At 40.4% G+C, this 57,671-nt stretch carries 57 protein-coding genes, 1 tRNA gene and 3 pseudogenes (2 of these 61 cut by a window edge); 21 read left to right on the forward strand and 40 right to left on the reverse strand.

The window, feature by feature from the left end; genetic code table 11:
• A protein-coding gene (locus ACWIWK_RS04285; protein WP_454151150.1) for an RNA polymerase factor sigma-54 crosses the window boundary here: on the forward strand, positions 1-840 show its 3' portion. The gene continues 492 nt to the left of window position 1, outside the view; the window shows 840 of its 1,332 coding nt (coding positions 493-1,332); the start codon falls outside the window, past its left edge; the stop codon is at positions 838-840.
• Position 841: 1 nt separating this feature from the next.
• Here the strand turns inward: ACWIWK_RS04285 and nhaA are convergent, their stop codons facing one another.
• Both nhaA and trxA read right to left on the reverse strand, forming a co-directional pair.
• Entirely contained in the window at positions 842-2,347 is a 1,506-nt protein-coding gene (gene nhaA, locus ACWIWK_RS04290; RefSeq protein ID WP_454151151.1) for a Na+/H+ antiporter NhaA, read from the reverse strand.
• A gap of 227 nt (positions 2,348-2,574) precedes the next feature.
• Positions 2,575-2,898 (reverse strand): thioredoxin, encoded by a 324-nt coding sequence (gene trxA / locus ACWIWK_RS04295; protein WP_454151153.1) that lies wholly within the window; start codon positions 2,896-2,898, stop codon positions 2,575-2,577.
• Positions 2,899-3,139: 241 nt separating this feature from the next.
• Here trxA and flgE point away from each other — a divergent pair, with 241 nt between their 5' ends.
• Positions 3,140-5,293, forward strand: coding sequence for a flagellar hook protein FlgE (gene flgE, locus ACWIWK_RS04300; protein WP_454151154.1), 2,154 nt, complete (start codon positions 3,140-3,142; stop codon positions 5,291-5,293).
• Between the two features lie 69 nt (positions 5,294-5,362).
• Here flgE and ACWIWK_RS04305 read toward each other — a convergent pair whose 3' ends face one another.
• The 4 genes from ACWIWK_RS04305 to ACWIWK_RS04320 all read right to left on the reverse strand — a co-directional run bounded on the left by ACWIWK_RS04305 (position 5,363) and on the right by ACWIWK_RS04320 (position 9,380).
• Complete coding sequence (locus tag ACWIWK_RS04305) at positions 5,363-5,869, reverse strand: phosphatidylglycerophosphatase A family protein (protein ID WP_454151156.1); 507 nt, start codon at positions 5,867-5,869, stop codon at positions 5,363-5,365.
• 37 nt (positions 5,870-5,906) lie between these two features.
• On the reverse strand, positions 5,907-6,818 hold the full coding sequence (locus ACWIWK_RS04310) for a response regulator (RefSeq protein ID WP_454151158.1): 912 nt from the start codon (positions 6,816-6,818) through the stop codon (positions 5,907-5,909).
• Positions 6,819-6,835: 17 nt separating this feature from the next.
• Positions 6,836-8,017 carry a bifunctional 2-C-methyl-D-erythritol 4-phosphate cytidylyltransferase/2-C-methyl-D-erythritol 2,4-cyclodiphosphate synthase gene (locus ACWIWK_RS04315; RefSeq protein WP_454151160.1) on the reverse strand — a complete coding sequence of 394 codons (1,182 nt, stop codon included), beginning with the start codon at positions 8,015-8,017 and terminating at the stop codon, positions 6,836-6,838.
• Between the two features lie 151 nt (positions 8,018-8,168).
• Positions 8,169-9,380 (reverse strand): sugar transporter, encoded by a 1,212-nt coding sequence (locus ACWIWK_RS04320; protein WP_454151162.1) that lies wholly within the window; start codon positions 9,378-9,380, stop codon positions 8,169-8,171.
• Between the two features lie 83 nt (positions 9,381-9,463).
• Between ACWIWK_RS04320 and ACWIWK_RS04325 the strand changes: the two genes are divergently transcribed.
• The gene (locus ACWIWK_RS04325; protein ID WP_454151164.1) at positions 9,464-9,973 is read left to right on the forward strand and encodes a methylated-DNA--[protein]-cysteine S-methyltransferase; all 510 of its coding nucleotides are present in this window, start codon (positions 9,464-9,466) and stop codon (positions 9,971-9,973) included.
• 108 nt (positions 9,974-10,081) lie between these two features.
• Positions 10,082-11,026, forward strand: a complete 945-nt coding sequence (locus ACWIWK_RS04330) for an aldo/keto reductase (RefSeq protein WP_454151166.1) — start codon at positions 10,082-10,084, stop codon at positions 11,024-11,026.
• 34 nt (positions 11,027-11,060) lie between these two features.
• On the opposite strand, the gene hsrA is transcribed toward ACWIWK_RS04330, so the two are convergent.
• The 8 genes from hsrA to ribA form a co-directional block, all read right to left on the reverse strand.
• Positions 11,061-11,744 (reverse strand): homeostatic response regulator transcription factor HsrA, encoded by a 684-nt coding sequence (hsrA, locus tag ACWIWK_RS04335; protein WP_454151168.1) that lies wholly within the window; start codon positions 11,742-11,744, stop codon positions 11,061-11,063.
• A 152-nt stretch (positions 11,745-11,896) separates the two neighbouring features.
• The gene (locus tag ACWIWK_RS04340) at positions 11,897-12,673 is read right to left on the reverse strand and encodes a polysaccharide deacetylase family protein (RefSeq protein ID WP_454151170.1); all 777 of its coding nucleotides are present in this window, start codon (positions 12,671-12,673) and stop codon (positions 11,897-11,899) included.
• Positions 12,670-15,216, reverse strand: a complete 2,547-nt coding sequence (flgL, locus tag ACWIWK_RS04345) for a flagellar hook-associated protein FlgL (RefSeq protein WP_454151172.1) — start codon at positions 15,214-15,216, stop codon at positions 12,670-12,672. The genes ACWIWK_RS04340 and flgL overlap by 4 nt, the downstream gene beginning before the upstream one ends.
• A 63-nt stretch (positions 15,217-15,279) precedes the next feature.
• On the reverse strand, positions 15,280-15,885 hold the full coding sequence (locus ACWIWK_RS04350) for a molybdopterin-guanine dinucleotide biosynthesis protein B (RefSeq protein ID WP_454151174.1): 606 nt from the start codon (positions 15,883-15,885) through the stop codon (positions 15,280-15,282).
• Complete coding sequence (locus ACWIWK_RS04355) at positions 15,885-16,373, reverse strand: molybdopterin synthase catalytic subunit (protein ID WP_454151176.1); 489 nt, start codon at positions 16,371-16,373, stop codon at positions 15,885-15,887. The genes ACWIWK_RS04350 and ACWIWK_RS04355 overlap by 1 nt, the downstream gene beginning before the upstream one ends.
• Complete coding sequence (locus ACWIWK_RS04360) at positions 16,373-16,597, reverse strand: MoaD/ThiS family protein (protein WP_454151178.1); 225 nt, start codon at positions 16,595-16,597, stop codon at positions 16,373-16,375. Before ACWIWK_RS04360 ends, ACWIWK_RS04355 begins: the two co-directional genes overlap by 1 nt.
• A 10-nt stretch (positions 16,598-16,607) precedes the next feature.
• Complete coding sequence (locus tag ACWIWK_RS04365) at positions 16,608-17,873, reverse strand: molybdopterin molybdotransferase MoeA (protein ID WP_454151180.1); 1,266 nt, start codon at positions 17,871-17,873, stop codon at positions 16,608-16,610.
• 81 nt (positions 17,874-17,954) lie between these two features.
• The gene (gene ribA / locus ACWIWK_RS04370; protein WP_454151182.1) at positions 17,955-18,536 is read right to left on the reverse strand and encodes a GTP cyclohydrolase II; all 582 of its coding nucleotides are present in this window, start codon (positions 18,534-18,536) and stop codon (positions 17,955-17,957) included.
• 108 nt (positions 18,537-18,644) lie between these two features.
• Between ribA and ACWIWK_RS04375 the strand changes: the two genes are divergently transcribed.
• From ACWIWK_RS04375 to ACWIWK_RS04390, 4 genes are all read left to right on the forward strand, one after another.
• Positions 18,645-19,193: a YhcH/YjgK/YiaL family protein gene (locus ACWIWK_RS04375; protein WP_454151184.1), complete on the forward strand. Its 549-nt coding sequence runs from the start codon at positions 18,645-18,647 to the stop codon at positions 19,191-19,193.
• Positions 19,194-19,259: 66 nt separating this feature from the next.
• Positions 19,260-19,409: a hypothetical protein gene (locus ACWIWK_RS04380; RefSeq protein WP_454151186.1), complete on the forward strand. Its 150-nt coding sequence runs from the start codon at positions 19,260-19,262 to the stop codon at positions 19,407-19,409.
• A gap of 6 nt (positions 19,410-19,415) precedes the next feature.
• Entirely contained in the window at positions 19,416-20,294 is an 879-nt protein-coding gene (locus tag ACWIWK_RS04385; RefSeq protein ID WP_454151188.1) for a carbon-nitrogen hydrolase, read from the forward strand.
• 64 nt (positions 20,295-20,358) lie between these two features.
• Positions 20,359-21,327: an aspartate carbamoyltransferase catalytic subunit gene (locus tag ACWIWK_RS04390; RefSeq protein ID WP_454151190.1), complete on the forward strand. Its 969-nt coding sequence runs from the start codon at positions 20,359-20,361 to the stop codon at positions 21,325-21,327.
• A 34-nt stretch (positions 21,328-21,361) separates the two neighbouring features.
• Here the strand turns inward: ACWIWK_RS04390 and prpD are convergent, their stop codons facing one another.
• Positions 21,362-22,816: a 2-methylcitrate dehydratase gene (gene prpD, locus ACWIWK_RS04395; RefSeq protein WP_454151192.1), complete on the reverse strand. Its 1,455-nt coding sequence runs from the start codon at positions 22,814-22,816 to the stop codon at positions 21,362-21,364.
• Positions 22,817-22,919: 103 nt separating this feature from the next.
• A complete protein-coding gene (locus tag ACWIWK_RS04400; RefSeq protein WP_454151194.1) occupies positions 22,920-24,047 on the reverse strand; it encodes a citrate/2-methylcitrate synthase in 1,128 nt (375 codons plus the stop codon).
• Between the two features lie 56 nt (positions 24,048-24,103).
• Here ACWIWK_RS04400 and ACWIWK_RS04405 point away from each other — a divergent pair, with 56 nt between their 5' ends.
• Entirely contained in the window at positions 24,104-24,232 is a 129-nt protein-coding gene (locus ACWIWK_RS04405) for a hypothetical protein (RefSeq protein ID WP_454151196.1), read from the forward strand.
• A 91-nt stretch (positions 24,233-24,323) separates the two neighbouring features.
• Here the strand turns inward: ACWIWK_RS04405 and prpB are convergent, their stop codons facing one another.
• Together prpB and ACWIWK_RS04415 are read right to left on the reverse strand one after the other, a co-directional pair.
• Positions 24,324-25,196, reverse strand: coding sequence for a methylisocitrate lyase (gene prpB, locus ACWIWK_RS04410; RefSeq protein ID WP_454151198.1), 873 nt, complete (start codon positions 25,194-25,196; stop codon positions 24,324-24,326).
• A gap of 42 nt (positions 25,197-25,238) precedes the next feature.
• Positions 25,239-27,158: a propionyl-CoA synthetase gene (locus ACWIWK_RS04415; RefSeq protein WP_454151200.1), complete on the reverse strand. Its 1,920-nt coding sequence runs from the start codon at positions 27,156-27,158 to the stop codon at positions 25,239-25,241.
• 350 nt (positions 27,159-27,508) lie between these two features.
• On the opposite strand from ACWIWK_RS04415, the gene flgB reads away from it, so the two are divergent.
• From flgB to ACWIWK_RS04435, 4 genes are all read left to right on the forward strand, one after another.
• The gene (gene flgB / locus ACWIWK_RS04420) at positions 27,509-27,943 is read left to right on the forward strand and encodes a flagellar basal body rod protein FlgB (protein ID WP_454152025.1); all 435 of its coding nucleotides are present in this window, start codon (positions 27,509-27,511) and stop codon (positions 27,941-27,943) included.
• Between the two features lie 46 nt (positions 27,944-27,989).
• The gene (gene flgC / locus ACWIWK_RS04425) at positions 27,990-28,484 is read left to right on the forward strand and encodes a flagellar basal body rod protein FlgC (RefSeq protein WP_454151202.1); all 495 of its coding nucleotides are present in this window, start codon (positions 27,990-27,992) and stop codon (positions 28,482-28,484) included.
• Positions 28,485-28,576: 92 nt separating this feature from the next.
• Positions 28,577-28,900 carry a flagellar hook-basal body complex protein FliE gene (gene fliE, locus ACWIWK_RS04430; RefSeq protein WP_454151204.1) on the forward strand — a complete coding sequence of 108 codons (324 nt, stop codon included), beginning with the start codon at positions 28,577-28,579 and terminating at the stop codon, positions 28,898-28,900.
• A gap of 58 nt (positions 28,901-28,958) precedes the next feature.
• Entirely contained in the window at positions 28,959-30,773 is a 1,815-nt protein-coding gene (locus tag ACWIWK_RS04435) for a peptidoglycan D,D-transpeptidase FtsI family protein (protein WP_454151206.1), read from the forward strand.
• 200 nt (positions 30,774-30,973) lie between these two features.
• Here ACWIWK_RS04435 and ACWIWK_RS04440 read toward each other — a convergent pair whose 3' ends face one another.
• From ACWIWK_RS04440 to ACWIWK_RS04470, 7 genes and pseudogenes are all read right to left on the reverse strand, one after another.
• Entirely contained in the window at positions 30,974-31,777 is an 804-nt protein-coding gene (locus ACWIWK_RS04440; RefSeq protein ID WP_454151208.1) for a metallophosphoesterase family protein, read from the reverse strand.
• A 118-nt stretch (positions 31,778-31,895) separates the two neighbouring features.
• Positions 31,896-32,744, reverse strand: a complete 849-nt coding sequence (locus ACWIWK_RS04445; protein WP_454151210.1) for an exodeoxyribonuclease III — start codon at positions 32,742-32,744, stop codon at positions 31,896-31,898.
• Complete coding sequence (locus tag ACWIWK_RS04450) at positions 32,745-33,713, reverse strand: NAD(P)-binding domain-containing protein (protein ID WP_454151212.1); 969 nt, start codon at positions 33,711-33,713, stop codon at positions 32,745-32,747.
• Positions 33,710-33,958 carry a cbb3-type cytochrome oxidase assembly protein CcoS gene (ccoS, locus tag ACWIWK_RS04455; protein WP_454151214.1) on the reverse strand — a complete coding sequence of 83 codons (249 nt, stop codon included), beginning with the start codon at positions 33,956-33,958 and terminating at the stop codon, positions 33,710-33,712. The genes ACWIWK_RS04450 and ccoS overlap by 4 nt, the downstream gene beginning before the upstream one ends.
• A 56-nt stretch (positions 33,959-34,014) precedes the next feature.
• A complete protein-coding gene (locus tag ACWIWK_RS04460) occupies positions 34,015-36,138 on the reverse strand; it encodes a penicillin-binding protein 1A (protein WP_454151216.1) in 2,124 nt (707 codons plus the stop codon).
• Positions 36,139-36,153: 15 nt separating this feature from the next.
• Complete coding sequence (locus ACWIWK_RS04465) at positions 36,154-36,876, reverse strand: CZB domain-containing protein (protein WP_454152026.1); 723 nt, start codon at positions 36,874-36,876, stop codon at positions 36,154-36,156.
• A pseudogene (locus ACWIWK_RS04470) lies at positions 36,853-37,710 on the reverse strand (methyl-accepting chemotaxis protein); the annotation flags it as partial. The pseudogene ACWIWK_RS04470 and the gene ACWIWK_RS04465, both read right to left, overlap by 24 nt.
• Before the next feature lie 217 nt (positions 37,711-37,927).
• Between ACWIWK_RS04470 and fur the strand changes: the two are divergent.
• A complete protein-coding gene (fur, locus tag ACWIWK_RS04475; protein WP_454151218.1) occupies positions 37,928-38,395 on the forward strand; it encodes a ferric iron uptake transcriptional regulator in 468 nt (155 codons plus the stop codon).
• Positions 38,396-38,453: 58 nt separating this feature from the next.
• Here fur and ACWIWK_RS04480 read toward each other — a convergent pair whose 3' ends face one another.
• The 11 genes and pseudogenes from ACWIWK_RS04480 to ACWIWK_RS04530 form a co-directional block, all read right to left on the reverse strand.
• A complete protein-coding gene (locus ACWIWK_RS04480) occupies positions 38,454-39,044 on the reverse strand; it encodes an RBBP9/YdeN family alpha/beta hydrolase (protein ID WP_454151220.1) in 591 nt (196 codons plus the stop codon).
• A 10-nt stretch (positions 39,045-39,054) separates the two neighbouring features.
• Complete coding sequence (locus ACWIWK_RS04485) at positions 39,055-39,831, reverse strand: HugZ family heme oxygenase (protein ID WP_454151222.1); 777 nt, start codon at positions 39,829-39,831, stop codon at positions 39,055-39,057.
• Between the two features lie 105 nt (positions 39,832-39,936).
• Entirely contained in the window at positions 39,937-40,260 is a 324-nt protein-coding gene (locus tag ACWIWK_RS04490) for a DMT family transporter (RefSeq protein WP_454151224.1), read from the reverse strand.
• Between the two features lie 122 nt (positions 40,261-40,382).
• Positions 40,383-40,754, reverse strand: a pseudogene (locus ACWIWK_RS04495) (DMT family transporter); the annotation flags it as partial.
• Positions 40,755-40,870: 116 nt separating this feature from the next.
• Positions 40,871-41,866, reverse strand: coding sequence for a UDP-N-acetylglucosamine 4,6-dehydratase (inverting) (gene pseB, locus ACWIWK_RS04500; protein WP_454152027.1), 996 nt, complete (start codon positions 41,864-41,866; stop codon positions 40,871-40,873).
• The gene (gene mrdA / locus ACWIWK_RS04505) at positions 41,859-43,706 is read right to left on the reverse strand and encodes a penicillin-binding protein 2 (RefSeq protein WP_454151226.1); all 1,848 of its coding nucleotides are present in this window, start codon (positions 43,704-43,706) and stop codon (positions 41,859-41,861) included. The genes pseB and mrdA overlap by 8 nt, the downstream gene beginning before the upstream one ends.
• On the reverse strand, positions 43,690-44,169 hold the full coding sequence (locus ACWIWK_RS04510; RefSeq protein ID WP_454152045.1) for a hypothetical protein: 480 nt from the start codon (positions 44,167-44,169) through the stop codon (positions 43,690-43,692). The genes mrdA and ACWIWK_RS04510 overlap by 17 nt, the downstream gene beginning before the upstream one ends.
• Positions 44,118-45,308 (reverse strand): ribosome biogenesis GTP-binding protein YihA/YsxC, encoded by a 1,191-nt coding sequence (gene yihA / locus ACWIWK_RS04515; protein WP_454151227.1) that lies wholly within the window; start codon positions 45,306-45,308, stop codon positions 44,118-44,120. The genes ACWIWK_RS04510 and yihA overlap by 52 nt, the downstream gene beginning before the upstream one ends.
• Positions 45,305-45,784 carry a lipopolysaccharide transport periplasmic protein LptA gene (gene lptA / locus ACWIWK_RS04520; RefSeq protein ID WP_454151229.1) on the reverse strand — a complete coding sequence of 160 codons (480 nt, stop codon included), beginning with the start codon at positions 45,782-45,784 and terminating at the stop codon, positions 45,305-45,307. The genes yihA and lptA overlap by 4 nt, the downstream gene beginning before the upstream one ends.
• Positions 45,785-45,787: 3 nt before the next feature.
• Complete coding sequence (locus ACWIWK_RS04525) at positions 45,788-46,972, reverse strand: transglycosylase SLT domain-containing protein (protein ID WP_454151230.1); 1,185 nt, start codon at positions 46,970-46,972, stop codon at positions 45,788-45,790.
• Positions 46,973-47,055: 83 nt separating this feature from the next.
• Positions 47,056-47,820: pseudogene (locus ACWIWK_RS04530) on the reverse strand (TatD family hydrolase); the annotation flags it as partial.
• Positions 47,821-47,973: 153 nt separating this feature from the next.
• On the opposite strand from ACWIWK_RS04530, the gene ribE reads away from it, so the two are divergent.
• From ribE to ACWIWK_RS04555, 5 genes are all read left to right on the forward strand, one after another.
• On the forward strand, positions 47,974-48,612 hold the full coding sequence (ribE, locus tag ACWIWK_RS04535) for a riboflavin synthase (protein WP_454151232.1): 639 nt from the start codon (positions 47,974-47,976) through the stop codon (positions 48,610-48,612).
• A 33-nt stretch (positions 48,613-48,645) separates the two neighbouring features.
• On the forward strand, positions 48,646-48,915 hold the full coding sequence (locus ACWIWK_RS04540; protein WP_454151234.1) for a hypothetical protein: 270 nt from the start codon (positions 48,646-48,648) through the stop codon (positions 48,913-48,915).
• Positions 48,916-49,162: 247 nt separating this feature from the next.
• Entirely contained in the window at positions 49,163-49,330 is a 168-nt protein-coding gene (locus ACWIWK_RS04545) for a dihydroneopterin aldolase (protein ID WP_454151236.1), read from the forward strand.
• 13 nt (positions 49,331-49,343) lie between these two features.
• On the forward strand, positions 49,344-51,047 hold the full coding sequence (locus ACWIWK_RS04550) for a disulfide bond formation protein B (protein WP_454151237.1): 1,704 nt from the start codon (positions 49,344-49,346) through the stop codon (positions 51,045-51,047).
• 177 nt (positions 51,048-51,224) lie between these two features.
• Positions 51,225-51,902: a hypothetical protein gene (locus ACWIWK_RS04555; RefSeq protein ID WP_454151239.1), complete on the forward strand. Its 678-nt coding sequence runs from the start codon at positions 51,225-51,227 to the stop codon at positions 51,900-51,902.
• Between the two features lie 18 nt (positions 51,903-51,920).
• Here ACWIWK_RS04555 and ACWIWK_RS04560 read toward each other — a convergent pair.
• Positions 51,921-51,996 (reverse strand) — tRNA-Phe (locus ACWIWK_RS04560).
• Between the two features lie 174 nt (positions 51,997-52,170).
• Here ACWIWK_RS04560 and ACWIWK_RS04565 point away from each other — a divergent pair.
• Together ACWIWK_RS04565 and ACWIWK_RS04570 are read left to right on the forward strand one after the other, a co-directional pair.
• A complete protein-coding gene (locus tag ACWIWK_RS04565; protein WP_454151241.1) occupies positions 52,171-53,619 on the forward strand; it encodes a hypothetical protein in 1,449 nt (482 codons plus the stop codon).
• A gap of 11 nt (positions 53,620-53,630) precedes the next feature.
• Positions 53,631-55,736 (forward strand): hypothetical protein, encoded by a 2,106-nt coding sequence (locus tag ACWIWK_RS04570; RefSeq protein WP_454151243.1) that lies wholly within the window; start codon positions 53,631-53,633, stop codon positions 55,734-55,736.
• Between the two features lie 2 nt (positions 55,737-55,738).
• On the opposite strand, the gene ACWIWK_RS04575 is transcribed toward ACWIWK_RS04570, so the two are convergent.
• The 3 genes in view from ACWIWK_RS04575 to ACWIWK_RS04585 are tightly spaced (at most 24 nt apart) and all read right to left on the reverse strand, a layout consistent with a single transcriptional unit that may run on beyond the window.
• Positions 55,739-56,377 (reverse strand): ABC transporter ATP-binding protein, encoded by a 639-nt coding sequence (locus ACWIWK_RS04575; RefSeq protein WP_454152028.1) that lies wholly within the window; start codon positions 56,375-56,377, stop codon positions 55,739-55,741.
• A gap of 15 nt (positions 56,378-56,392) precedes the next feature.
• Entirely contained in the window at positions 56,393-56,857 is a 465-nt protein-coding gene (locus tag ACWIWK_RS04580) for a hypothetical protein (protein WP_454151245.1), read from the reverse strand.
• 24 nt (positions 56,858-56,881) lie between these two features.
• A protein-coding gene (locus ACWIWK_RS04585; protein WP_454151247.1) for a hypothetical protein crosses the window boundary here: on the reverse strand, positions 56,882-57,671 show its 3' portion. It continues 458 nt past the right edge of the window; only the last 790 of its 1,248 coding nucleotides appear in the window; its start codon lies off the right edge, out of view; its stop codon occupies positions 56,882-56,884.

A 57,671-nucleotide genomic window follows, 5' to 3' on the forward strand; every position in this document is an offset into this window, starting at 1 on the left:
GTAGAATCATTGTATTTTCAACTTCAAGAGAGTGATTTAGATGGACAAGCATTTGAACTTGCCATAAAGATTATTAAAGATTTAGAAAACCATAAAAACTTCAAAAATCACCCAGAGTATGAAAAAGTAATGCACACTATTAAGAGCTTTAAGAATCCTCCAGCATCAGATTTTAGTGAAAAGGTCCCAGAAGTTATCCCAGATATTTTCATCTTTGAACGACTTAAAGAAGATTCGTTGCAACATATTTATGAACTTGATGTAAGTGTGAATGATATGTATTACCCTAAAATTGTGATTGAGCACCAAGATTTTGGCGCGCAAAAAGAAGCACAAGAGTTTTTTAAAACAAAGATTAAAGAAGCAAAAGATTTGGTTGATGCGCTTGATATGCGCAAGGCTACGATTCTAAAAATCGCCCTAGCCCTAAGAGAGAATCAATACGATTTTTTTAAAGGTGGTGAAATCCGCCCGATGAAGCTAAAAGATATAGCTCAAGATTTGGGTTACGCTCCTAGCACGATTTCGCGAGCCATTGCCAACAAATATTTAGAATGCGATAGAGGGATTTTCCCCATTAAGAGCTTTTTTACCGCAGCTATTGATAGTGATACTTCAAACGCCTCGATAAAGGATTATATTTTAGGGTTAATCAAAGATGAGGATAGGAAAAAGCCCCTTAGTGATTTAAAGATTCTAAAAATCGTAGAAGAGAAGTTTAGCGTGAAAATGGTGCGCCGCACGATAACCAAATATCGCCAACAACTTGAGATAGCAAGCTCAAGTGAGCGAAAAAGACTTTATGAAATCGAAGTGGAGCGCATTCCAGCTACAAAATAGTTTAAAAAAGTGATGGTTGAGCGGGCGATTCTTGGTCTTTTTGTTCTGGTTTATCGTTCCTTGTGGCAATCGCCATTAACACTATGCCAAGTATCACGGCAATGCTTGAGGCGATTAAAATTGAAATTTTTGACATATCAATAGCACTCATATCATCTGTATAAGCCAAGTTTGCCACAAATATCGACATTGTGAATCCAACGCCAGAAATCGCTCCAACAGCAATAATGTGAAAATTGCTCAAGCCATCTGGGCGCACGGAGAGCTTGAGCTTCTCTCCTAAAAATGCAAAGAGGAAGATTCCAATGGGCTTGCCAATGACTAAGCCAAAAATCGTCCCAAGCATCACACCATCAAGCGTTAATTCAATATGAGAATCAATGCTTACGCCTGCATTCATAAACGCAAAAATAGGCACGATAAAATACGCGCAAATCGGCTGAAGTGCGTGCTCGATACGCAAAAGTGGGTTTTGAGCGTAGCGTGAATAAGTGCCAATGCTATCAAGCATATAGACAAGCTCACTTGCTTTTGCCATATTGACATTTCTAGCACTAGGCGATGAAGTCATAAAGCTTTTGATATTAAGCCAAGTGGATTTCCAAAAACCTATTTTTTCCCTTTCTTGGATATTAGTTATATCCGCGCCATCATTAGTAACGCGCTTTATGCGTTCAAATTCACCAAGCATATTAGCAAAATACTTGCGATTGACGCGCGTCCTACCCGGAATGGCAAAGGCGAGAATCACTGCAGCGATGGTTACGTGGATTCCACTAAATAAGATGCACACCCATAGCACAATGCCAAGTAAAAAATAAATAGAAATATATTTGGTGTCGCGGTAATTGCAATATCCCAAAAGCCCAATCACTATCAATGAAAGATAAATCCAAAACATATCGATGTGTTGAGAGTAAAAAATTGCAATGACACTTATCGCGCCCAAATCATCTGCCACTGCAAGCGTAACAAGGAAAATTTTAACAATTTTTGGCACACGCTCACCAAGCATAAGAATCACACCAAGAGCAAAGGCTGTATCCGTGCTCATTGCGATACCAAAGCCCTTTTCAAAAGGCGTGCCAGAAGTAAATTGCAAATAAAGCACAATGGGTGCGATGATACCACCAATAGCCGCCAAAACAGAAAAACTCACTTTCTTAAAGCCTGCCAGCTCGCCATAGAGCACTTCTCTTTTCATTTCCAAGCCGACAAGCAAAAAGAAAAACGACATCAACACATCATTGACAAAATGCACGAGTTCAATCTTTGGCTCAAAGTTGCCAAGTGCGATTCCTAATTCAAATTTTTGTAGCCAAAAATACACTTCTTTATATGATGAGTTTGCTATAAGCATTGCAAAGAGCACGCATACGGCAAGTAACACACCACCAAATGATTCGTGCTTGATAAAAAGGGTAAGTCCATTTTGGAGCTTATCTTTAAGATAGGAATAGCGGCGAGTGGTATTTACACCATTGCGCTGAGATTGCGTTTCTACCATTTGAACCCTTAGAGTTAAAATATCTTTGCAAGGCTTGCTACTAAGATTTGAGTGTTTGTATTGTAAGCAAACATTGAAAAAATATTTTATTAAAGAACTTGGTAAAAGTTTGTATCTAACTTGCCTTTAACTCCTAAGGCACAAATGTCAAGGTAATAGTCTTGTTCAATGTGAAAGTTTCGACTTTCTAGATTCTATAAATATTATAGAATCTAGTTTGATAAAGCCTAACCATTAAGCACATTGTTGAGTTTTTCTTTTAACGCACTCTCACTTACTGCGCCAATAATTTGGTCAATCACTTCACCATCTTTAATGAAAAACATTGTAGGAATGCTACGCACGCCAAACTTTGCTGCTAGATTCCCTTCTTCATCGGTATTAACCTTGCAAATTTTTGCCTTGCCCTCATACTCTTCAGCGAGTTTATCAATCACGGGTGCTAGCATTTTACAAGGACCACACCAAGGTGCCCAAAAATCTACCAATGATATGCCACTTGAAATCTCTTGGTCGAAATTACTTTCTTTTAATTCGATATATTTTCCCATTATTTTCTCCTCATAAGTTTAATTTAACCCTTTTGCGGATTTGTCCTTGCATTATAACAACAAAAATTAACATTTTAGGATTTTTTTGCAAGAAAAACTATCATTTTAGGGCACAAATATCCACAAATAAATGACAATATTTTATAAAAATGATATGGGATTTTTTATGATAAAGTGAGGTTCTTTTGGAATAAAACTTGCTTTGCTCTTAACATTGTAAATTCTCTAAAAAAGGATAGGTATGTTACGCTCGTTATGGTCTGGTGTTAGCGGTATGCAGGCACATCAAATTGCTCTTGATGTGGAAAGCAATAATATCGCCAATGTAAATACGGTTGGTTTCAAATACTCACGCGCTTCATTTGTGGATATGCTCTCTCAAGTTAAGCTTATTGCTACTTCCCCTTATAAAAATGGTTTGGGTGGTATGAATGACTTCTCCGTAGGTCTTGGTGTGAGTATTGAGGCGACTACAAAGGTATTCTCACAAGGAAACACACAAAATACTGATGTGAAAACAGATATTGCTATTGAGGGCGATGGATTTTTTATCATCAGCCCTGATAGAGGCACTACACACAACTATACAAGAAATGGCGAGTTTCTCTTTGACGCAAATGGGAATCTCGTAACCACAGGTGGATATGTAGTGCAAGGTTGGGTGCGTGGAGCATTACAGAGTGAAGAGACTGCTAATATGAGTGAATATGATTTCTTTAGGGTTGATAATACAGGACCTGTGCGTAATATACAAGTAGACCCCGGTATGGTTATGCCAGCGCGCACTACTTCGACCGTAACGCTTCGTGCTAATTTGAACGCTGGTAGGCGGACAGAAGCACCAATGGATATTGCTGCGCTAGATTCTACTACTTATACCTCTGCTAATGGGGAAGAGCCAATGTATGACTCAAGAGGACGAATGACGCAAGTGGGCGAGGACCTTGGTGTGCTCTTTAATGGCGATGGCGATGCGTTTGCGCTCAATGAGAATCAAGGCATTTGGGTAAGTTATAAAAACTCTATCATTCGTCATAATGTCGTGCCGACTGCCGAAGTGAGCACCATTAGCATTAACGGCGAAAATATTAGCTTTAGCAATGATTCTGGATTATCTGGAATGAGTAGCTTGCTTGCGGCACAAAATGCTATCAATGGGTATCGCGATAAAACAGGTGTCGAGGCGTATGTGGATAATGGCGTGCTACGCTTAGAAAATAGAAATATGCTTGATGGTGGTGAAAAACTTAAAAACATTAGAATCACAAAAGGTGGCACAGGTGTTTTTTCAGAGTTTAAAGAGGGCGAAGAGGATATTACAGCATTTAGATACCGCTATACTTTTGCGAGCGATGCAGATTCTACCACAGGGCAATTTAGGACGACAGAGGATTTGCGTGCGCTTATGCAATACGATGCAAATATGATTAAAAACCCAGAAAAAGAGTATAAAGAAAGCACAGCAAGCGTGTCTGTAACGGTGAATAATTATGGAATGTTTGAAATGCTTAATAAAGATGATGGCACTGATGAGAGACGCAATCTTAATATTTATGTGAGCGCACACGCATCTGGGCAGGTAACAACCAATGTATTGTTTAAAGAAACAATGCGTGCGCTTAATAGCTCTCAATTCCTTGAGGGAGGCACACCTATTTCATCTGGCAAAATTTATAAATCAACTCACGCCACAAGTGTGGATATAGTCGATAGTTTAGGAACTAAACACAACTTGCGTTTTGAGTTTTGGAAGACTGGTCCTGCGGAGTGGAACTTTAGGGCAGTTGTGCCTGAGCCTGCGCAGTTTTTAGGGGGGACAGCGCAACGACCTAATATTTTTGAGGGTGGTAGAGCGAGCTTTAATAGCGATGGAAGTTTGGCTGGTATGAATCCACCTGTCGTGCAATTAGACCCTAAAAATGGAAGTAATCCTATACGAATTGAGCTAAAGTTTGGAGCAAATCAAACTTTTGGTGGCTTGACAAGTGTGGATAAAGTCTCTGAAACTTATGCGATTAACCAAAATGGCTACCAAGCGGGAGACTTAATGGATATTCGCTTTGATTCTAATGGGACATTGCTTGGTTCATTTAGTAATGGTAAATCTATCGCTCTGGCACAAGTAGCAATGGCAAACTTCGCTAACTCCGCAGGTTTGCAAGCTGAGGGCGGAAATGTGTTCTCTCAAACAGGTAACTCTGGCGAGCCAATGATTGGTGCTGCGAATACAGGGCGTAGAGGCGGTGTCTCTGGCTCAAAGCTAGAGATGAGTAATGTAGATTTGTCCCGCTCGCTTACGCAACTTATCATTGTGCAACGCGGATTCCAAGCAAACTCAAAAGCTGTAACAACTTCAGACCAAATCCTTAATACACTTCTTAACCTTAAGCAGTAATTTTATCCATACAAGAGCTTTTTGGTGCTTTTGTATGGTAGGGGGAGAATCTAAGTGGATTTTCTCCACTTAAAAATTAAGCTCAAAATACACGAATCCAAATTCTAATAACATAAAAGAGATTTTCGCACACGCTCCACCAAGCACGCCAGCGAGTGCATCATCGCCCACGACACCAAGCCCACCACGAACTTCTCTATCAATCTTGCCAATAAATGATGGTTTGGTAATGTCAAAGATTCTAAAAAATACAAAACATAGTCCTATCGCTATGGTTTGGGCTAAAATATTCATTTGAGTAATGTCAAAAAAACTCATTGCCATCCACATTCCTACCAACTCATCAATGACAATGCGTTTATCATCGTGTTTGCCAACTTGCTTTTCATAAATATCAATTTGTTTTATGGCGATTAGCCCAACCAACACCGCGCTTAAAAAAAGGCTTTCTTGAGAGAGCAATAAAAGAGGCAAGCCTAAAAAAATACTAACAAAACTTCCTATCGTGCCCGGGGCAAATCGAGACTTCCCACTGAAAAGCACCGATAAAAATGCTGCTCTAATCCCCCAATCCACGCAAACTCCCTAGCAATCCACACAAATCTCATATTTGTTAGTCTAAAAATTCTTTTTTACGCATAAGTCCGTATTTTTTGCGCTTTTCCCATAGGCTTTTGGGACTCATACCGAGCTTTTTAGCAAGTTCTACATCTGGATAACGATTCTCAAATTTTGCAATAATGATTTTTTCATATTCTTTAATCGATAAAATGTCCCCGCCAATTTCTATCGCACTAGAATAACTCGAAATATCCACCACTTGTGGAAATGATATAGCTTCGTTAGATACGATAGATACAATGCAACTGCACTTTCCAATAAGTTCTAAAAACTCTTTCATTTCAGTTTTGTTGAGTTCTTCTAGGTTAGTAATGTAAAAGACTTTGTTTTTGTTTGGTTGAGATTTAAAAAGTTGCCTCCAACGCTCCTCTTTAAGGGTGAGAAATTCAAATTTGATATTACGCATTCGCGCGTATCGCATAGCATAAATATCCGCGCTACGCTGAGAGTTGGTTTTAATAATAAAAGAGGGATTATAAGATATTGGGTTTGGAGTGGAGAGTTCCTTTTCGACAAAAGAAAAGTAATTGCAGTAAAATTCCACTTCGCTCTTTAAGTCTTTATAGGATTTGTAATGTTTAATTTTGCGTGCAAGCTCTTCGGTGATAAATGGCTTGATAATGTAATCAGTGATACCACTTTGCAATGGCTTTATAATGGTGTCATCATTCGCATAAGGCACGAGCAAAATGATAATCGCCTCTGAATGCGTGCGCACTAACGCAAGATAATCTCCCTCAATCGCACTAAAAGAAGCAATCACTACATCAAATTTCTTGCGTTCTGCAAGTTTTTCCATTTCTATGATGTTTGATACTACCTCACACTCAAACCCAAAATCACTCAACTTATTGACAATGCTTTGCGCCAAATATGTCTCATTTTCAATAATCAAAACTCTCAAAACCCATTCCTCCTAACTTAATGTAAAAATTTATGCCACGCGATAAAGCGTAAGCAGGCATTTGCATTCACAGCGATACCCTCACTCCGCCCAATAAAGCCAAGTGATTCTGTCGTGGTAGCTTTTATGCTGACTTTTGATTTGGAAATATCAAGAATCTGAGCGATTCGCTCCTGCATACGCGCTTTGTATGGGGTAATTTTAGGAATCTGTGCCATAATAGTAATATCTACATACGACACTTCAAAGCCCACACTTTTGGCATATTGCAATATTTCTTGCAAAAGAATCGTAGAATCTGCGCCTGCAAACTCCTTAGCACTATCGGGGAACCACTGCCCAATATCCCCCGCGTTTATCGCGCCTAATATAGCATCACAAAGTGCGTGTAGCACTACATCGCCATCGCTATGCGCCTTAAAGCCTACATTAGATTCTATACGCACTCCTCCTAGCACCATTGTTTTGCCCTTTTCAAAGGCGTGCACATCAAATCCACTCCCCCAAAAACTTTCATTGCTCGGTGGTGTTAAAATTGCAGAATCTCTAAGGTTGCTATCATCTAAGTGCGTAAAAAACGCCAAATCTTCGTAGTTTGTCAGTTTTTTCAATAAAGGACTACCTTTGATAAAATCAATATTTTTCCCCAATGTGTGGATAGCTGAACTCTCATCGCTAAACTCATCTCCTGCTTGCAATGCCTCGCGCAACACATTTGTCTTGCTTAATTGTGGGGTTTGGATAAGTTTAATATCCTCGCGTTGCAAATATCGTCCCTGATAAAATGCCGTATCTGGCACATTTATATATGGCACTGCACAAGAAAAATCTGCATTTGAGGTGCATTCAAGTAGCCTTGTAACCACAGATTTATCGACAATACAGCGCGCGACATCGCTTATTAGGACAAATTCACTTTTTACCTCTTTTATGGCATTTCTTACGCTTTCACATCGACTTTTACCGCCAAGCACGATAGTATGATGGCTTAAATTTTTCATATATTCATAGTCTTTTTTGCTTGCTGTGATGATAATTTCATTAAATTTATAGAGTGCGCAAAAATCTTGGAGGACTTTTTGCCAAAGGGCTAAATCGCCTACGCGCAGCCATTGTTTTTTGATTGGGAGATTCTCATCTGCACAAAAACGCGTAGAATCTCCAGCAGCCATAAGGATTAAAGCGATTGATTGCGACATTGCATTCCTCGTAAAAAACTAAAAAAGAATTTTTTTGTGTATTTTAGTATAAAAAAAATCAAAAAAAACTTAAATTGTTACTAAATTATACATTTATTGACTTTAATTTGTAGTGAAGAGTGAAATCACTCGTTAAGTGATGTGTGAGTGCTTATTTTTTAGGGAATCTTTTGCTGACAAATCGATGAAATACCCGCGCGAAAGCCATTTTCCGCATAAAAAATATACACGCTCCAAATGCAATGCAACCACCAATATATCCAATGCCCTGCAACGCGATATTTTCACTAATAAGCCCGCCGATAAGTGCGCCACCACCAATTCCTACATTATAGATTCCAGAGAAAATTGACATTCCAACGGCAGTGGCTTTAGTCATTGAGAGTGCGGCAATAGTTTGGGATTGAAATACAAGGTTAAAGAGCATTATCGCGAGCCCCCAAAACACACACAATATAATGATACCGACCTCTGTGAAACTTAAAAGGTGGAGCAAAAGCAAACTTGCGCTAATCCCAAAAAGACAATAAAACACAAAAATGCGGTGGTATCTTTCATAAAATTTTGAAAACAAAAATCCAGCCAAGATTCCCATTACACCAAAAAGCATTAGCACAAATGTAATAATTGCAGAATCTAACTCCGCGCATTTAGCCAAAAATGGCTCAATATAACTATACGCTGTAAAATGTGCGGTAATAATAAAGGCAGTAAGCAAGTAGATTTTACGCAATGGTTTGTTTTTAATGAGGGTTGGAAGTGTGCTAAGTGTGATAGAATCTGTGTTTGGCATCGTGGGGAAGACACGCCAAAATACAATCATCACGAAAAATCCTGCCACTCCAATACAACCAAAGCTCGCCCTCCAATCCATATAAAGCCCGACAATGCGCCCCAATGGCAACCCAGCACTAAGGGCTAAGGAAGTGCCAACAATAATACAGCTAAGCGCAAGAGATTGCTTGCCTTTGGGTGCAGCTTTTACTGCCATTATCGTGGCGATAGACCAAAAAAGCGCGTGAGAGAGTGCCACGCCAATGCGCGAAGCCATTAGCGTGAAAAAATCCTGCGAGAGAGCCGAGAGAATATGAGAGAGCACAAAAAAGGCAATCACACCAAGCATTAAACGCTTTAACTCCATTTTTGAAAATATTATCATCAGCGGAAGTGAAGCGCACGCTACGACCCACGCATACATTGTGATGAGGATTCCAGCGTTTGCTTCACTTATGCCAAAGTCATTAGCGATTGCACTTAATAGAGCGATTGGGATAAATTCGCTGGTGTTAAAGATAAATGCCGCACACGAAATCACAATGACGGGCAACCACGCAAAAAATGTGTTTTGAGAATCTTTTACCATTTTGCCTCTAAATATATATGAAGAAATAAGTAGCGCGTATTGTAGCAAAACTGCTATAATGCAAGTTTATTTTAGGAAATAAAATGCGACAAAACATACAGAGATTCTATAATTCTCCTCTTGGCTATCTGCATTTGCAAAGCGATGGAGAAAGCCTTATTGGCTTGACATTTAGCGATTGCTTGAATAAATCTCATAAGGATAAAGAAGAGCCTTGCAACGCACTAAAAAAGACGATAAAGTGGTTAGATATATATTTTAGTGCGGAGATTCCCACATTTATACCACCAATAAAGATTCAAAGTGGTTCTGCCTTTGCACGCGAAGTATGGGAGTTGCTCCTCCAAGTCCCCTATGGGCAACTTAGCACTTATGGCGCACTTGCAAAACAAATCGCACAAAAGCACAATATTGCAAAAATGTCTGCTCAAGCCATTGGCAGAGCTGTGGGAAGTAATCCAATCGCTATTATCATTCCCTGTCATCGCATTATTGGGGCAAATAAGAATCTTGTAGGCTATGCTGGTGGGATTGAGAAAAAAATTACCTTACTTCAAATTGAAGGTATTGATACAACAAAGTTTAGATTCTAAAGGCTTGCATTTTATTCTTGTTAAATTTACTAAAATTTTTATATAATCATTAGCACATCTGCAACTTACAATAAAATTTTTGCGGTGAATTTATTTAAGGAGATTCTAATGAAAGAAACACAAATGACACACACACTCTCTCGTAGAGAATTTTTCAAAACTTCAGCGACTTTTACTTTGGCTGGCGTTGCTCTTGGCTCGCCGATGTTAGCATTTGGCGCAAGCCCAAAATCAGGCGCAAAAATGCAATTTAGCACGCTTAATGATGGTAGGCAGATTCCACTTGTGGGTTTTGGCACTTCGCGTATGAATGGTGCAGAATGTCAAAAGGCTGTGGAAAGTGCTTTTGGAGTGGGGTATCGCCTTATTGATACAGCACAAATGTATAATAACGAAAGCGATGTGGGAAATGCCATAAAGACAGCCCTTAATGGCAAAAAAATCAAACGCGAAGAAATGTTTATCACAACGAAACTCTCAAGCGATATGAGTTATGATGAGACACTAAAATCCACAGAGCAATCACTCAAAAACCTCCAAATTGATTATGTTGATTTATTGCTTATTCACAAAAACTACAAACGCTCCAAAGATATGTATAAAGCAATGGAAAAACTTCAACAAGAGGGCGTGATTAAATCACTAGGAATCTCAAACTTCGCCCCAAATGATTACAATAAGTTTATTAAAAATTGCAAAATAATCCCAGCAGTCAATCAAATGGAAACACATATATTCTTCCAGCAAACCGCTTTACGCAAGGCAATGCAGGCAAGTGGCACAAAGTTAGAGGCGTGGAGTCCTTTTGCAAATGGCAAAAATGACTTTTTCAAAAATGAAACGCTCACCAAAATCGCCAAAAAGCATAAAAAAAGTGTCGCGCAAGTCGCGCTTCGATTCTTAATTGAGCAAGATATTGTCGTGATTCCTAAAAGTTCAAAGGTTGAGCGTATGAAAGAAAATATCAATATATTTGATTTCGCCCTTGATGATGAGGATAGACAAACTTTAATCGGGCTTGACACAAACGAGCCGTTGTTTAAGTGGTTTTAGTTATTTTCAAGAATCTAGCTTAAACCTTATGGCTTTAAGCTAGCTCGCTTGGTCCTTTTGGATAGCAAAATCGATAACCGCGTCTGCGCACCGTTTCAATAGTGCTAATGCCTAGTGGTTTGTCCATTTTTTGGCGGATTTGATTGATAGCCACTTCAATGACATTTGGTGTTACAAGCTCTGGTTCTTCCCAAATGGCATCAAGAAGTTGCTCTTTAGATACGACTTGGTCTCGGTGGCGAGCAAGGTAGATAAGCACCTCAAAAGGCTTGCCTTTGACATCGACTTCCCTGCCTTTGTATATGACTTTTTCCTCATCAGGGTTGATACTGAGTTCTTCAATTTCAATCACACTCGTATCCCATACTTTTAGTCGTGTTTTTAGTCGTGCGATGAGGGGTTGTATATCAAGTGGTTTGGAGAGGAAGTCATCAGCACCACTTTGAAATGCGCGTATTTCGCTTTCTCCATCGGGTTTATTGGCAATCACTACGACAGGTGTGCGCGCATTTTTTTCTTTTACTTGTTCTAAAACTTCTAAGCCCATACCATCAGTAAAGAGCCAACCACTTAAAACTAAGTCATAATTGCGAATGCCAATGTAGTAGCCTCCGTCTTTGAGATTCTCTGCGACATCTGTTTGATAGCCATTGGCGTTAAGTGCTTTACTCAGTTCCTTTGTTAAGTTTGTATCGTCCTCTATGATTAAAATCCGCATTACCTTTCCTTTGTAAAATTTTGTGGAATTGTAGCACAAGCAAAGCTAAATGTATTCCAAAACTTAAAGTTTCCTTTAATTTTGGATATATATTCGTGTGGGACGAACTTTTATAGCTTATGTTATGGTTGCGATGTGAATGAAGTAAGAGATTATAAAAGAAAACTAAAAAGTTTGTAACTTAGGCTATTTGCACAAATAGCAAGTTGTTTTTTAAACCCAAAAAAGCTATTATTTGCGTATAAAAGTTTATTGCTATCAAGGTTGCCATCGCAAAAATTTTGCCCAATTTCCTGCGTGTAAAATGATTGTAATCCCATTTTTTTAGCTGTGCGTAGTAAGTTTTGGTCGTATTCACCACGAGGCCACAAAAGATGAGAGGTTATCACGCCTAAATGTCGTATGATTAAATCAATAGAGAGTTGCAAATCCTCGTGGAAAGGTTTATTGACAAAATTATCAAGCCGATAAGTGTGTGTCATTGTCCCAAAGCTCACCACATCATTCATTTTTTTTAGCTCTTCCCAAGTGCAAAACATTGCGCGAGGGTTTTTGGTAATTTCTAGCATTGCCTCATCGTGTGGAATCTCTATGGCATTTATGTTTGATTGTCCTTCTAAAGATTTTTTCGAGGATTCATCAATCCATTCTGTGGCGATAAAAAGTCCAGCCTTTAGCCAATAATGCTGTAAAATAGGATACGCATTTTCATAAAAATCTCTCCATCCACCTTCAAATATAAGAAGCACACTGCGAGGAGGATTTGGTTCGTTGGATTTTTTGAGTGTGAGATATTCATCAAGGCTTAAAAAATTATACCCCTTTTTTCGCAAATACATCATTTGCTGCTCAAAGGCACTGACACTAATGCTGTGAGAATCGTTAATATCTCTAATATGTTCATAACGGATAATTGGAATATTTTTCATAGGAAATTCACCAAAGACATTTGATTGATACGACTTGTGCTATTAAGCACGGCGTTATAATTATTTGTAAGATTGGCAAAGTGATTGTAAGTCGCCGCAATATCTGTGCCGATATTATCACCTTTGATTCCAGAAATTTGCATTTTTAAAACCTCGTTTCTATGGATTGCATTTTCAAATGCTCTGCCGTGAGAGCCATTAAGGGCTATCATTTTTTCAATATGGTCGCTATAATGATTAAACCGCTCGATACTATTTTGTATGCCGAGATTACGCATATCTTCAGAGTATTCCCTATCAAATGGATTTGGGCGATAGATTCCCTTTCTCACCGCATCAATCATAGCATCAACTCCTTCAAAAAAATTTAAATCTGGCTCATCAATGGTAATGGCGTTATTAGCATTAAAGGCAAGAAATGTAGTATCGTGGCGCAACGCAGATTCCGAAAAATCATTGCTATTTTGGTTGTAAATCATAAAATCCATTCGTGTAACAGAGCGCATTTTATCATCAATTTCTAGCTTGCCTTGCCTGTTGAGATTTACCTCTACCTTTGATTTTGTGGCTTGCAAGAGGTTTTCATACGCCCATTTTGCTTCTTGTGTGGGGTTGCCCTTTTTTATCGCTCCAGCTTGCTTGTAAAGTTTTGGGTCGGTATTTGAGTAATTAAGTGCCACAGCAATAGCGTCCATTAGCTGGCGATATGTGAGGTCATCAGCTTTTGTAATGCTTACCACAGGAGGCTCATCGTGTGGATTATACAGCGGGATAGCCACCTCTTCATCATCATTTTGGAGGATTAAAAATGAGCCTTTTTCGTTGCTTAGCTCGATTCTCGCATTGACTTTTACGCCATTGTGGTCTGCGAGCTTTATATTGTAAGTTTGCCCATCAATGCTACCGCCTGCCACTTCAGAGAGTTTTGTCTCATCAGTGGCGAAGCCCGTTCCATTATTAAGCACTTGAGAGACATTTGAGATAAGTTTCGTGCCACGATGTTCAAAGGCTAATCTATCATACTCAGCTGTGTAATCACTCCTTAATCCAATCATAGGCTCTCCAAGCTCATTATAAGTGCTTAGGACTAGACTAAAGCCACTTTGTCCATTAAATGGTGGATTTTTCATATCATTGTCTTTGTTTCTCACATTGTGGTCTCTAAAGACAATTTCACCATTGGTAATTTCCCCATCAAGATTCCCACCAAAATGCTCGCTTACTCGTTTGATGACATCACGCACTTCTAAGCTATCATCAATGACAATGCGCAATTCCTCAATGGGTTCTTCATTGATTTTCCCATCATCAGTGTTTGGGCGCGTGCCAGAGAATACGAGCTCTTTTACACCATCAGCTACGACATCACGCATTTTTGTGGCACGCACCGCCACCTCGTTATTTTTGGTAAGGAAAGTAGTTGGAATCCTATGCACCCTGTAATCATAGTTATCACGCACGCTCACAATAGAATCTTGGCTAAAAGTGCCTAAAAATGGACTTTTTTGAAAGCTCGTAACCCGTGCGCCTATGCGTGCTAGCTCATCGACATTTTCTACATCTTTATCACTAGAGATAAGGTGAAATTCTAATTTAGAGTTTCCTGCTATAAGATTTTTAATCTCAATCTGCCCCCACGCATTAAGCGTTACATCTACGACTTTTGTTTGTGAGGTATTCCCAAATTCTTTCCCAATCTTATCGAGCAAATCTTGCACGGTGCTAGCGTTTTTTTCATCAATAAAACCCACATCAAGCGCAAACTTAGCTTTAAAACTCTCACCATCTGGGCGCACACCACGCATATAAAAATATTCTTTGCCATCATTGCTTGGATTTCTATCATCATCACCAATCAAATCACGCAATCTATCTGTCGCTTTGATATAAACTTCCTCTGGCACATCACCACGGCGGATTCTATCCATAATGTCTGGGTTGAGTTTGCTTTGGTTGAGTTTGCGAATGTTGGTTGAAATGCTCTTATGCCAATCAGAATCTCGTGAGAAAAATAACTCATTCCCCGTGATATTATATTGCATTAGATTTTGCGAGCTAATGAGAGTTTGAAGAATCTCATCGTTGCCTTTATATTCGCCCTGTGGAGTAAAAGGACGCATTTTTACATTGCTTCCAGAGAATATAAATTCCCCCCCAATGGAAGTATTAGCGACATTTATCATATGGTCTCTTAGCTTTTCTAAATCTTTGGCGATGGCTTCGCGTGAAGTAGGCGAATGAATGTCGTTTGCCGCTTGGATAAGTTTGGTGTTGAATTTCACCATTGTCTCAGAGAGCTCTGATAGGGCTTTATCCGTATTGAGCGTGCGGGTGTAGGCAGTTGTCGCATTATCAATGCCTTGAGCTAAGCCAAGCTCCTCATAATCAAGCTTTAGATTCTGATTAAAAACCGAGCTATCTTGGTAGCCGTATTGAATCTTAAGCCCAGAAGCGATTTGAGTATTGGTTTGATTGAGCTTTTTTTGCATAGCATTTTGGTAGTAATTCATTTGGTTGTATTTTGTGCCAAAAGTAATACGCATACACTCTGCCTTTGTTTCTAAAATCTCTTTGCGGAATCTAAAGCAAAAATAGTGCCCAAGTCCTCAAGTGAGTTTTGTGATAAATTGGGCTATTTGCTTGGGAGCATCAATATCAAAAATAGGCAAATTTGGGAGTTTTGCCATTTTGTGCTTATCACTAGTAATCTCCCTGCTAAGTGCAAAGGCGTTTGCATAAGGGATATATGCCTCATCAATTTCTCCCCTAAAGAGGACAATTCTTGGATATGGCAAGTGCTTTAATCCCTCAATAAGCACCACATCACAATCATCAAAAAAGCCAATGATTTTTTGAAACTCTGTGCATTCATATTCGCTTATATCTTTAAATGCGGTATTCTTAGATTCCCTTAAATTTGCACAATCCACAGAATCTGTGACGAGATTCTGTGGATTGTGGTTGCTTTGATTGCTTGATAAAATGGTGCTTTTTTGCGGAGAGATGATAGCCACGCGTGGAGCGACTTGAGAGAATTTAAAGCTATCTTTGTTGTGCTCTTTTCCTTGTGTGTCAAATTCTGCTTTGTTTTTAGGGTCGTGTTTAATGATATTTACGCGCAAATCCATTTCGCGCAATGCCAGTGCAACTTTGCAAATAAGCGTGGTTTTCCCGCTATTGCTTTTCCCGCTAAAGCAGACAATTTTTGGCATTATGATAAGATTCCGCTTCCAGCGATTTTTTGACTCTTTGAGAGGGCAAAAACACGCTCGCCTTTAATAATGTCGTATTTCCAAATAGGCGCGTTTGCCTTAAAATCCTCGATAAAGTTCTCATACAAGCCCAACGCAGCTTTACGCTTAGAGGAGATAACCGCACACATAAACGAACTTCTGCCCTTTGGCACATCACCCGTTGAGTGTGCCATTAGTAGAGTTGCTTCTTGTTGCTTGGCTATCCCTTGCCATTTATTAAACCACTTCTGTAAAAGTGGCTCATATACATCAAAACTTAACCCCTCAACCAAGTCATTTTCCAAGTTTTTGTGGGTATTTTGCAAATCTTCTTGGCTTTTTTCCTCCCGCACAAGTCCCTCAAACACACATAGCGCACCACAATTTTGCGCCATTGCGTAATTTTCCCATTGTGTGTAGATTTCACCCACACACAATGCACCTTGATACAGCGTTAAAAATTCCATTATCCACCACAAACGGGAGGCAAAATGGCAATCTTATCGCCATTTTTTAGCACAAAGTTATTATCACTGATGATTTCATCATTTACAGCCACAGCACATATTTGTAGCCATTTTACTAATTCTTTTTTCTGTGCGAGTGCTTGTTTTAACTCACCGAAATTTTTTGCCTCACATTGCATAATGCCAAAATTACTTAATGGTCCTAAAAATTCCACACTTACCATTTATTCCTCCTTATAAAATATCCCTAAAGAGCAAGACTTCTACATTCTGTCCCTTTTTGAGCGAGCCACCATCTTCGGGCAATATGGCAAATCCTGTTTGCACGCCAAGATTGTTAATCATCGAGCTTTGTAGGCTTTTTTTGGATTTAAAGCTTACAAAAAATTCTCCATTTTTAAGTTCTATTTCACAGGCACGAAACTCCATTCGAGAATCACTTCGTTGGAGATTCTCTAATAATCGACCTTTAATGATAAAATTCTTTGCTTTTGTGCCATTAAGTCGCGCGATAATTGCACGAGCAAAAAGATAAAATGTTACCGCACACGAGTTTGGATACCCGGGTAAGCCAAAAATATGAGTAGTTTTATTGCCTTGTTTGTAGATTCCATACACCACAGGTTTGCCCGGTTTCATTCGCACGCCCTTAAACTGCATTTCACAAAACTCTTGCATAATATCTTTGGTAAAATCAAAATCACCAACACTCATTCCACCTGTGGTTACAAGCACATCGCATTGTTGCAATGCTTGTTTGTAGAGTTTGATAATGGCCTTTTTATCATCGCCTACATTGTCAAACAGCACGCTTTCACAGCCAAGCGATTCACATAGCGCGCCTAAAAGGTGGTTATTCACATTTCGTAGAGCATTTGTGCGTTGGCTTTGTTCGCCCACCTCAATGATTTCATCACCAATGCTTAAGATTCCAACTTTAGGGCGCGCACTCACTTGCACAAAGACTTTATTTAAATCTGCCAAAATTCCTACTTCAAAGGGACTTATGCGTATCCCTTGATGGAGTAAAATATCTCCAGATTTGTAATTTTCGCCCACTTGGCGCACCCATTGTGAGCGCGCAATCTCTTTTTTAGAATCAAGCAATTTGATAAATTCTTTATTGTCTTTTTTAAATTTGATAATATCCTCTATAAGCACGATTGTATCGGATTGTAATGGCATTTTAGAGCCTGTGTAGGTAGCAATGGTGCATTGTGGAGAGAGCGTGAGGATTTCTTCTAAGCCAGCCTTATTGACAGCTTGGAGTTCTAGCCCTTCGTTGCGGAGCATTTGTAAATCATCAAATCGTATCGCAAAGCCGTCCATTGCTGATGTGGGGAATGGCGGGACATTTTTATCAGCACGAATATGTTGCGCTAAAATGCGCCCAACAGATTGATTAAATGTAATTTTTTGGCTTGGTAGAGGCGTTACTTCTACGCCCTCCAAGATTCTCATTGCTTCAGTGTAGCTTATCATTGTTTTGTAGTTTTTCAACTTCCACCTCCATTCCTCTTAACGACATAGTATTGTAAAGAATCTCGCAGTGTAAATGTGCTGTTATTTGATTTGGAATTTTTATAGCAAGTGTCCCATTTTATCTTTTTTGACCTGCAAATATCCCTCATTGTGCTTATTGCAACCCACAATAATGCTATTTCTTTGCACTTTAGCATACTGAGCTATGGAATCTACTTTAAGCGGATTATTGGTAAGTAGGGCAATCTCTTCAATCCCAAAATGCTTAAATATTTCGCCCACAATAGCATAATCACGCCCATCAACAGGCAATCCAAGCTCTACATTTGCCTCTACTGTATCAAGTCCTTTATCCTGCAAGGCATACGCATTGACTTTGTTAAACAATCCAATACCTCTGCCTTCTTGGCGCAAGTAAATAACCATACCGCCATTTTTATGTTGCGCAATCTGTTTAAGGGCATATTGCAGCTCATTTCCACAATCACACTTTAGTGAGCCTAGCACATCGCCTGTCAAGCATTCTGAATGTAGTCGCACTAATGGCACTGCTCCTAGAGTTTCGCTAAAAATGACTAAATGTTCTTTTATTTCATTTTGCAAAAACTCTTTAAAACATTGTATCCAAAAGTTGCCATAAATAGTTGGCAAATGTGCTTTTTGCGATATTTCACACTGCATTACAATCCTTTTATTATGTTAAAAAGCGCGTATTTTAGCACAAATAACAAACTAAAGGCTAATTGTCGCTATAATTACATTCCTTAAGTTTTCTATTTGGAGTTACAAATGGCGTTAATCGGGCATATTTCTAGCTTTGATATTTTTTTTGCAAAGCACCAAAATCTTTGTTTTGTGCAGGAATATTTGCATAATACCCTGCGTGAAGGGAGTGTAGAACATACGCGCATTATGGATTTGCACCTTACAAATGGCGAGCGTGTGGAGTGTGAGTTTGATTTAGGCGGTGGTGTGCGCGCTATCGAGCAGAGCTATATGCTTAAAAGTCCGCAAGAAGCATTTTTTGAGACACATAAGAAATATGTGGATTTTCAGCTTTGTGTGGCTGGAGCGGAGGAGTTTCTCATTGGGTTTAGTGAAGATTTTTCGATTTTACGCCCTTATGATGAGAAAAAAGATTTGGTCGTATATCATAATCCAATACTTCCACCGCATACGCTTTTTTTTACTGCTGGCACTTTGGGAATCTTTTTTCCCCAAGATGTGCATTCTGGGGGACTAGATTCTAAAAACACTGCGTATTCACAATGGCAGGAGCAGATACATACACCACTTAAAAAAACCGTGCTAAAAGTGCCTATTAAATATTTTGCTTAAGAAAAGTTACAATATTGGTGTAAAAATTGCTAGCGAGGATTCTAAGATATTTTATAAGGAGACATTATGGGCGAGTATGATGATGAGTTTGATGGCATAAATGACGACTTTGATGAGGGCTTTGATGACTTTGATGATGAAGACACAACGGGCAACTATGGCGGGTATGACGATGATGACTACCAAAACCCTGACTACGAATATGAAGAGGAGTAGAGCATAATGCTTGTAGGGCTTGTCCAACAATCATTTTTAGATTCTAAGAAACACACAATGCAATTTAGCGCAGAGCAGATTTTTCATCTTGCTAAAAATGGTGCAAAACTTGTGTGTTTGCAGGAGTTGCATTGCACGGAATATTTTTGCCAAAGCGAAAATACGCGATTTTTTGATTATGCTAATGAGTATGAAGCAGATGTGGCGTATTTTGCTAATATTGCTAAGCAAGCAGGAGTAGTGCTTGTGGGCTCGTTTTTTGAGAAGCGCACTGCTGGAATGTATCATAATACCGCAGTGGTGTTTGAAAAAAATGGTGAGATTGCAGGCAAATATCGTAAAATGCACATACCAGATGACCCGCAGTTTTATGAAAAGTTTTATTTCACGCCGGGCGATTTGGGGTTTAATCCCATTGCTACGAGCGTTGGCAGGCTTGGTGTGCTTGTTTGTTGGGACCAGTGGTTTCCTGAGGCAGCGCGCATTATGGCACTCAAACGCGCAGATATGCTTATTTATCCCACTGCGATTGGGTGGTTTGATGAAGATAGCGATGAAGAGAAGCAACGACAAAGAGAATCTTGGATAGCAGTTATGCGCGGACATAGTGTGGCAAATGGGTTGCCAACTTTGGCGATAAATCGCGTGGGCTTTGAAAAAGATTTAAGCGTAGATTCTAAAGATACGCGAGGAATTCGCTTTTGGGGTTCAAGCTTTGCCTTTGGCGCACAAGGCGAACTTTTAGACAAAGCCAATGAAGAGCCTCAAAACCTGCTTGTTGAGGTTGATTTAGAGCGAAGTGAGCAGGTGCGCAGAATCTGGCCCTTTTTGCGCGATAGACGAATTGAAAATTATGCAGAGATTTTGGCACGACTTTGTGATTAAATTTTGCTAAAATTAGGGCGTTATTTTACATTACCCTAAAAAGGGCAAGACAAAAGGAGTAAAAATGTCAAAGCCCCGCCACCTTATCCGCACGAGTGATTTTAGCATTGATGAGATTGTTTGTATTTTTAATCGTTCTTTGTATTTTAAAACCCAAATGTTTGGGAAAGATTGTAAAGCGCCGCAAAGCTTTCCGTTGCAATATAAAAATGTTATTACCATTTTTTTTGAGAACTCCACACGCACGCTTTCTAGCTTTGAAGTAGCGGTAAAGAATCTAGGCGGGCAGGTAATGCGACTTGATGTTTCTAAAAGCTCTACTGCTAAGGGCGAGACTATTTCTGATACTGCTGCAAATCTCAATGCTATGAATCCTGATGCGATTATCATACGACATAAAAATGCTGGTGCGGGGTATTACCTTGGGCGTCAAGTGAATTGTCCTATTATCAATGGAGGCGATGGTGCACACTCTCACCCCACGCAAGCCCTCCTTGATTTACTCACGATTATTGAGTATTTTTTGGAGTCAAAGCATTCATACGATTCCAAAAAATCGCTACAACTCACAAACGACAATATTGCAACATTACTGCAGGGCAAAAAAGTCGCCATTGTGGGCGATATAATCAACTCACGCGTAGCAAATAGCAATATTGAACTTCTCACGCGTTTTGGATTGGAAGTGATTTTGGTTGCACCACCACATTTTTTACCAAAGACAACTTTGCGCACGAGCAGTGATTTGGCGGAAATTATCCGTGAAGTTGATGTGGTGATGAGTCTGCGCACACAGACAGAGCGACACAATCAAGTGATTTATGGCTCACTAAGAGATTATGCAAGTAGATTTTGCATTACAAAAGAACTTTTAGGTGATAATGCGTGTATTGTCCTCCACCCGGGACCTGTGCATCGCAATGTGGATATTGATGATGAGGTGTTAAAAGATTCTCGAAGTAAGGTGCTAGAGCAAGTTACAAATGGTGTGTGTGTGCGAATGGCGACACTTGATTTTCTCATCAATGGTTAGTGGAAATCCCTAAAGATTTCCACTTGTGTTGTTTTTATAGCACAAACAAATCACTAAACTCATTAAAGTTCATATTGAGCAAATTTTTGTCGTTTTCAAACGCACCCAAAATCCGCGCACATTGTTTTGGCGAAAATCTAGTCGCTAGATTTGCCCTAAATTTCGCCTCTAGCACGGGGATTCCCTCTTTGCGTCTGCGCTTATGTCCGATTGGGTATTCCACCTCGACTTTCTCTGTCCTAGAGCCATCTTTGAAAAAGACTTGCACCGCGTTTGCAATGCTTCGCTTATCCGCTTCCAAATACTCGCGCGTATATCTCTCATCGACTTCTACCACCATTTTAGCGCGTAACTCATCGATTCGCGTATCGCTAGCGACATTGTCCTCATAGTCATCAGCGACTAATCGCCCAAAGATAAGCGGCACAGCAACCATATATTGTATGCAGTGGTCTCTATCTGCGGGGTTTGCTAGCTCGCCTACTTTGTTGATTATGCGGTGTCCAGATTCTTGCGTGGTGATGATGATTTTGTCAATTTCACCTAGCCTATCTTTGACTTCGCTATGGAGTTTGATTGCCGCCTCCACTGCCGTTTGCGCGTGAAACTCCGCAGGGAAGCTGATTTTAAACAGCACATTTTCCATTACATAGCTTCCAAATTCTTGTGGGATTGTGAGTGTTTGCCCTTTCATTTTGACATCATTATATCCCCAAAAGCTCGCGGATAATGCGCTTGGGTAGCCCATTTCGCCTGTTTTTGCTTTGAGGGCTAAATCCACTCCGCGCGAGCTTGCATCACCTGCTGCCCAGCTTTTGCGCGAGCCTGTGTTTGGCGCGTGGCGATAAGTGCGCAATGCCCCGCCATCGATAAAGGCGTGCGATACGGCGTTGCGGATTTCGCTAAAATCACAGCCTAGCAGTTTGGCAGCTACTGCGGTGCTTGCGATTCGCACAAGCAGCACGTGATCAAGCCCCACTTTGTTAAAGCAGTTTTCTAGCGCGAGCACGCCTTGAATCTCGTGTGCCTTTATCATCGCTTGAAGCACGCAAGAGACGGTCAAAGCAGGCTTGCCCTCTGCGATATTTTTGCGGCTTACATAGTCTGCCACCGCCCAAATCGCGCCCAAATTATCGCTAGGGTGTCCCCATTCAGCTGCGAGCCAAGTATCATTAAAATCTAGCCAGCGCACCATAGCCCCTACATTAAACGCCGCGCGAATGGGCTCTAGTTGATAGCTAGTGCCCGGGATTTTGCTCCCTAGCGGGCGAAACTCCGCACCCTCCACACTTGGTCCAAGCAACTTCGTGCAAGCAGGATATTTTAACGCCAAAATCCCACAGCCTATCGTATCCATTAAGCAGTATTTTGCCGTTTCTATCGCCACTTCACTTTTTGCCACATACTCATCTGCGTATTTTGCGATTTTGCTTAGCAGTTCATCAAACTCTGGTCGTTTTGCCTCTAGTATTCCCATATCGTTACTCATTTTGTTCTCCTTTGATTTTGGTGTAAGATTTTACGCGCTTAACATAGATTTTGCGCGTGGTTTTGCCTTTAAATTCTAGAATTTAAAGGCGTTTAGCGACTTACTATCGGTTATCTATCGCCACAAAGTCGCGTGGGGCGACACCGATATACTCACTGCTAGGGCGGATAATCTTATTATTTGCCCGCTGTTCCTTTATGTGTGCAGTCCAGCCAGACACACGACTCATTATAAAAATAGGCGTGAAATAATCCGTCTTAATCCCCATAAAATGATACGCAGACGCGCTGTAAAAGTCCGCATTTGGCGGTAAGTTTGGCTTTTTTTCTTTCATTAGCGATTCGATTGCCTCGCTTACTTTGTATAACAGCGTATCGCCCCCTAGCTTTTTGCTCCACTCTTTGATAAGTGCATTTCTAGGATCTCCTCCCGCGCCATAGATTCTATGTCCAAAGCCCATTAGCAGTTGCTTTGTTTCTAGCTTGTGATTTACGCCCTTTATCGCTTCCTCTACGCTTGAAAAACTCTCAATTAAGTGCATTGCTGCTTCGTTTGCTCCGCCGTGAAGCGGTCCGCGTAATGCACCGATTGCCGCACTTACCGCGCTAAAAATATCGCTTCGTGTCGAAGCGCAGATTCTCGCTGTAAATGTCGAGGCGTTAAACTCGTGTTCGGCATAAAGGATTAGCGAGCAGTGCATCGCTTTGATAAATTCGCTTGGGGGATTTTGCCCTTTTAGCTTTTCTAAAAAATACCCCGCGATAGAATCTTGCTTGCTTTCAAAATCTATCTCTTTGCCATTATACGCGTAGTTATGCCAAAAGCACAGCACACTAGGCAAAATGCCAAGCAAGCGGATAATCTTGCTATCTTGGTCGCTAAAATCCTCTCTCTCTGCTTCAAGCGTGCCTAAAGTCGCCACCGCGCTTTGCATTAGATTCATAGGATGCGCGCTCTTTGGGATTTGCTTTAGCACTTCTTTTAGCTCTTTTGGTAAGCCTCGCTGTGCGGCGATTTTGCCCTTATACTCGCTTAGTTGCTTTGCGTTTGGTAGCTCGCCAAATTGGAGCAAATACGCCACTTCCTCAAACTCACAATGATGGGCTAAATCCTCGATGGCATAGCCATAATAATTTAACCCATTGCCTAGCCCGCAGGTGCATATCGCACTTTGCCCAGCGATAATCCCTGCTAGCCCACCACTTTTTTTACTTGCTTCACTTTGACTCATTTAGTTTCTCCTTTGTTTTAAAATTTACATTCTATGTTTTGTGTCATTGCGAGATTTTGCCTTCGCAAAATCGTGGCAATCCATTAGAAAATTTAGATTTTAGATTGCCACGCCGTGCAAGCACGGCTCGCAATGACGAAAACCTTGTCATATTGAGCGTGAGCGAAATATCTCAAACATTCTAGAATCTAGAGATACTTCGCTTCGCTCAGTATGACAAATAACTTTTTGGATACTTCGGTCGTTTCACTCCCTTAAGTATGACAATGAATAATCTCACTTCTTAAACAACTCATCTAGCTTATTTTCATACGCATAATAATCTAGCATTGCGTAGAGTTCCTCGCGTGTTTCCATTATATCAAGGACATCTTTTTGATGCCCATTTGCCAAAATGGATTTATACACTTGGTTTGCCGCCTTGCTCATCGCGCGATTTGCCGAGAGGGGATAAAGCACCATTGAGATTCCAGCCCCCTTTAGCTCATCTGCGGTGAAATAAGGCGTTTTTCCAAATTCTGTGATATTTGCTAGCACAGGGACTTTGAGAGCTTTCACAAACGCGCTATATTCCTCCAAAGTATGCACCGCTTCGGCAAATATCATCTCCGCCCCCGCTTCCACATAAGCCACTGCGCGCTCAATCGCCTTTTGTTGTCCTTCGATTGCGTGGGCGTCTGTGCGAGCCATCACCACAAATTCGCTATCGATTTTCGCGTCCATTGCGGCTTTGATTCTATCGCACATTTCTTGCGTGCTGACTAGCTCTTTATTTGGGCGATGTCCGCACCGCTTTTGCGCGACTTGGTCTTCTATATGCGTGGCGGCAGCCCCTGCACGGATTAGCTCTTTTATCGTGCGAGCGATATTAAACGCCCCGCCAAAGCCCGTATCACAATCTACCAAAAGAGGCGTATCTACACGCGAGGTGATTCTCCGCACATCGATACAAAAATCCTCTAACCCCACGATTCCCAAATCAGGCAAACCATAGCTTACACTTGCCACGCCAGAACCTGAAATATAGATTGCTTTATGCCCGATTTTGCTCGCTTGCAGTGCCGCATAAGCGTTTGGCGTGCCTACGATGAGCAATGGGGAATTTTCCTTTAATGCCTGCCTAAATCTTTTTCCTGCTGAAGTTACCATTTTTTCTCCTTTTTTACAATTTAAATTGCCACAAAATCCACGCTATGCGTTTTCTTTGGATTTTGTTGGTGTTTTGGGATAGCCTAGTTTTGCGATTGCCTCTTTGCAAGAATCTAGCACGCTAGAATCTTCAATCGTAGCGGGAATCGCATACTCCACGCCATCAGCGATTTCGCGCAAGGTTTTGCGCAAAATCTTGCCACTGCGCGTTTTTGGGAGGGCATTTACTACGGTGGCGATTTTAAAGCTCGCCACCGCGCCGATTTCGTGGCGCACGAGTGATACCACGCCATCGATGATTCCCTTATGGTCGCGCTCTATGCCTGCTTTTAGCACCACAAAGCCAAAGGGAATCTCCCCTTTTAGCTCATCATTGACGCCGATAACGGCGCATTCTGCGACATCGGGGGGCTTTGAGATGACTTCCTCCATTTCACCTGTGGAGAGACGATGCCCAGCGACATTGATAATCCCGTCCATTCGCCCCAGCACATAGACATAGCCGTCTTTATCGATATAGCCCGTATCGCCCGTGAGATAGTAGCCTTTGAAATGCTCCAAATAGCCCTTGCGATACCGCTCTTCATTTTCCCAGATTCCCATTAGGCAGGCAGGTGGCAGAGGCAATTTTAGGCAGAGCGCGCCTTTTTTGCCAGCTTTTAGCTCCTTGCCATCTTCGCCTAGCACTTTTAGATTAAATCCGGGGGTTGGCTTTGTGGGGCTTCCGGGCTTTATAGGCATAGGGTCTAGCCCCATAGGATTTGCCGCAATCGCCCAGCCTGTCTCTGTCTGCCACCAATTATCCACCACAGGCTTTCCCGTAACCTTTTGAATCCATTTTAGCGTGTCGCTATCGCACCGCTCGCCCGCGACAAAAATCGTGCGCAAACTCTCTAAATTGTATTTTTTTGCTAGCTCGCCTTTGGCGTCCTCTCGCTTGATGGCGCGAAACGCTGTAGGAGCGGAAAATAAAATATTGACTTTGTATTCATCAATGATTCTCCAAAAGCTCGCAGGATTTGGCGTGCGCACGGGCTTACCCTCATAGACAATCGTAGTGCAACCATTCATAAGCGGGGCATACACGATATAGGAGTGCCCCACTACCCAGCCCACATCAGAAGCGGTGAAAAACACATCGCCTTCTTTGGCGTTATAAATATTATCCATACTCCATTTCATCGCCACAGAATGCCCACCATTAGAGCGAATGACACCCTTTGGCGTGCCTGTGGTGCCTGAAGTATAGAGGATATAAAGCGGGTCTGTGGCGAGCACAGGCACAGGCTCTACGGGGTGGGTTTTTTCCTCCTCCACCTCCCAATCCACATCTCTCCACGGGAGCATACTTGCCTTATACTGCGGGCGTTGCCACACGATACAAGTGGTGGGCTTGTGTTGAGATTTTTTAATCGCTTCATCTAAAATGGGCTTATACTCAATGATATTGCTTATCTCAATCCCACAGCTTGCCGTCATTATCACGCGTGGTTTGGCGTCCTCTATCCTCATCGCTAGTTCGTGGGAGGCAAATCCCCCAAACACCACGCTATGAATCGCCCCTAGCCTCGCACACGCGAGCATCGCTATGACAGCTTCGGGAATCATCGGCATATAAATGATGACTCTATCGCCCTTTACCACGCCTTTGTTGGCGAGGATTCCCGCTGTCTTTGCCACTCTATCGCGGAGCTGCTTGTAGGTGTATTTTTTCTTGGTATCTGTTACGGGGGAGTCATAGATTAAAGCGAGATTATCGCCTCTGCCGTGATGGATATGCAAATCAAGCGCGTTGTAGCAGGTATTCATACAGCCTCCTACAAACCACCTGTAATGCTCGCCACTATCATCAAGCACGGTATCCCATTCATTATACCAATGCACTTTTTGGGCTGCCTCTGCCCAAAAATCTTGCGGATTTTCTATCGAGCGTTTGTATGTTTCATCGTAAGCTGTGCCCACGGCGCACCTCCTTTTTTTGTTGTGAAATTTTCATTGTTGGTCCTTTGTTGTGGTATTGTAAAAAGCGCAATAAAATTGCGACTTTTGATTTAGCATACTAAAAAATTCACAATTTAAAAGTGAAAATGCAAAAAATGCAAAAAATTGTAACAAAAAGAAACATACTAAAAATTTTAAAAACGCTACAATATCTTGCCACACGAAATTAAGTGGCATATCTTATGCTTGGATAATATGAAGATTCTCGGAGTTTTGTGGAATCTATGTGTGAGGGCAGATTCTCACTTGGGAATATATTTTGCTTAAACTTGCAGTGTTTAGGGAAACTTATTTGTAAAAGAGGTAGTCAAATGGATTTGATTAAAGATATTTCAATCGCTTATCCGCTAGTGTATAAGGCACTTGATTTTCGTTCATTGCGCCAAGATTTGATTTCATCAAACATTGCTAATGTTGATACACCATTTTATCGTCCAAAGGATATTAACTTCGAGCAGTTTTTGGCGCGTGAGAGTAACAAGGCATTTAAGAAAGTAACTGATGAGGACTTACCATTGCGCAGGGTGTATAATATCCACCGCGATGGCAGGCGAGTGGAGCTTGATAAAGCTACGATTTTTTGGCGTGATGGGCATTTAGCTAGAAATGACGGCAACAGCGTAGATTTAGATGTGGAGACAAGCGAAATGGGCAAAAACAGCACGATGTATAACGCCCTCACTAGTGCATTAAAGCGACATAAGGGTATTTTTGCTTATGCGGTAGATTCTGGAAGAAACATTTAATTGTTCTTTTTAGGATAGCAATTTAGGATTTTGAAAGGATTTAACAATGTCATTCTTATCGAGTTTTGATATTAGTGGATATGGTTTATCAGCCCAAAGGGTGCGCACCAATGTGATTTCATCAAACATTGCCAATGCAAACACTACGCGCACTGATGAAGGAGGACCATATCGCCGTAGAGAAGTGGTGTTTAGAGCGTTTGATTTTAACAAAGTATTAAACGAACGATTAGGTAAAGACAACAATTTACTTAAATACGAAGACCCGCTTGATGAGGGTGAGCTGAGGAAAGAACCAAAGCCGCCGATTATGAGCGTGTATATCCATAAGATTGTCCGTGATGATAGGCAGCCATTGATGAAATATGACCCAAGCCACCCTGATGCGAATGCGCAGGGTTATGTGGCGTATCCAAATGTCAATCCTGTGGTAGAAATGGCGGATTTAATCGAAGCCACGAGGGCGTATCAAGCAAATGTGAGCGCGTTTCAAAGTGCGAAAAATATGGCAAGCAACGCAATATCAATGTTCCAAGCGTAAAATAAGTAAATAAAAACCATAAAGATGAGAAAAATAGCACAAAATCAACATAAATAATGTAAAATTAGAGAATCTGTAATGAGGAGAACACAATGAACGAGGTAAATAAAGCACAATTTGGAGTTATTAAGAGCGATATTGTTCTGCCTGATGTCAATAAGCCAGCCGTTAAGAATATGCCTCCGCAAGATAGCGGGCTAGACTTTGCTAAGACACTTAAAGATACACTTGATAGTGTAAATGCCTACCAGCAAACTTCAGAAAAAGCTCTAGCAGATATGGCGACAGGGCAGGTTAAGGATTTGCATAGTGCGGCGATTGCGATTACAAAGGCAGAAAATAGTATGAAAGTAATGCTAGAAGTGCGCAACAAAGCAGTCAATGCGTATAAAGAGATTCTCCGCACACAAGTGTAGCTTTTGCTTGTGCGGACAGATTTAATCACAATCTTAATTTGTATAGAATCTAAAACAAATGGCTGATAAAAGAATCTCCGCTATTATCAGTCTTTGTGCTATTTTGCTTCTGTGTTTTAGTGCTTTTATAGCAATCACCTACACTAAAGTCATCACCCCAAGAAAACTCCCAACACTAGAATCAAAAAAAGTCGATACCGCGCTTAGAGGCTCGATTTTTAGTGCTGATGGCTTTGAGCTCTCTTCTAGTTCAAACATTTACAAAGCAAGTATCAACACACAAAGCATAGATTCCGAAAAAAAAGAACTTTTTGTGAATCTTTTTTCTATTTATAGTGGTATAGGCAAAGATGAGATTTTGAAAAAATTTCAAGTTAAGGGCAATGTCGTGCTATCTTACAACCTTGATGCCCCAACAGCGATTAACCTTAAAAAGCTAAATCTTGTGCTTTTACGCTATGGCGTATTTATCGAGTATGAAAACAAAAATGGCGTAGTAATCCCAAAGCAAGGCTTAAGTATCGAAGTGAGTGGCAACAATAGAAATTATCGCTACAAAAGTTTGCTAGAGCCACTTGTGGGCTATGTAGGCAAGGAGGAGAGCGAGGGAATCACGCGCGTGTATGGCATAAAGGGCATTGAGAAATATTATAATGAACTCCTTAATCCCAAGCAAGACGGCGAAATTATCGGTAGGCGCGATATAGGCTTTAATGTCATTATGGACAAGGGAGCGGTAAAAAAGACGCGCCAAGATGGCTTTGATGTAACGCTAAGTATTGTCTTGCGTGTGCAATCCCAACTTGAATCTATCCTAGATAGCGCAAAGGCGCGGTATAATTCAGGCGAGATTATCGCTGGGATTATGGATTCTAAAAGTGGGCAATTTATCGCGTTAGCGAGCTCAAATCGCTTTAATCCCAACACTTTACGCGATATTAAGGATTACTCACGGCTTAATCTCTCTGCGATTGAGCGTGCGTATGAGCCCGGAAGCACCATTAAACCTATCATTTATTCTGTCTTGCTTGAAAAAAATAAACTCAATCCAACGCAAAATATTGACTTAGAAAATGGCAATTATAAATTACGCAACTACACGATACGCGATAGTGTGGTGCTACAATCCGCTACTCCAGAGGGCATTATGCTCCATTCAAGCAACATAGGAATGGTAAAAATTGCTTCTGTTCTAAGCTCTCAAGAGCTCCACACTGCGCTAAAAGCCTTTGGATTCTCTCAAAGCACGGGAATCGACTTGCCCTATGAGAAACGCGGTTCTATCCCAAGTGTAAAAAAACTCAATATCGAACAAGCGACAAAGGCGACTATAAGCTATGGTTATGGCTTGCAGAGCACATTTATACAGCTTATGCGTGCGTATGCGAGCTTTAGTAATGGTGGATTGCTCCCAACTCCTCGCATTACGAGCTATATCACCGCACCAAGCTCTCAACGATACGAGCCCAAGAGCTATGCGCCATTGCAGATTCTCTCTCCGCAAGTGGCTAAGGAAATGGAAGAGTTGCTTATCAAAGTAGTGAAAAATGGCTCGGGCAAGCCAGCATTAGTAGAGAATCTCATCGTAGGTGGCAAGACAGGCACAGCGAGGATTGCTAGAGGAGGGCGATATGTCAAAGAGTATAATGGCTCGTTTTTTGGTTTTGCTAAAGATTTAGAGCGTAATTATACCATTGGTGTGGTGGTGTTTGAATCAAGTGTAGAAAACGACTACTACGGCGGGCGCACTGCTGCGCCAATCTTTAAGCAAATCGTGCAAATGCTTTTAAAGGAGGGGTATCTCACACCCATACAAGCACAAGATGTGCAATCACAAGAGCTAAAAGCATCGCAACAAACACTCCAAGAGTGAGAATCCAAACTAAGAATCCAAAAATACTACAATAAGCACATATTATCAATATACAAAGTGTCAATGTCGCCTAATTTACACTATTATCGCACGAGCCTAGATAGAGTTGATTGTCAGTGGGTTTGTATTTAGCTATTTTTGCTCCCTTTGTGTTTAAGATTAAGTGTTTTTAAGATTTTAAAATGCGGGTTATACTTTTGCTAGTTTGTATTTGCTTGCGTGCTTATGCGCAACGCCTCCTCATATAAGCAATGTGCGTTGATTGTTAGCTTAGATTTCGCATTTGCAGAATCCGCGATAGAATCTAGGGCAGAATCTAGCTCCACTTTAAAATCAAAATCCCCGTGCCAATGCCCAAAAAACCATTCGATGTTCCCGCTTTGGTTGAGCGCGATTTTTTGTGCCAAAATCTCAAGCCACACACAATTTTTATCGACAAAATCTTTATCTATGCTTAAATGTGTATCAAGATGGGGCAAAAAGCTACTAGGGCAGGTGTGCGTGATGACGATGTCGATTTGCCCTCTAAAATCTACTAGATTTTGCAGGGCGTATTTGACTTGGGCTGGAGTGATATTTTCGCCCTCCCACCACGAGATATTTGGCTTTCTGTAATCTTTGTCTATGCTACTAGCCCCACCCATCGTAAAGATATGCTTCCCCGCTATGGTGTAAATCTCGCCTCGTTTGAGATGGTAGCATTTGCCCTTGATATACTCGCCGACATTCCCGCCAAATTTTTTGACATTTTTTAGCGCGTCTAGGCGGTTGAAATTTTCGTGATTGCCATCGATAAAGAGAATCGTGCAGGGGAGTTTGTCAAACTCGCTTACTAAAAACTTCTCACAATCATCTGCCCTGTCCCCCCACAGCACGCCAAAATCCCCACAGATGATGATAAAATCATCTTTGGTGTAGGATTCTAATGGTAAAAAGATTTTTTCTATGTCCTCTAAGCCGTGCGTATCGCCAAATATATAGATTGTCTGTGTGCTTTTGCTCATATTTGATTCCTTTTGGGGGTTTTATTATATTTTAAAAATGTTTATTTATTATCTATAATTTTCTAATAATTTTTAGACAAATTTTTGTCTGCTTTTTAAGTATCGCCTTGTGGTTTCTTTAGATTTCTATCTCTACTCCCACAGGGCAGTGGTCGCTCCCTAGTATCTGTGGATAGGCTTTGAAGTCGTTGTAGATTTTGGCGTTTTTTAAGGCAGATTCTAAGGATTTGGAGCAGAGGAAATAATCAATCCTCCAGCCCACATTGTTTTTCCTAGCTTTGCCAAAGTAGCTCCACCAGCTATATGCGCCCTGCAACTCGGGGTAAAAATGCCGAAAAGTATCGATAAATCCAGAATTTAAAAGCGCGCTAAATTTCTCCCGCTCCCAGTCGCTAAAGCCTGCGTTGCCCTTAAACTTTATCTCGCCATTTTTGTCTTTTTTGGTGCAGTTTGTTTTGGGGTTTGCCAAATCGATTTCATTGTGGGCGACATTTAAGTCCCCGCAGATTATCACGGGCTTTTTGCGCTCCAAATCTTTGAGAAACGCGCGGAAGTCATCTTCCCACGCCATTCGATACTCTAGCCCCTCTAGCTCGCGTTTTGAGTTTGGAGTATAGACATTTACGAGGTGAAATCTTTCAAATTCTGCGGTGATGATTCTGCCTTCATTGCCCCTGCTGTGCTTTTGAATGCTATCTTTGTGAAAATCATTCATTTCATAGCGCACATTTAGAGGCTTTATTTTGCTTAGCATTATCGTGCCTGAATAGCCCTTTTTGTCCGCGCTATGCCAAATCTCTGCGTATCCCAAAGAGGCAAAATCAAAATCGCCTTGCTCTTTTTGCATTTTGGATTCTTGGATACAGAAAATATCGGCATCTATTTGCTTAAAAAACTCCATAAAGCCCTTATTCATACACGCTCGCAGTCCATTGACATTCCACGAGATGAGGTTTAGCGTTGGCATTTAGATTTCCTTAGAATCTAGTCGCTTTTTAATCTCAAGCGCAATATCATAGCCGTGATTGAGCGCGATAGCAATCGAGCCACCATTTCTAAACAAAATATCTCCAGCGACAAAGAGATTTTTTACCGCACTTTCGTTTTTATCGCATATTGGCACATTGTTTTCATCAAGTTTGATATTGCATTTGTGTAAAAAGTCCGTAGGAGCTGCACCACCAATGGCATACACCACTCTATCAAATACTTCATTTTGGGAATCACTAAAGCACACTTTGACTTTCCCACCTTCATCTTCTAAGCTCACAATATCCACACCCAAGCGTGATTTGAGCTTACCAGATTGCATCACTTCTTTTAGTTGCGTGGCGTTAATGTCGTTAATGCGTGTAAATTCGCTTCGGCGGTAGTTTAGCGTGGTATCATTGCTTTGGCATAGAAGCGTGGCGTATTCCACCGCCGAGTTCCCCCCGCCCACGACTAGGAGCTTTTCATCGTTAGGGATATTATTAGCGTTGAATTGCACTCTGCGCTTGATTGATGAGGGGATAGGGTAGGTTGGTTTGTTTGGTTGCCCCATTTTGCCAATAGCGATGACGACAAATCGCGCTTGGTATGTTTGATTGGCGTTTGTGTGAATGGTAAAAATATCGCCATTGTGTTGGATAGATTCTATATCTGTTTTGTAGTGAATATTTAGGTTGTTTTCTTGTATGACTTTATCAAAAAATTCTAGCGTGCTTTCTTTGTTGCCATCTTGGAGTGGGATATGCCCTTTTAAATCTGCTTGTTGTCCTTTGTAGTCCTTATCCACGCGTTTGCCGTCTTTGTAAAATTGCCTAAGAGTAGAGAGGAAACTCTCTCCTTTTTCAAATACAACAATGTTTTGAATATCTAAGGCTAGACATTCCACACCACAGCCAATCCCAGCAGCTCCACCACCTATAATCCCAACATCATACACCTTATTCATTTGTCCTCCTTAGATTGTTGTGTATTTTGCTCTTTGAGAGAATCTAAGTCATCTAAAAAATTATGCTTTTTTTCTTGATTGGCAATTTTGTTTAAATCCTCAGGGGAATCAAAAAGTACCCCTTCCATCATTTTGCCCTCATCATCAAATTGTCCGTTTTTAAGCCCCCATACTACACCAAGTAGCGCGAAAAAGCCTAAAGTGAGCGAGACACCAAGCATCAATGCGATAACTTCTTCACTCAAAGTTTTGCTTCCTTAATGTAAATTATAAGCGTATTGTGCCAAATTGCAATAAACGCTTAAAAAATCAAACTATCCTCAATACTCATATTTTGCGTTGGTGGGAGTTGAGAGACATCAGTATAGAGGAATTCACCATCGTCATACGCCTTTCTCATTACACCACTTGGCACAGGGAAATGTCGCCTTAAGCTAGGCTCAATTTTTAACACATTGCTAAAAAAATACGCGCTAGCAGGCGCAGAAGTTACACCACCTGTTTCAGTTGGACCAATGGGGAGGTTGTTATCCCGTCCCATCCATATAACCACCTGTAAATCAGGGGAGAATCCACAAAACCAACCATCGACATTCCTATTAGAAGTGCCCGTTTTGCCAGCGATTTCAATGTTTGGCAAATGTGCGCGTGAGCCCGTGCCACGATTTACGACATCACGCAAGATATTGGTTACTAAAAATGCTTGACTTGGCGATGTAAATTCTTCTTCTTTGGTTGGGAAGTTGTCATTGACTTCGCCTTGTGCGTTTGTAACAGACTCTACAAGTCTTGGCGTTGTGATTGTGCCATAGTTTGAAAATAGCGAATATTTCCCCGCCGCATCAAGCGGAGAGAGACTAAGAGAGCCTAAAACAATGCTCATATCAGGTGGAGCACCCTTAAAATGCAAATTTTCAATCCCCTGATAGATTGCATCAAAGCCAACTTCTTGCACGAGGTTAATAGTGGCGAGATTGGCTGAATGTTGCAAGGCACTATGCAGGCGCACCATACCACCATACGAACCCACATTTTTAGGTCGCCATATACTTGCTTCGGCTTCTTGCCCCACGCCCTCCACAGAATCTAAATCGATATTTTTCACTCGTCCGCCAAATCTGCGCGGGACATCGGGTATCTGCCACGCAGGCGAGTAACCTCTATTAAACGCAAGCAAGTAAATAAATGGCTTTACACTTGAGCCAAATTGCCGTTGTGCTTGTGTAGCGCGATTAAATGGTGAAATCGCATAATCTATCCCGCCTACGAGAGCCAAGACATTGCCCGTTTCTGGCTCGGTAACTACCATCGCGCCATTAAGATTCCCACCAAATCGTTTGGCGTATTCTTCTTTTGGTAGAGCGCGTATGAGGTTTAGTGCTTTAGCGCGAGATTCTATTATCATTTCTTGTTCATTTTGAGGGTCTATCTCGCGCTCTTGTGCGCTTGCCTCTTCAAACATATTTGGATACCGCTCCAATAAACGCTTGTTGGTTTCGTTGTATGTGTGTATAAGTGCGCTTTGGGCGATTTTTTGGTAATCTAAGTCAATAGTTGATGTTACTTTGTATCCGCCCACTCGTATATCTGGGTATATTTCGCTAAGTTGGCGCACGATTTCATCGACTGCATAAGGCGCAGAGTTTTGTGTGAGTGTTTCATTATATACTTTTGGGATTTCTTTAATAGCTTTCGCGTATTCTTGCTCGGTAATCCAACCAATTTCATTAAGTCTATCTAAAATTGCATTAGCGCGTAAAAGACAATAAGTCAAATTGCGTGTAGGGTCATAAGTGCTCGGGGCTTTTGGCAATGCTATAAGCATACTTATTTCTTTCAATGAGAGTTCGTTGAGATTCTTTTTAAAATATCCTAACGCCGCAGTCCTTATGCCATAATAGCCGTGTCCAAAGAAAATATGATTAAGATAAATCTCTATAATATCTTCTTTACTCATTTGTTGCTCTAAAAGGATAGCAAACACAGCTTCTTTAATTTTGCGTTTAAAACTGCGCTCAGAAGTTAATGCGATATTTTTCACAACTTGCTGGGTAAGTGTGCTCCCACCCTCAGAGTATCGCAAACTTTGTATGTTTTTCACCATTGCGCGCGAAATTGCATCAGGATTTATCCCAATGTGCTCAAAAAACAATGTATCTTCCACTGCTAAAAGCACTTCTATCAAACGCGGTGGAATCTCATCAAACCTCGCATAAAGGCGAAACTCCACATCAAAGACATTTGCCACAAGTCTCCCTTTTCTATCAAAGATTTGTGTGGTTATATCCATACGATGTTTTTTTATCGCATCGATTTGGTCTTGAGATTCTGAGTAGATATTATACATATATCCTAGCACGCCAATACCGATGACAAGCGCGACAATGCCAGCACCATAACCAAAAGAGCGAAATAGATAATTCATACAATTCTCTCCATTTTATTTGGTGGGAGTGGCTTCTTGCTCTTTATGCTCCTGCTTGTCTGCCCCCTGATTGTTTGCTTCATTACTTTGAGTAGGAGTTGATTTGTCGGCTTGGGCTACTTCTTTCTCCTGTGGTGTGGAATCTACCTTAGCGGGGCTTGCTACTGATGTAGAGCTTGTGGGCGCAGGGCTTGTCGGTGCGGGGGTTGGTTTGGCAGGTGCAGATTCGTTTTGTTTTTGTGGTTTGGTTATATAGTCATTGCTAAGTTCATTGATTTTTGCTCCATTTTGTGCTTCAATCTCACCATACATTTCATCAATAGATTCTATCACGCCATTAGAGTTTTTTTCCATTGTGAGGATTTTTTCTTTGACGAGTGATTTTGGGCAAGATTCATTAGGATTTTCAAATGTTTGCGCAAGCGTGATGGCTTGTGTATGCACTCCTGCGTGGAAATCATCCATTTTCTTATACCCATTTGTATTGCTAAATAACTGCTTGCCTCGCCCCTCAAAATACCATTTCCCTAAACGACAATTTTTATGATCCACTTTAGCAAAGGAATCTTTCACGCCGAACAAAAAGCTATACAAGTTGTTTTTATACACCGTGTGGTCAAGTTTAGCAAGGGTGCAGAAGATTCTACTGCTAAGCGTTGAGCTGATTTGGTTGTTGATTAAAGAGCTTACTTTTAAATCATTTACTATGCTGTGTAATGAAGTGATAGCTTCTTTCACAGATGTGGTCGCTTGATTTGTGTCTTCTGTCTCGCTTTGTATGTCGTTTGCCTCTTGTTGCATTGATTTTACCACTACTGCGATTTCTTTGGTAGCTTTTTGTGTTTTTTCCGCGAGTTTTCGCACTTCATCAGCCACCACGGCAAACCCTCTCCCGTGCTCTCCTGCGCGCGCCGCTTCAATAGCGGCATTAAGGGCTAGGAGATTTGTTTGCTCAGCAATATCATCAATAAGTGAAATAACGCTAGTGATTTCATTGCTTCGTTGTGTGAGTGATTCCACAAGTTGTGTTGAGACTTGCATTTTTTCATAAAGAGTTTCGATTTCGCTCAGGGCATTGTTGCTCATATTCATTCCGTATTCGGCTCTATCTATGCCTTCGTTTGTGTGATTTACCACTTCACTTGAAGCAGACAAAATGTCTTGCAATGCGCTTTGTGTCCCCATAATGCCAGAGGTAAGTGATTGAGAGTAGGTCTCAAACATATCAAAATCCTCATCTTTATCACTGCGTAAATCCACAGGCAAGATAGAATAAAACACACCGCCATCGTGGGCGAAGTGCTTCACACTAAACTCACCAATAGGCAGACAAACATTGCCATCTTGTGCATTCAAATGTGGAATTATAGAATCTAGGTTTGCCATTTTTTGTGCTTGCTCGTTTTTGAAAAAGACTTCACCATTTTTGATACCTACGATGACTTCTTGCTGTGTAAATCCAAAAGCGGCTTCGTAAGACTGAATTTGCGCTTTTAGATTCTCAATCTCTTTGTTTTGTGCATTTGTAGTGCTTGCTTGAGGCTGTGCGTTACTTGAGCTAAAAAATCCCATACTAACTCCTTTAAAGTTATATTTACACTTGGGCTAAGTGTAGCACATTTTTCTTTTGCAATCCATTAAGGCGGTTGTTTTACAGGATATTTTGTTTGCGTTTGATACATTTTTAAGGAAATTTTCACAAATTATGATAAAAAGTCTTTTTATTTTACCTATTTATGATAGTATTTTGAGAATACAAAATCTTAAAGCAAAATTAAAGGAGTCAAAAATGGTTGGCAATTCTCGGTTAGAAACACTCGAATCTATCTTGGATAGATTACGCTCAGACATTAGAAAAAATGGCTTGAAAAACTCTAAGCAACGCGAGGAGATTCTCACAGTGTTGTATAAAAGTGGCACACACTTAAGCCCAGAAGAAATCACTAATAAAATCCGCACACTTGATAAAAACGCGAGCATTTCATCGGTGTATAGAATCTTAAAGTTTTTAGAAGAAAGTGGATTTATCACAGCATTAGAGGCAGACAAAAGTGGCAGACGCTATGAAATCGCCGCAAAGGAGCACCACGACCATATTATTTGTATAGATTGTGGTGATATTATCGAATTTGTGAATCCACAAATTGAGCGCATACAAGTTGAGACTACGGAGCAATTTGGCGCGAAACTTATTAGCCACGATATGCGATTATTTGTGCGTTGTGCTAAATGCAAGGGCTTGCATACAAACAACTAAAGCATTATTGTCTTGTTGAGGATTTGTATCGCACTCCTTGCAAGATTTGGTGTGTTTGTTACACAGGCAAGATATTTTGCAGTGTTTGCTTCATCAGCGGGAAGGTGCTAAATCCATCACTCTCCATAAAGTGTCCGCCCTTTTGCACTGCTATAAATTCCGCTTGTATGGCGTTTGCTAAATCTTTGGTTGAATCTAGTGGCACGATTTCATCATCGTGCGCCGCGATAACTATGCGTTTGGGGGCTAGGCGGATAATTTTTTCACAATTAAGCGGTGCATTTGTAAAGCTATCAAGCTCGCTTAAATGCGCCAGTGGCTTATAAAAGCCCGATACCAAAACAATACCACCAAGCGTGATAGAATCTGATACACTCTCAACATAGCGTAAAGAAGCAATACAACCCAGACTATGCCCTATGATAAAGGTATGCTTACTTGGGTTTGGGAGAGTTTTGACAAGTGTTTGCACCCATTGCGTGGGAGTTGGATTGCTCGGATTTGGCATAGCAGGGATTAGCGTGTCATATCCCAAATCTTTAAGCCAATGTGATAAATCCACAAACCAATGTTTATTGGGGTGTGCATCATAGCCGTGAATGATACACACTTGCTTTTGTTGTGGATTTGATTGTTGTGTTTGTTGCATTAAGAATACTCTACCCTCTAGTGTGTGGATTTTTGACACCTTGATGTGGATTGCCCCCACCTTTGCCACCTAATTGCTTTAATTCACCATTTTGAGAGATTGCAAACGCTCCTCCAAAACCTTTTACAAATCGCCCTTCTTCATAAGTAAGTTTGATTAAATGAAAGTCCAAGAAGTTTCGTATGGTGCTAATGCCACCGCCAGAACCTTGCTTTTTCTCAAATTCATCATACACTCTATCAAATTCTGCTCCCCGCTCTATAAAAGTCGCTTTAGCTCTATATCGCAATCTTTTACGCACAATCACAGAGGCAGCCTTACTTTCATCTTCTAAGAAAAGCACCTCAATGTTGTGTGGATTACCTTTTATACTTGCGTAATGCTCGGCAGTCTCGCTAATGTAAATGTAATCGCCACTTGCAGTTTGGATAATAGGCGCATACGAGCAGAGCACCTCGCCATTTGGATTAAGCGTAGCTAGACATACAGAGCCAAAAGAAGCCTTAAATTCATTAAGCTCATCTTTAATTTTGTCATAATCGACATTTTTTTTCGCACTCATACAAAGCTCGATAATCACATTAGTGAGGTTTTCTTCATCTGCTTTTGCAGGGAAGTCTATACGCAGATTCTCTCCATTGTTGTAAGTTATATCTAACCCACCTAAATCTACACTTTTTAAGCAGACATCTTTGACTTCACTCACACCCGCGAATTTATTTACCAAATCTACAAGATTGGCTTTATGTTGTTCATTCATATGACTAATGATACTTGCAAAACTCATTGTATCTCCTTTAATTATGATATTAGTATTTATAAATACTAACAAAAGTTTTTTAACTTTGTGATAAATTGCTTGCTTTTTATATTTTGTGCTTAATGTGAGAATCTATCCCAAATCTCCCAAATACTTCAGTCCCACGCTACACGCGATGATAACGCCAATAAGCAAAAGTTTATCAAAACTTTTGCTTTCGTTAAAAAATACGATTCCCACCACTACGCCCCCGCAAGCTCCAATCCCTGTCCATATCGCATACGCCACACCCATCGCAATCTCGCGCATAGCAAGCGATAGGAGGGAGAGACTTAGCACAAAAAGTGTGGCAATACACAAAATATAGATATTTTTGCCACTCATAGCGTAGCGTTTCATAGCGATTACGCCAAAAATTTCCATAAGCCCAGCAAGCAAAAGATACGCCCAGCTCATCGCTTCCTTCCTTTGTCTTTTGCTCTTAAATCAGAATCTAGCAAGGAATCTAACGCACTATTGATTTTCAAATCACTCGCGAGATTCTCGACTATGGCTTCATCTTGCGCTATGCCATCTTCTTTTTGCGAGACAAATTTTAGCGCGATGACAGCAAAAAGCAACAATGCGATAAGGCTCACTTTTATGAGAGAAAACGGCTCGCCAAAGATGAAAATCTCGCCTGCCACCACGCCCGCTGTGCCGATACCGACAAACACGCTATAAGCAATGCTTACCTCTAGCACCTTGCACGCCAAAATCATCGCGCTAAATGAACACGCAATCCCAAGCGCAGTAAGCATATAAAGCAAAGGCGTATTAGCGTATTTTAGCCCGCTTACCCAAAAGCACTCCACAATCCCGCCTAAGATAACCAAACCCCACGCAATATTGACAAAATTCACATTGCTTTGCTGTAATTTTCTCACAAACGCACGCCGTTTTATGCGCATTTTTGTAAGATAATTTACCTGCATAGATTCTCTCCTTATTTGTGTTTGGATTGGGATTGTAGTAAATATTAGAGTCTAATGTCAATAAAACACCCTCAAAAAATTAGGTGAAATTTTTATATTTGATTTTGCAATAAATTGCGCAAATCTTCTTTGCTAAGCCATTTTGTGTTGTGTTGGCTTGAGTATTCAAACTCTTGTTTTAGCATTTTACCTACTAAGCCGTCATTGGTGCGTGTATAGTCGATTGGCTGGTGGAAATGAATGCTTGGCATAAGGGTGTAAAAATCCTCAAACTCCACACAAAGGCGCGAATCATCTTTTGGTATCATTACTTCGTGGAGCTTTTCTCCTGCGCGAATGCCGATAAATTTGAGCGTAGCATTTGGCAAAAGCGCGTGAGCGACATCAACTATTTTCATACTTGGAATCTTTGGCACAAAGATTTCCCCTCCGTGCATTCTATTAAGGCTATCAAGCACGAAATTTACCCCAGAATCTAGCGTGATAAAAAACCTTGTCATTCGCTCATCAGTTATGGGGATTTGTGTTTGCCCAGATTCTATAAGTTGCTTAAAAAATGGAATCACAGAGCCTCTAGAGCCCACGACATTGCCATATCGCACTACGCTAAACTTGCTTTTGTGCGTGCCCTTGAAGTTGTTTGCCGCGATAAAGAGTTTATCTGAGCACAGCTTAGTCGCACCATAGAGATTGATAGGATTTGCCGCTTTGTCTGTGCTTAGTGCGATTATGTGGCTAAGATTATTTTGCAATGCTGCATTTATGACATTGCTCGCACCTTGAATGTTTGTTTTTATGCACTCCATTGGATTATACTCTGCGATTGGGACTTGCTTGAGCGCGGCAGCGTGGATACAAATATCAATGTCATTAAATGCCATTTCTAATCGTTTCTCATCGCGCACATCACCGATAAAAAAGCGCATTCGCTTATCGGTAAAAACTTGTGCCATTTCATATTGCTTCAACTCATCGCGACTATACACTACCACTTTTTTTGGGTTATGCTTAGTGAGAATAGTGTGGATAAATTTTTTACCAAAACTCCCTGTCCCGCCTGTAATAAGGACATTTTTATCATCAATTATGGATTTCATCATTTGCCTCTTTATTGGTAGGTTGTGTGAAATCTTGCGTTTGAGCAGGCTCTTTAAAGTATCCTAAATCATAGAGTTTATTGACAATATCTACCATTATGGGACCACCATTTCCCCCACCGCCACCGTGCTCTACCATTATAGTAATGGCGTATTTTGGGTCTTCATAAGGCACAAATCCCGTAATCCAGCCGTGTGAGCGCGCGAAATATTCCATTTGAGATTCTTTAAGGCGTGTTTGGACATTTTGGGCGATTCCTGTGGTTTGGGCTGTGCCTGTTTTGCACGCGATTTGCGCCTTTGCGCCTCGTGTGCGCCAATACGCCGTCCCACCATCAGGGGAATTACACACTTGATACATTCCTTTTTGTAGCACCCAAAGTCGCTCTTTTTGCACATTTGTAAGGACATCTTTTGTTGAACGCTCTTTTTTTTCGTTATTAAAGCTAAGGGCAAAATGAGGTTGGACGAGATTTCCTGTGGCAAGTAGTGCAGTATAGCGTGTAACTTGCATTGGGGTTACGAGAAAATAGCCTTGTCCGATAGAAGTGTTAATCACATCGCCTCCAGCCCAAGCTTCCCCTCGCATTCGTAGCTTCCATTCTGGTGTTGGGACGACACCACTTTTTTCATTAGGCAAGTCAATGCCCGTTTTTTCACCAAAGCCGAGCTGGTGCATAACTGATGAAATGTTGTTAATGCCTGCTCGCATTGAGAGTTTGTAAAAATACACATCAACAGAGGAGCGAATAGCTTTTAGCATATCCGCACTCCCGTGCCCGCATTTCCAATCGCGAAACTTTCTCCCGCCAAGCTCTATAAAACAAGGTGTGTCAATAATGGTGCTTTCACTCACGCCAGCGTGCTCTAAAAACGCTAACGCCATTCCCATTTTAATCACCGAGCCGGGCGGGTATTGTCCGCTTGTAAGTTTGTTGATAAGTGGCAAATAGGGATTTTCAAGCAAAGCATTCCATTTAGACACACTAATGCCATCGACAAAGTCATTTAAGTCATATTCTGGGTAGCTTCCTGCAGCGAGTAGCTCACCATTTCGCACATCCATTACGATAACTGCGCCTTCTTTGTCTTTAAAGTGAGAATCTATAAGCTCTTGGAGGCGCAAATCAATAGTGAGATAGAGATTATTTTGCGCTAGCCTTGTGCCCTCATCAATGATACTTATTTCTTTATGGAGTGCGTTGATAAGTGTTTTGCGATAGCTTGCATCGCCTTGCAAGAAGTCATTATAAGTAGATTCTATGCCTGATTTGCCGATGACTTTGGTGAAAAATGAAAGTGGATTGTTTTCAATATCTTGTTTGTTTGCTTTGGAGACATAGCCAATGACATGTGAAGCCGAAGTGTTATTAGGATAAAATCGCTTGGAATCTGGTTTGATGAAAACATAGGGGTTTTGTTTAAGAAAGGTATAGTTTTTTTGCATATCGGTGTATGAGATAAAATCCGCAACTTTAATAGAAGTATGGTTGTATGAGGTATTTTGGTCTTTGTAAATGCTTGCCATTTTTTCTGCATCTAAAAATGGCAAGTGGCGAACAATGAAATCGATTTGCTCTTGCATTGTGGCTTGTTTCAATCTTGGGGCTAAAGAGATAGAGAATCCTAGCTCATTGACTGCTAATGGCTCTCCATTCCTATCAAGGATATGTCCGCGCATTGGCATTAGTGTTTCGATTTTGGTGGCATTTTTTTGCGAGAGTTTTTCATAATATTCGTGGTTTATAGTCGTAAGCACAAATAATCTCACCACCACAGCAAAGGCAATGAAACCAAAAAGACCAAGTGCAATTTTAAATCGTATATTCATACACACCTACCAGCACACTTTCAATAGCACAATACAACACCAATATCAATGGGGTAATTTGTGAATCAAAGCCAAAAGAACCATCTAATATAGATAATGCCACAAAAAAACCTACATACGCGCCAGCTACTTGCATTATACGAAGCACTTTGCTCTCGGCAAGATTCTCAAAGATGAAGTTAAACACAAACGCAAGGATAGCAAAAAGTAGCGGTAAAAACCACAGCGCGAAGTCGTTAAACACACCTACGACACTTATAGCTACAAGCACAAGACAAAACCGCCAAAAGTCATCTTGCTCATCATATCGCCTAAATAAATAAAACAGCACGCCAATCAATGGAGGCAAAAACACAAATCGTGAAGTGAGACTCTCATACAAGAAGAGCGCAATAAACAATAGCGCAGTGCCTATAATTTGGCTATTAGAGCTATCTCGTCGCATATTGGAAAATGTTTGCATTTGATACAATCCGCCCATATTTTGTGATTTGGTAATTTTGCCTTGTCTATTATAGCAAATCCTTTGTGTTTAAACAAACTTTCTTTGTAAGTTAGCACTAAAATTTCACGCAATCCTAGCATTTTTCCCTCATTTTTTATGGAATCTATAAGCGCGCTTGCTATGCCAAGATTGCGATAGTTTTCATCGACAATAAGCGAGCGGAGCTCTCCTAGTGTGTTTGAGTAAATATAAAGTGAGCAAAAGCCAACAATATCATTGCGTTTGAGGTTTTTATTATTTTGTTGTGTGTCTGCTTGCTTGATTCCCTTTACGCGGATAATGTGATAAGAGCGGATAGCATTTGCTATTTCATCTTCACTTCGCTCTAAGATTACGCCCCTTTGCACTTCGCTTTGCACTAATTTACGCATTTGTGGAATATCACTAAGACTTGGTCGCTCGATGCTAAATTGAATCGATGAGGTGGGAGGTAGCGTGTGGGTGCGTGGAGTTTTGGTTGTGAGATGTGAAGTTGGTGTTTGCTCCGTGATGCCTAGCACCTTTTGCCAAATAATTTTTCGTAAAACTTGAGCACTTGTGATTTTAGATTCTATTTTTTTATTGACATTAGTGCTTGTGAGTAAGAATCCTTTGAGTAGCGCAAGCTCCTTTTGATTGAGCTTATCTGCTTTTGTATAAATGGTTAAAATTTCTTGGTCATCTCGCTTGAGTGTGTTTAAAAATGCTAACACTTCATTATCTTGGGCTAAATGCGGGTGTCTGCTATCGCGCAACACGATAAAAAGTTTGATAGAGCTCCTTGCGCGCAAAAATTCTACAATGTTATTTTCCCATTGCTTTTTTACTTCTTTGCTTACCTTAGCATACCCAAAGCCGGGCAAATCAACAAAGCGCAAAGCAAGAGAGAGATTTGGGTTGTCTTGTTCTTTAAATGTCAGGGAAAAAAAATTGATAAGCCGTGTCTTGCCCGGAGTAGAGGAGCTTTTGGCGAGATTTTTCCCTAGCAAAAGATTGAGTAGGCTTGATTTTCCTACATTGCTTCTACCGATGAATGCCACTTCGCTTATATCACTTGGCATTGCTTGTTTGAAATGCTCTGCACTGCTAAGGAATCTCGCTTCGCTAGCAAGTATCATTGTTTGTTATCCTTTTGATTCTCATCAAGCATAAAAATAAGCGTTGTTGGGCGATTATGTGTGCCCTGTGATTGGGCTTGCCCTTTTTTTGTGTTAAATGTAATGTAATCGCCTGTAATAGCGTTTTTTTCACCTTTTTCAGTGATTTTGGCGTTGTCATAGAGGCGATATTCATCATTTTGTGTGTCATAGATGATTTTTTGTGCGCTACCATTGACCTCGCGTTCTTGTTGATGTGCGAGAAATCGCACATTGCCTGTGGCTGTGTATTCAATTGGTTTGCGCTTTTTATCCATTTTAATGACAACTTTATCAGCCCACAGCATATCTTCGCCTTTTTTGATAAAAACTTCCCCATTAAGCTCGGCGAGATTGATTATGTTGTTGATAGTGAAGTTTTTTGCTTTTATTTCAAGTTTTTCTGCCGCTACGACGCACGAGAGAAGTAGCAAGAATAAATGGCAGATTCTTGCCATTTATTAGCCTTTTGTGGGGACAACTAACTTTTGGTTAATGTTGATAGAAGCATCTTTTAGCCCATTTACACGCTTAATCTCATTGATATTGGTGTTATATTTCCTCGAGATGGAGCTGAGTGTTTCGCCCTTTTTTACTCTATGTATGATATGCACAGATTCTACACTAGGGGAGCTTGGTTTTTGTGCGCTTGCGACTTTTGTTGCACTTTGTGTGTTTTTATCAGTAGGTGCTCCTTTGTATCCTTTGAAGTTTTTGTGGAATCTTGCAAGATTCTCATAAGGGAGATAGACATTGTATTCTTTATCTCTGCCTTGAGGGATTATATTTTTCTTAAAATGCAAATTGTATTTTTTGAGTTCTTTTAGGCTAATCCCAGCACTTCGTGCCACAGCATCAAGCGAAGTCCCACTTCTTAATTTCACCACAGCAAGAGAATCAGTCGCCCCACGATTAAGCAAGTATTCCATATCGCTATTACGCAAGAAATCAGCGTCATTAAAGGTTAGGCTCATTGCTACAATTTTGCGGATATAGTTGCGCGTTTCTGCGGGAAGATATGCCTTTTCATCATCAAGGAGTGTGCTAAGGCGCATATCCCCACCAGCTTCCTCAATCGCCCGCTTCACGCGACCATTTCCACAATTATACGCCATAACCGCAAGATACCACTCGCCTGTAAGCTCGTAAAGATATTTTAGATAAGAGAGTGCAGCGCGCGTGCTTTTGATGACATCATAGCGTTCATCAATGTTTTTATTTACCTCTAAGCCCATAAATCTCGCAGTGCCCGGCATAAATTGCCAGATTCCAGAGGCTTTTTTGGGGCTTTTTGCGTTGAGTGCGAACTCTGATTCAATCATCGCCACAAACAAAAACTCCTGTGGCAAACCCTCTTGTGCGATAATGCTACGAATGGTTGGAATAAACAAATAGCTATTTTCAAACTTTTTGAAAAAGTAATCAGATTTGGTTTCTATCCTGTCTTTATACTCGCTTTGCTCTGGTAAGAAATCGTATTCTAGTCCAAAAGATTGCAAGACTTTCATATTATCATCACTCATAAATGCGTAGTAGTCTCCACCACGCGCATTTGAGAGAATACAAGAGACACTAAGAGTGAAAGTGAAAGCAAGTGCAAATGCACTTTTTAATGGATTTTTTTTGTAAAGATTGTATGTTTTCATACGGCTTGCTCCTTTGATAAATAATGTAGAGAATCTCCATTTGCTTTTATATCATTTTGCAATGACACCAATCGTGGCATTTGATTAAAAAGATTATAAGCATTTATTGTGCTTTGTAAGCAGACTTCAGCAAATGAGATTCCTAAAATTTCTGCGATTTTTTGCGCGATAAGTGGGATATATTGTGGCTCATTGCGCGTGCCTCTATGCGGGTGCGGTGTGAGATATGGTGCATCTGTCTCAAGCAAGATTCTCTCTCTTGGGATAAGAGGGAGAACTTCAAGTAGAGATTTGGCATTCTTAAAAGTGCAAATCCCGCCAATACCATAAAAAAACCGCTCACTTAAGCCAAGTAAAATTTTATCAGCATTGTAGCAATGTAACACGCCACGCACGCCTTTATAAGAATCTAAAATATCAAAAGCATCTTGCGAAGATTCTCGTATATGCACGATAAGTGGTTTGTTAAACTCTAATGCAATCTCTATTTGCGCAACAAAAATATCTTTTTGCTTTTGTTTGATATGTGCGATTTCTTTGTCATTATCGCTTTGTGGTAAGTGGAAGTAATCAAGTCCGCATTCTCCCACAGCGACACATTTTTTGTCATTGATAAACTCCCTTAGCACAGCCATATCAAATGTATCAATATCGCAAGGGTGCGTGCCAACGGCAAAAAATACATTGTCGTATTTATGCGCGATGGCTTTGGCTTTTGGTAGTGTGGCGATGTCTGCGGCGGGGATAATGATTTGTTTCACGCCAGCATTGTGAGCATTTTTTAACACAGATTCTCTGTCATCATCATAATGCGCAAGGTCTAAATGACAATGTGTATCTATCATCAACGCTTGTGTAAATGCCGACATCTCCCCTCCTAATATTTTTGGAATCGCTCCATTCCTAAAGCCACATTATATAAAATATATGCAACAAGTTATGCTAAAATTAAAAAGTTTGAATCTTAGCATAAAAAAATAATTTTTAAGGGAAAAATTATAATGTTTAGCGGACTTATTAGAGAGATGGGCGAGGTGCTTTATTTTAGAGATAATGCCCTAAGAGTAAAATGTGATTATACCCCAAAGATTGGAGATTCTATCGCAGTTAATGGCGTGTGTCTTACTGCTATAAGCATAGAGCGTGATGGTTTTGTCGCACAGCTTAGCAAAGAGACGCAAACCACCATTGTATTAGAGAATTTCAAAGCAAAATCACGCGTGCATATCGAGCCTGCGTTGCGAGCAGATTCTCGGCTTGATGGACATATTGTGCAGGGGCACATTGATGGTGTGGGTGTGATAGAATCTATCTCCCACCAACAAACCCAAAGCACATTTTTCATCACCACAGCTCAAAGCACGCTTGCGTGTATTTTACCAAAAGGCTCGGTGTGTATCGATGGTGTGAGTTTGACGATTGGAGAGAAGCAAAAAAATGGTTTTTACCTCACCATTATCCCGCACACACTTAAAAATACGCTCTTTTGTGAATACAAGGTCTCACGCAAGGTAAATATCGAAACCGATATGTTTGTGCGTAATGCTTATGGTGTGTTGCGCACATTGCTTAAAGATTCTCCTGATAAGACAAATGGTGCTCTTTGGGAGCAAGTCCATTGCCTTGAAATGCAATACTAAAGTGCGCGATGATAGAATCTAAAAGGCGTGCAAATGAATGATAAAAAAGCACTAAAAGCCCTTTATGGAGCACATAATCATCAAATGGTATCCACGCACGACACAAGTAATGCCCTTTTATCACAAATCCTCCAAAAAGCACGAGAATTTGACTCGCCACTTTTTGGCAATGTTGTCTTTTTGCAATCCTTGATTGCAATGTATGGAGACAATGAAACAAACAGGGTATTTGCGAATCACAATGCCATTGCAGAAATTATCGAGTGGATTATAGAGACAGAGCATAGCGCGCAGATGAGTTAGATTCTATATTTTTTAGGTAGAACTCTATTTTTAAAGAAATACTATCGCCTTGCAAATGCACTAAAACCATTAAAAATAGGTGTTTTTTTTTTATAAAATGTAACAAATACAACAAAACATTAACAAAATAGTCATATTTAGCACTTTTATTTTGAAGTTTTGCTATTATAGCTTTGTGTGTAATTAAGTTACAAACAGGGAGGTTTGCTAAATTACCCGAAATTTTGTTTCACAAGGAGGATTTATTATGGAGTTCCTAGAGTATCTCTTGGCATTCATAGCGGTTTTGCTGATTTGGTTTAAACCGCAAAAAGAACGATTGGCGTTTGGCATCATCGCTGGGGTGATTGCCTTTGATGTAGTGTTGTGGCTTGTGGCGTCTGCGGCGTCTTGGGTCCCAGGTATTACGCTGTAAGTAGGAGGCTGTTATGAAAGAGTTATTTGATAAACTTCTCACAGAGAAAAATTTCAATATCGTAATGGCAACCGCTGTGCTCCTTATTTTGGTAGTCCCTGTGGGTATGGCAAACCTCTACTTAGGCTTTGTCAAAGGAGAATCTCCTTGCTTGCTCTGCGGGCACGAGCGATTTGGTATGATTATCGTTGGGATTTTAGGGCTATTTATGGTGCGCTATGGCGTGAAAATCAAGTATATGGTAGCGGTGTTCCTCACAGGCTTTTGGTTTTTGTTTGAGGGCTTGCGACATATCGGTAACCACGCAGGACGCGATATAGGACAGGGCTTTGGCGAGGCTATGTTTGGCTTGCATACTTACACTTGGGCGTTTGTGGTGTATTGGGTAGTGATTTTGGCTATGGCTGTGATGATGCTCTTTATCCGCAAAGACAACGCACTTGGCAAGGAGCTTCTAGATTCTGAAATTAAGATTAAAGAATTTAGCCAATATGGCAAAGCAGTGTATGCGCTTTCTGTGTTTATCGTATTTACTAATGTCGTGCAGTTTTTCATCACCAATGGACCACCTCCATTTGGCGGACGGGGCGCACCTGCAGCTACTCGATTTACTTGGGATATTGGTTTAGCTTCTAAGTTTTGGGACCCTGTGCATTGGCACGAGAATTTCCGCCCGGGCAAGCTAAGCCTACTTGGTGGCAATCAAGGACCTAAGCCGTGGATTCCGGGAGCAAACGAAAATGAGGACTCAAACTATCCGTTTGATACCAATCCTGCTAATTCTCCGATTCTTAGTCAAAATCAAACACCACTTTCTGTGGTAGGCACAAAAGAGATTGGCATAATCCCTGAAAACTTCGCAGGCAAAAAAGGCTATGTCGGTGGTTTGGCGTATGATAAGAAAAACAACGAATTTGCCGTTGTCGGCACAGGTGGCTCTGTGTATTTCACTGATGATAATTTCAGCGAATATAAAGAGTTTGCCGCTATCGACCAGCCAAACGGAACAGATGTCCCTATCACCGTTGATGCGACTTTTTATGCACCGGGCAAACTCGTAGCCACTGCGTATAACAAAGCGATTTGGGGCGTAGAGCGCGTGGAAAGCCTAGATGAGACAGATAAGCTAATCCAATGGGAGTTTTTGCCTCGTGTAGAGGGGAATTTGCTTCCAGCGTTTGGCAAGAAAAATGAACTGCTCTACAAAAATACCAAAGGCGCGAGAATCAACATTGGCACAACAAGAGCGAAGAAAAACTATATCTTAAGCCTTGCTAAAGACCCAGATTCTCGATATGCGTATATGGTGACAGTGGCTGCCAAAAAAGCTCCAAATGTTGTGTTGCTAAAATATGACACCAAAGACAACACAATCAGCGAGGAGACAATTTTGGAATTTGGTAAAGGCTTAGAGCTAAAAGAGGGCGCGAAAGTGAGCAACTTCTACATTACAGGTGCAGACATTGTAAATGGCAAAATGCTTGCCGTGTCTAAAAACTACAATGCACTGCTTGTAATCGACCTCGCTAGCAAGAGCATTACCGATGCTTATACACTCCCAAGCGTGGGTGATATAGGCGACATAGCTATCAAAGGCGATGAGCTCTACCTCCTCACACGCGAGGGCGGAGCAGACAAAGTCGCTGTGGTGGCAAATCCTTTAGTAAAAGCTCCTGTGAGAGCTCCTGTCGCAGAGGCAGAGCCAGCAGCGCAATAAGGTTTTAGCAATCACACTACCAAGAATCTTGCTTATAGCAATTCTTGGGGTGTGATATATTGTAAACGCATTAAAAATTCTTTAACCTTTGTATTCTCCACTCTACAAACACTTAAATTACGCTACAATTCTAAAAATCCTTAATAATGACAGAATCAATCCCTAAAAGGAGTGCTTATGCGCGCGTGGTTTCGTGTGTATTTGTGGTGTATTAGCTTAAGTATCGGGCTGTATGGTGTCTCTAGTGATACTCTCACTCCCCTCATTCCAAGCCACACACTTAAAAACATTGATATAAAACAAGATATACAAGAGGACCAAATGCAATCACAAGAGGGAATCGATGTCAAACTTGATACTTACTCACAAGATGGATATTCTGCTTTAGAACTCAACAATAAATCATTTAAAGAAAATGAAATTGAGGCAGCCCTATGGCGCGCAGGCGTAGGATATAGGGCATATTACAGGTTTCGTCCTGCAAAAGATGTCCTTATCAATTTTCACTTTGGGACAAGTATTGAAATTACGCAAAACCGACTTGGAGGGAAAACAAAAACTTACAATGACGAAATGTTTAATGAAGAGCACGCGTATGATTGGGGGGTTAGAGTAATGCAAAGCGGAAGCGTGAGTAACATTGGCATTACTATAAGTATCGCTGGCAAGCATAATATACAAATCACTATTCGCCAACTTTTCCTTGATAATGCAGCATTGCTTAAACGATATGCTTCAGGCTCATCTCTTGTGAATGGTATCCCGTGGGTAAGTGCGCAAAACCAGCTTACTAGCGCGACAAATGCACTTTTTAATAATACACAGATTCTGGCAAGTTATAGTTTGTATTTCTAAGATGAGGAATGTAAGAGATGGTGGCTCGAGGCGGAATCGAACCACCGACACGAGGATTTTCAGTCCTCTGCTCTACCGACTGAGCTATCGAGCCATTTTTATTGAGTTTAAAACTTGGGATTATACAAGGTTTATGGTTAAAGATTCCTTAAAACATTACCAAATATCATAGATATTTGCAAATCTTTGGAAATTTTTTATGAAATTTTAGGTGTTAAGAAAAATGTTTTATAATGCTTGGCTTTATTTTTTATGAATTAGGAAATCTATGATGGTGAAACAAAAGATTATCGTTATGGGTGGAGGACTTTTAGTCGGGCTGTTTATAGCCTCACTTTTTTTAGGAAGTTACTTCAACAAAGTAGCGTATAACCAATATAGTTTAAAAGTTAAGGATTATGCCCTTGAGGCACTTAAATGGAGTGTAAAGCAAAATACCTTTATTGATGGATTATTAGAAGTCCTTGATGAGGATATGTTTGTCAAAGAGGGAATTGAGCGACAAGATTATATGGCATTTATGGATAAAAAGATTGAAGAATCGTTCCAACATATAAATATCGAGATTCTACCTTATGAATGGGGGATTTTAAGCTCTAAAGCAAGGCTTATCATCACTAATACGCAATCCAGCGAATTTGGCGAGATTATCGCAGATATTGAGTTTTCAAACATACTTTTTTTAAGCAAACGCGCAGAGGTTACCCTAAAGAGCACATATATCGCCAATCACAATGAGCTTAAAGAATTTTTCCCAAGCGGAGAGTTTAGCAAACTTAGCCTATATAGATTCTTAGGTGATTTGGAAATGTGCTTTAGGATAGCGCAGATACATCAGCAAAGCCAAAGCCAAGAACTCAACCTTAATGGCTTAGAAGTCGGTGTAAAAATCGACACTACAAATCATCAAATCCTTCAAACATTTGTGAATCTTCCGCTCTATAAAAGACAAAAATACAATGCAAACAACGACATTGTGCAATCGTATGAGTTAAAAAATCTCACGATACAAAGCGACTATACTAATAATCCACTCTCAACGCAACGACTACTTAATAGCGATTTTTTAAGTTTTTTAAATGGTATTGTAAATAACATTAACATACAATTCAAATCTTTGGTATGGCAGGATTCTAAAACGCATCTTGTGCTTAATAACGCAAATTTAGAGATTCCCATTATCGCCCACGATAACAATTTAGAAGCAAATGGTGTGTTGCGACTTAAAAAGTTAAGCAACATTGATGATAAACGCAATATATTCCTTAGCCAAGATGTCAAAAATTTGGAGTTGCATTTTAGCCTTAAAAACATCTCTACAAGCATCGCAGATGATTTCTTTGATGTCCTCTTTATCCCAGAAATGCTTCATCAATACTATGCTCTCGTGTTTGTAGAAAAGGTTTTTTCAGGCAACCCAGAAATTGCCATTTATGATAGCTCGTTATTATTGAATGATAAAAAATTACGATTTAGCTATAATAAAACCTATGAGAATCAAAAAAGCCTTGAGCATTTTAGAATCTCTAGCCAATATTCCGCAGATGAACTTTTTAATGGATATGATGAACTCATTGAAACAAAAGACTTCAAAAAGCGTTTTATCAAAGATAAAGAGAGCAAGGAATTTGTCTATGATTATAAAAGCGTTGAGGAAAATGGCAGGAAAACCGTGCTCATCAATGATGAACGCGTGAAATTCTACTTTAATTTCTAAGGATTTGTAAAATGGTAAAAAAATATTTGTTATGGTTTTTGGGGATTTTTGGTGGTTTGTTTGCATTGCTTTTTATTATGCTCTTTACGCCCATTGGTAATGGAATCTTAAAGCCCATTATTCAATCACAGATTAACAAAAACACTCCAATAGCACTTGATTTAGAGACTTTTGAGTTGCGTGTATCGCGTGTGGCTGTGGAGATTAGACATAAAGATTCTATTGTGATTGAGATTAAGGGGGATTTTTCGCTTTTTACCCAAAGTTTTGATATTGCGCTTAATGTCAATGCAAAGGATATTGCTGTTTTTGGTGAATTGGTGGATACACCATTGCAAGGTGGATTCGTGCTTAATGCCAATGCAAAGGGAGATATGAGTAATGTGGAAATCACACTAAATAGCGACATTGCTAAATCAGCCACAAGTGTCAATGCCATCCTTAAGGATTTATCAAGCCTTCAAAGCCTTAAAGTCGTCATTAAGGATTTGCAGCTTGATGAGATTCTCGCAATGTTGGGTAAAAAGCCCTATATTGGTGGTGCGCTTTCGCTTGTCGCTGATGTGAGTGGCACGGATAACTTTGAGTTTAGTGGCGAGGCACATTTAGACATTAAGGGGGGGAATTTCTCACAAAGTGCGATAAAAAAGGATTTTGAGATTGAGATACCAAAGGCAGATTTTACTACCAATCTTCAAGTTGATTTTCAAAAGGATAGTATCGCGCATACTTTTGTCTTTGATTCTACCATAGGCGTGATACAATCAGATGGCACGACAAAGATAGACGAGCTATCAACTACAAGTGCTTATAAACTCAATTTTTCTGAGCTCTCGCCCTTTAGTCCATTGGTTGGGAGCAAGGTGCGTGGAGCATTTATCACTTCTGGCGAAGTGAAGGGCAAGGTGCAAGAGAATCTTGTCGTTGATGGAAGTGCTGGGATTGGGTTTTCTAACGCCAAAAACATTGACCAATCTTTGCGTTATGTGCTAAATCTTGTGAATCTCGCACCCGATAGCGCGACTTTGGAGGTAAAAAAGCTAAGTCTTGATAGGGCACTTTGGATGATATACCAGCCTCAATATGTTGATGCGGATTTAGATGCTAAGGTTGCTGTAAGTGATTTGTCTAAAAAACTTAATGCCAATGTAGTCGCTAATATCAAGGGTAAAACCAAGCAAGAAGCGATAAAAAAAGAATTTGATATGGATATGCCAGAGACGCCTTTTACTTTTGATGCAGATGCAGATATTAAAAAACTTGTGGGCGTAGCAAATGCAAAGTTTAGCTCGCCTATTGCTCTTTTTGAGGCAAAAAAAATCGCCCTAAATTTAGAAAATTTCGCTATTGAGAGTCCTTATAGCATAAATCTCCCTGATTTAACCAAGCTAAAATTTGCCACAGGAATGAAACTTTATGGCGACATCAAAGCAAATGGAAACTTCAAAAAGGCTGAGAGTTTGTATGTAGATTTTAACACAAAGAGTTTAGGCGGAGTTATTAGTGGGAAACTTGATGATTCCAAAATAGAGGCGAAACTTGATTCTGTAAATGCGCTTAATTTCCTCAAAATGTTAGGCTTAAAGCAATCTTTTAGCTCTATGCTTTTTGGGAGCTTCCATTATGATACCAACACTTCTAAGGGCAAGATAAGCACAACAAGCAAAGAGGGCAAAATTTTAGAGAATGATTTAACAAAAACCCTTAAGCAATACTTGAAATTTGATTTAGCAGGTGAAGTGTATAATGATATTTCTCTTAATGCAGACATTAACCAAGCACTTATCAATTCAAATTTTTCGCTTCAATCGCGTGATACAAAAATTAGCTCACAAAAGACAAATTTAAATTTAGATAATCAAAGCATTGATTCTAAGATTTCTTTACAAGTCAAAGATAGCAAGGTCGATGTGTATCTCACTAATGACATTTCAAGTCCTACAATGCGCCTTGATGCGAAAGATTTGCTTATTGATACTGCAAAAAAGGCTATCAACAAAGAAGTTGATAAGTTTTTAGAAAGTGAGCAGGGCAAAAAGGCTCAACAAGCTATCGATAAAGCGGCAAAAGACATTCAAAAAGAGGGAGATAAGCTCTTAAAACAGCTTTTTAGATAATGCTAAAATGCGCTTAAAGTGGCATTGCTGAGTAAATATCGTTTTTGGCACATTTGTGCTATGCTCCCATCGTGTGTAGCAAGCACTAGTGCCGCCCCCATTTTTTCTATGTATTCAAATAATGCTTGCATTACATTTTTTGCTGTGTGAGAATCAAGATTTCCCGTTGGCTCATCGGCAAAGATTACTAATGGCTTTTTGGTGAGCACACGCGCGATTGAAAGTCGTTGTTGCTGTCCGCCGCTTAGCTGTCCGATTTGTTGTTTTAGTGTATGAGCGATTTCAAATCGCTCTAAAAGATTCATATCGATTTTTTCTTCACTAAGAATGCTTGCGACTTGAAGATTCTCTAGTGCGCTAAATCCGCGAAAGAGGTAGTGGCTCTGAAAAATAATGCCAACTTCATAGCGTCTAATGGCGAGCAAATCACTTGGCTTTAATGAGTAAATATTGGTGTGTTTTGCAATATCGACTTCACCTTTTTTGGGTTGTAGCATTGTGGAGAGATTGTTTAATATGGTGCTTTTCCCACTCCCACTTACGCCCATAATCGCCATACTCTCTCCAGATTCCAAACTGAAGTGCAAATCCTCATAAAGCACATTTTCAAAACGATGACTAATACCTCGTGCGCGCAGCAATTCCATTAGTATGCCTTAAATGCTGTATTTTTCTTGGAAAGATAAAAGCCGTTCGCCCTCAGCATTAAGCGTGTATTGTTCATCAAATCGTTCTTTTAAAATCACTTCTAAGGAATCAAGCAAATGTTGCTCATTAGGAGAGTGAAAAATATCTATAATCACGCCATAAAGCTGGATATTTTGCAATAAAATATCAAAAAGTCGCCCCCTATCTTGCAAGTAGAGATTCTCATCTTCTTGGTATTGGCTTATGCGCAGTGAGATTCTGCTAAGTAGCTTTGGCACGATGTATGTATTGTTTAGATGTTTTTGCAACGCATTACTCGCACGCTCTAAAAGCTCATCAATCCGAGCCTTATCCATATAAATCACACAGGGCAAGATAGCAATGAGCCTATTGATATTTGCGCCTAAAGAGCGCGTTTCCCACTTGATAAAGAATCTATCAATAAGACCTATTTTGTGTATGGGGGATTTCATTGCTATAATGTCTCTTTTGAAGTATTAAATTTTTATCATTACCGCGAAATTAAAAAAAGTGCCCGCGTAATCTTGCTTATTCCATAGGCTAATTGCGCCGACATTAAGGACAAAGTTTAAATCGCGCGGATTTATCATTACGCCAGCTTTGAGAAAGGGATATTGAGATTGCACTTCCACTTCTTTGTAAGGATTAGAGCTTGTTGTATAGCTTGTATCAATGTCAAAAAGCGCGCCACCACCGATATATAAGAATTTTAAAAAGTTGATATTGAGCTCTCCGCCGATTCTTGTGCCTATTAGTGTGATAGTGCTATTGTCTTTTCCTTTTCTTTCCTTAATCTCTGGGATAAACACTTCGGCGTTTTTAGATTTGCTAGAGAATTGCATTCCCCCTACATTAAGAAGGGCATTTATGTTAAGCGATATATGCTCAAAGTCAATCATCGTGCCAACTTTAAGTGTGCTTAGAATATTGGCATTTTCGATACTATGTTTTACTTTATGAGATTCAAAAATGCTTAAATCCATTCCCATCACCAAGTGCGCTTCAATATCATCATCGTCATCATCAAATGAAGTAGCAGAGAATTCTTCTTTTTGCTGAGATTCTTTAAGCTCAAGGTCTTTGTTTTCTTGTAGCACGATAATTTGTTTAGAATCTTGGTCGCTTATTTTTGAGATAACATAATCAAAATCCCACTCTAAAGTGCCTTCCTTTAAATCCACAACACTCCACGAAAATGTGTAATCAATGCGTTTTTTGTTATCTGGGAGTTTGGAAATCTTTTGATGAATTTTTCCACTTAGTGAA

The organism is Helicobacter sp. 23-1048 (assembly GCF_053654545.1).

What these genes read in the sequence shown, in the direction of transcription:
- ACWIWK_RS04380 (WP_454151186.1), top strand. Translation starts at nt 19,260, where the DNA reads ATGGGCGAGTATGATGATGAGTTTGATGGCATAAATGACGACTTTGAT.
- ACWIWK_RS04435 (WP_454151206.1), top strand. Translation starts at nt 28,959, where the DNA reads ATGGCTGATAAAAGAATCTCCGCTATTATCAGTCTTTGTGCTATTTTG.
- ACWIWK_RS04355 (WP_454151176.1), bottom strand. Translation starts at nt 16,373, where the DNA reads ATGGAATTTTTAACGCTGTATCAAGGTGCATTGTGTGTGGGTGAAATC.
- ribE (WP_454151232.1), top strand. Translation starts at nt 47,974, where the DNA reads ATGTTTAGCGGACTTATTAGAGAGATGGGCGAGGTGCTTTATTTTAGA.
- ACWIWK_RS04385 (WP_454151188.1), top strand. Translation starts at nt 19,416, where the DNA reads ATGCTTGTAGGGCTTGTCCAACAATCATTTTTAGATTCTAAGAAACAC.
- ACWIWK_RS04320 (WP_454151162.1), bottom strand. Translation starts at nt 9,380, where the DNA reads ATGGTAAAAGATTCTCAAAACACATTTTTTGCGTGGTTGCCCGTCATT.
- ACWIWK_RS04545 (WP_454151236.1), top strand. Translation starts at nt 49,163, where the DNA reads ATGGAGTTCCTAGAGTATCTCTTGGCATTCATAGCGGTTTTGCTGATT.
- prpD (WP_454151192.1), bottom strand. Translation starts at nt 22,816, where the DNA reads ATGAGTAACGATATGGGAATACTAGAGGCAAAACGACCAGAGTTTGAT.
- fur (WP_454151218.1), top strand. Translation starts at nt 37,928, where the DNA reads ATGGTTGGCAATTCTCGGTTAGAAACACTCGAATCTATCTTGGATAGA.
- ACWIWK_RS04440 (WP_454151208.1), bottom strand. Translation starts at nt 31,777, where the DNA reads ATGAGCAAAAGCACACAGACAATCTATATATTTGGCGATACGCACGGC.
- ACWIWK_RS04485 (WP_454151222.1), bottom strand. Translation starts at nt 39,831, where the DNA reads ATGAGTTTTGCAAGTATCATTAGTCATATGAATGAACAACATAAAGCC.
- lptA (WP_454151229.1), bottom strand. Translation starts at nt 45,784, where the DNA reads ATGGCAAGAATCTGCCATTTATTCTTGCTACTTCTCTCGTGCGTCGTA.
- flgE (WP_454151154.1), top strand. Translation starts at nt 3,140, where the DNA reads ATGTTACGCTCGTTATGGTCTGGTGTTAGCGGTATGCAGGCACATCAA.
- ACWIWK_RS04570 (WP_454151243.1), top strand. Translation starts at nt 53,631, where the DNA reads ATGGTAAAAAAATATTTGTTATGGTTTTTGGGGATTTTTGGTGGTTTG.
- ACWIWK_RS04450 (WP_454151212.1), bottom strand. Translation starts at nt 33,713, where the DNA reads ATGAATAAGGTGTATGATGTTGGGATTATAGGTGGTGGAGCTGCTGGG.
- ACWIWK_RS04525 (WP_454151230.1), bottom strand. Translation starts at nt 46,972, where the DNA reads ATGAAAACATACAATCTTTACAAAAAAAATCCATTAAAAAGTGCATTT.
- ACWIWK_RS04390 (WP_454151190.1), top strand. Translation starts at nt 20,359, where the DNA reads ATGTCAAAGCCCCGCCACCTTATCCGCACGAGTGATTTTAGCATTGAT.
- trxA (WP_454151153.1), bottom strand. Translation starts at nt 2,898, where the DNA reads ATGGGAAAATATATCGAATTAAAAGAAAGTAATTTCGACCAAGAGATT.
- ribA (WP_454151182.1), bottom strand. Translation starts at nt 18,536, where the DNA reads ATGCAGTGTGAAATATCGCAAAAAGCACATTTGCCAACTATTTATGGC.
- fliE (WP_454151204.1), top strand. Translation starts at nt 28,577, where the DNA reads ATGAACGAGGTAAATAAAGCACAATTTGGAGTTATTAAGAGCGATATT.
- ACWIWK_RS04400 (WP_454151194.1), bottom strand. Translation starts at nt 24,047, where the DNA reads ATGAGTCAAAGTGAAGCAAGTAAAAAAAGTGGTGGGCTAGCAGGGATT.
- ACWIWK_RS04550 (WP_454151237.1), top strand. Translation starts at nt 49,344, where the DNA reads ATGAAAGAGTTATTTGATAAACTTCTCACAGAGAAAAATTTCAATATC.
- mrdA (WP_454151226.1), bottom strand. Translation starts at nt 43,706, where the DNA reads ATGAATATACGATTTAAAATTGCACTTGGTCTTTTTGGTTTCATTGCC.
- flgB (WP_454152025.1), top strand. Translation starts at nt 27,509, where the DNA reads ATGGATTTGATTAAAGATATTTCAATCGCTTATCCGCTAGTGTATAAG.
- ACWIWK_RS04360 (WP_454151178.1), bottom strand. Translation starts at nt 16,597, where the DNA reads ATGGTAAGTGTGGAATTTTTAGGACCATTAAGTAATTTTGGCATTATG.
- ACWIWK_RS04460 (WP_454151216.1), bottom strand. Translation starts at nt 36,138, where the DNA reads ATGAATTATCTATTTCGCTCTTTTGGTTATGGTGCTGGCATTGTCGCG.
- ACWIWK_RS04315 (WP_454151160.1), bottom strand. Translation starts at nt 8,017, where the DNA reads ATGTCGCAATCAATCGCTTTAATCCTTATGGCTGCTGGAGATTCTACG.
- yihA (WP_454151227.1), bottom strand. Translation starts at nt 45,308, where the DNA reads ATGATACTTGCTAGCGAAGCGAGATTCCTTAGCAGTGCAGAGCATTTC.
- ACWIWK_RS04325 (WP_454151164.1), top strand. Translation starts at nt 9,464, where the DNA reads ATGCGACAAAACATACAGAGATTCTATAATTCTCCTCTTGGCTATCTG.
- ACWIWK_RS04375 (WP_454151184.1), top strand. Translation starts at nt 18,645, where the DNA reads ATGGCGTTAATCGGGCATATTTCTAGCTTTGATATTTTTTTTGCAAAG.
- hsrA (WP_454151168.1), bottom strand. Translation starts at nt 11,744, where the DNA reads ATGCGGATTTTAATCATAGAGGACGATACAAACTTAACAAAGGAACTG.
- ACWIWK_RS04330 (WP_454151166.1), top strand. Translation starts at nt 10,082, where the DNA reads ATGAAAGAAACACAAATGACACACACACTCTCTCGTAGAGAATTTTTC.
- ACWIWK_RS04340 (WP_454151170.1), bottom strand. Translation starts at nt 12,673, where the DNA reads ATGAAAAATATTCCAATTATCCGTTATGAACATATTAGAGATATTAAC.
- ACWIWK_RS04350 (WP_454151174.1), bottom strand. Translation starts at nt 15,885, where the DNA reads ATGCCAAAAATTGTCTGCTTTAGCGGGAAAAGCAATAGCGGGAAAACC.
- flgC (WP_454151202.1), top strand. Translation starts at nt 27,990, where the DNA reads ATGTCATTCTTATCGAGTTTTGATATTAGTGGATATGGTTTATCAGCC.
- ACWIWK_RS04510 (WP_454152045.1), bottom strand. Translation starts at nt 44,169, where the DNA reads ATGCAAACATTTTCCAATATGCGACGAGATAGCTCTAATAGCCAAATT.
- ACWIWK_RS04490 (WP_454151224.1), bottom strand. Translation starts at nt 40,260, where the DNA reads ATGAGCTGGGCGTATCTTTTGCTTGCTGGGCTTATGGAAATTTTTGGC.
- ACWIWK_RS04580 (WP_454151245.1), bottom strand. Translation starts at nt 56,857, where the DNA reads ATGAAATCCCCCATACACAAAATAGGTCTTATTGATAGATTCTTTATC.
- ACWIWK_RS04555 (WP_454151239.1), top strand. Translation starts at nt 51,225, where the DNA reads ATGCGCGCGTGGTTTCGTGTGTATTTGTGGTGTATTAGCTTAAGTATC.
- ACWIWK_RS04540 (WP_454151234.1), top strand. Translation starts at nt 48,646, where the DNA reads ATGAATGATAAAAAAGCACTAAAAGCCCTTTATGGAGCACATAATCAT.
- flgL (WP_454151172.1), bottom strand. Translation starts at nt 15,216, where the DNA reads ATGCGTATTACTTTTGGCACAAAATACAACCAAATGAATTACTACCAA.
- ACWIWK_RS04445 (WP_454151210.1), bottom strand. Translation starts at nt 32,744, where the DNA reads ATGCCAACGCTAAACCTCATCTCGTGGAATGTCAATGGACTGCGAGCG.
- prpB (WP_454151198.1), bottom strand. Translation starts at nt 25,196, where the DNA reads ATGGTAACTTCAGCAGGAAAAAGATTTAGGCAGGCATTAAAGGAAAAT.
- ACWIWK_RS04565 (WP_454151241.1), top strand. Translation starts at nt 52,171, where the DNA reads ATGATGGTGAAACAAAAGATTATCGTTATGGGTGGAGGACTTTTAGTC.
- ACWIWK_RS04480 (WP_454151220.1), bottom strand. Translation starts at nt 39,044, where the DNA reads ATGCAACAAACACAACAATCAAATCCACAACAAAAGCAAGTGTGTATC.
- nhaA (WP_454151151.1), bottom strand. Translation starts at nt 2,347, where the DNA reads ATGGTAGAAACGCAATCTCAGCGCAATGGTGTAAATACCACTCGCCGC.